The sequence below is a fragment of the Sphingomonas sp. AAP5 genome, assembly GCF_004354345.1.
GTDB lineage: Bacteria > Pseudomonadota > Alphaproteobacteria > Sphingomonadales > Sphingomonadaceae > Sphingomonas > Sphingomonas glacialis.
Genome location: NZ_CP037913.1, coordinates 3,234,202 through 3,289,070, shown reverse-complemented (window position 1 = coordinate 3,289,070; position 54,869 = coordinate 3,234,202). Strand labels below are relative to the sequence as shown.

The window sequence follows — 54,869 nt, the reverse complement described above, 5'->3', positions numbered from 1 at the left end:
GAGAGCCTGCTTACCGGATTTTAGCCGCGATTGCCGGTGTCTTCTTGGGTCCACAGCGCGTAGGCTTTGACTTATGTTGGCCGAGTTCCGCGTTACGTTCTCCTTTCGGTCCGCCATTCGGGCGGTGCTGATCGGCATGCTCGTTTTTGCGGCCTCCGCTGCGGCGATCCGCTTCACGCGCTTCGGCGGCGGACCCGCCTGCTTGTGGTTCGCCACCGCGATCCTGATCGTCGAACTGGTGGTGCGGTCGCCCCGCGCCTGGCTCTTGCCGGTGACGGCCGCGATGATCGGGGGCGTCGTTGCGACGGGGCAGTTCGGGATCGGCTATGGCTATGCGCCACTCGTCACCGCGTGCACGATCGGCGAAGCGATCCTCGCGGCATGGCTGTTGCGGCGCGGCCGCGGCAGCGGGGCCGATCTCGGATCGCTGCGCGGCGTCTTCCTGTTCATCGCGGTGGCGGGCGGGATCGCGCCCGCAGTCTCCGGGATCGGCGGCGCGGCGACGATCGCGCTGGCGACGCCGACGGGTTTCGCCACCAACTGGCTGAGCTGGTATCTCGGCCACGCGCTCGGCAATCTCACGCTCGCACCGGTCGTGCTGCTCGCGCTCAATGGCGAGATGTTCGCCGGGATCGCGCGTATGCGCTTGGCACGCAAGCTCGAGGGCGCGGGGCTGATCCTGGTGACGATCGTCGTGACGCGGCTCGTCTTCGGGCAGGAGACGTTTCCGCTGCTGTTCGTGCCGCTCCTCCCGCTGATGATCGCGGCGTTCCGCTTCGGCCGGATCGGCGGCGCGATCACGATCGTGATCCTCGCGACGATCGGCGCGACGTTCACGATCGGCGGGAGCGGCCCGATCCGCATGATCAGCGGCGGCACGTACGAACGCGTGCTGTTCCTGCAATTCTATCTGGCGACCGCGGTCGTCATGACCTTGCTGATCGCGGCCGAGCTCAACCAGCGCAGGCGACTGGTGGTCGCGCTGCGCGCGAGCGAAGCGCGCTATCGCCTGATCACCGACAAATCGACCGATATCATTCTGACGCAGACCGTCGCGGGCGTGATCGATTATGCCTCCGCCTCGATCCTCCCGCTGGCGGGCTATGAACCGGCCGACCTGATCGGCATCGCGGCCGGAACGCTCGTGCAGTCCGAGGATCTGCCGATCGTGACCAAGACCATCCGCGACGCGCTCGCGAACCCGGCGGCGACCTTCATCGTCGAATATCGCGGGCGCAAGGCTGACGGGACGATGCTGTGGTGCGAAAGCCATACGCGCGCGATCACCGACGAGGATGGCAAGGTCGTCGGCACGGTGAGCGCGATTCGCGACATTTCGCGGCACAAACAGCTGCAGGCTGCGCTCGCGCAGGCGGCGCAGACCGATCCGCTGACGGGGATCGTCAATCGCCGCGCGTTCGACGTGGCGCTCGATCAGCGCCTCGCCGATGTCGCGGCGGGACGCGGGATCGGCGTGTGCGCGGTGCTCGATCTCGACTTCTTCAAGCGCGTCAACGATCGCCACGGCCATGATGCGGGCGACCGCGTGCTGTGCACCTTCGTCGATGTCGCCCGGCGCTCGCTGCGTGCCGAGGACTTGATCGCGCGGCTCGGCGGCGAGGAGTTCGCGCTGATCATCTGGAACGCCGACTTGGCAGAGGCGCATGCGATCTGCGAGCGTTTGCGGCGTGAGGTCGCCGATCTGTCGGTCACGACCGGGTTCGGCGATGATATCCGCTTCACCTTCAGCGGCGGGCTGGCACCGCTCCGCGCGGGGCGTTCGCGCCAGCATATCCTGCGCCATGCCGACGAGGCCTTGTACCGCGCGAAGAACGCCGGGCGGAACCGGCTCGAACTGTCGAGCTAAGCGCACAAACGAAAGGGGCGGCGCGACCCGGTCGCACCGCCCCTTGCTACGTGAGGTCGCCCTCGCGCTTCGCTTCAGAGCTTCTCGGTCAGCTCCGGCACCAGCTTGAAGAGATCGCCGACCAGGCCGAAATCAGCGACCTGGAAGATCGGCGCGTCTTCGTCCTTGTTGATCGCAACGATCACCTTCGAGTCCTTCATGCCGGCAAGATGCTGGATCGCACCCGAAATGCCGACCGCGACATAGACTTCGGGGGCAACGATCTTGCCCGTCTGGCCGACTTGATAGTCGTTGGGTGCATAGCCCGCATCGACCGCAGCGCGCGAGGCGCCGACGCCCGCGCCGAGCTTATCGGCGAGCGGATCGATCAAGGTGTGGAACTGCTCGCTCGAGCCAAGCGCACGACCGCCCGAGACGATGATCTTGGCCGAGGTCAGCTCGGGCCGCTCAGACGCTGCGATTTCCGAGCCGACATACGTCGATACGCCGGCGTCACCGGTGGTGTCGACCGCTTCGATCGTGCCCGAACCGCCTTCGGTGGCGACCTTCTCGAACGCGGTGCCGCGAACCGAGATGACCTTCTTCGCGTCCTTGGTCTGGACCGTTGCGATCGCGTTGCCGGCGTAGATCGGACGCGTGAAGGTGTCCTCACTCTCGACCGACAGGATGTCCGAAATCTGCATCACGTCGAGCAGCGCTGCGACGCGCGGCGCGATGTTCTTGCCGTTGGTCGTCGCGGGCACGAGGAACGCGTCGTGCGATTCCATCAGCTTGGCGACTAGCGGCGCGACGTTCTCGGCGAGCGCATGCGCATAGGCCGCGTCGTCGGCGACATGGACCTTGCCGACGCCGGCGATCTTGGCGGCCGCCTCGGCGACTGCACCGACGCCGTGACCCGCGACAAGCAGATGGACTTCACCGAGCTTGGAGGCTGCGGTGACGGTGGAGAGGGTGGCGTCCTTTACGGACGTGCCATCATGTTCGACCCAGACGAGCGTCTTCACTTTGCGACTCCCATGGACTTGAGCTTGGCGACGAGTTCATCGACGTCGGCGACCTTGATGCCGGCCGAACGCTTGGCGGGCTCGACCACTTTCAGCGTGGTGAGGCGCGGCGACACGTCGACGCCGTAATCGGCGGCGGTCTTTTGTGCGAGCGGCTTCGACTTCGCCTTCATGATGTTGGGCAGCGAAGCGTAGCGCGGCTCGTTGAGGCGAAGGTCGACGGTGATGATCGCGGGGAGCTTCAGCGTCTCGGTCTCCGAGCCGCCATCGACTTCGCGCGTCACGGTGACGCTGTCGGCGCTGAGTTCGACCTTCGAGGCGAAGGTCGCCTGGCCGACGCCGAGCAGCCCTGCCAGCATCTGGCCGGTCTGGTTGTTGTCGTCGTCGATCGCCTGCTTGCCGAGGATGACCAGGTCGGGCTTTTCTTCCTCGACGATCTTGGCGAGGAGCTTGGCGACGCCGAGCGGCTCGACCTTGTCTTCGGTGACGATCAGGATCGCGCGGTCGGCGCCCATCGCGAGCGCGGTGCGCAGCGTTTCCTGCGCCTTCTGCTCGCCAATCGACACGACGACGATTTCCGTCACGCCCTTGTCCTTCAAGCGGATCGCTTCTTCGACCGCGATCTCGTCGAACGGGTTCATGCTCATCTTGACGTTGGCGAGGTCGACTCCGCTTCCATCCGCCTTCACGCGGGGCTTCACGTTGTAATCAAGCACGCGCTTGACCGGCACCAGCACTCTCATCGGGATTCCTTCCAGGACAGTTTCTTGCTCGGCAGCATCTGGTGGTCAAATGGCGGTTTTGCGCGGTTTTCGCAAGTCCGGTATGCCAGCCAAGCTTGCCGTAGCGGCATCTCGTCCGACTCGAACGCGCCCTCAACGCAAAAGGGCCCGGCGTTTCCGTCCGGGCCCTTCTTTAGCGCAAAGTGCGTTGGTCAGTCCACTCAAGCGGCGGCCTTGACCTCCGCGACGATCTTGCGGGCGGCATCGCCCAGATCGTTGGCCGGGACGATCGCGAGGCCCGAATTGGCGAGGATCGCCTTGCCGGCCTCGACATTGGTGCCCTCGAGGCGGACGACGAGCGGAACCGAAAGGTTCACTTCCTTCGCCGCGGCGACGATGCCCTCGGCGATGATGTCGCACTTCATGATGCCGCCGAAGATGTTGACCAGGATGCCCTTCACGTTCGGATCGGCGAGGATCAGCTTGAACGCGGCCGTCACCTTCTCCTTGTTGGCGCCGCCGCCGACGTCGAGGAAGTTGGCCGGGAACATGCCGTTGAGCTTGATGATGTCCATCGTCGCCATCGCGAGGCCGGCACCGTTGACCATGCAGCCGATGTCGCCGTCGAGCTTGATGTAAGCGAGGTCGTACTTCGACGCTTCGAGCTCGGAGGGATCTTCCTCGGTCTCGTCGCGCAGTTCCATCAGGTCCTTGTGGCGGAACAGCGCGTTGTTATCGAACCCGACCTTGGCGTCGAGCACCATCAGTTTGCCGTCGTCGGTGACGGCGAGCGGGTTGATCTCGATCTGCTCGGCATCGGTGCCCATGAAGGCATCGTACAGCTTCGATGCGACAAACGACGCCTGCTTGGCCAGATCGCCCTTGAGCTCGAGCGCGGCTGCGACGGCACGACCGTGGTGCGGCATGAAACCGGTTGCCTGGTCGATGTCGATCGCGTGAATCTTCTCGGGCGTGTCGTGCGCGACGGTTTCGATGTCCATCCCGCCCTCGGTCGAGGCGACCATCGACACGCGGCCGGTGGCGCGATTGACGAGGAGGGCGAGGTAGAATTCCTTGGCGATGTCGACGCCGTCGGTGACGTAGAGGCGGTTGACCTGCTTGCCAGCGTCGCCGGTCTGGATCGTCACCAGCGTGTTGCCGAGCATGTCGGTTGCCGCGGCACGGACTTCGTCAGCGGTCTTGGCGAGGCGGACACCGCCCTTGGCGTCGGGGCCGAGTTCCTTGAACTTGCCCTTGCCGCGGCCGCCAGCGTGGATCTGCGCCTTGACGACATAGAGCGGCCCGGGGAGCTTTTCCGATGCTGCAACTGCTTCCTCGACCGACATTGCCGAGAAGCCCGCGGGAACGGGCACGCCGAATTTCGCCAGGAGTTCCTTGGCCTGATATTCGTGGATGTTCATGAGCGCGTGCCTTTCCAAGGGTCGGGTTTGCGGGGGGCTTAAGCACACACGGGGGTACGAATCCACCCCTTCGCAGTTGCGAACACTCGCTATCGGGCGCGCGGCGCGCTATATCGCCTGCATGTCGCTGATCTCTGGTCTGTTGCTCTTTCTTGCCACCGTCGCCGGGATGGAGCTGTTCGCTTATGCTGCGCATCGCTGGGTGATGCACGGCTTCGGCTGGTTTCTCCACGAGAGCCATCACCGCCCGCGCACCGGCAATTGGGAGCTGAACGACTGGTACGCAGTGATCTTCGCATTGCCGTCGATCACGATGCTGGTGTTCGGCGTCCAGCTCGGCTGGTGGCAGGGCTTTACCTGGATCGGCGCGGGAATCGCGGCGTACGGCGCGATCTATTTCGGCTTTCACGACATCATCGTCCACCGCCGCATCCCGACGCGCTATCTGCCCAAGTCGGCGTACATGAAGCGGATCATCCAGGCGCATCGGCTGCACCATGTCGTCGAAACCAAGGATGGCTCGGTCAGCTTCGGGTTTCTCGTCGCCCCCAAGCCCGAGGATCTGAAGGCCGAACTCAAGCGCCGCAAGCGCGCCGGCGTGCGCGCGCCGGTCGGCCAGACGACGCTCATCCCGGATTGAGCGAACCGCTGCTTTTCTACGCGCTGGCGGTGCCGGCGGTGGTGCTGCTCGGCCTGTCGAAGGGCGGCTTCGCGGGTCTTGGCGCGCTTTCGCTACCGATGCTCGCACTCGCCATCTCGCCGGTGCGCGCGGCGGCGATCCTGCTGCCGATCCTGATCGTGCAGGATGTCGTCGGCGTCTGGGCATTCCGGCGCGATTGGGATGCGGCGATCCTCGCCTGGATGCTGCCCGGCGCGGGGATCGGGATTTTGCTCGGCTATTTGTTTGCCGCGCAGGTCTCGAGTGCGGCGGTGCTCGCCTTGGTCGGGACGATTTCGGTGCTGTTCGGGCTCTACCGATTGTGGAGCGAGCGCCGCGGTTCGGTTGCGGTCGCGGCGCAGGCGCCGGGTTGGGTCGGATCGCTGCTCGGCATCGCCTCGGGCTTTACCAGCCAGATCGCGCATGCCGGCCAGCCGCCGTTCCAGGTCTACGTCCTGCCGCGGCGGCTGCCGCGCGACGTGCTCGTCGGCACGACCGCGATCTTCTTCGCCGCGGTCAATTGGGCGAAGGTCCCGGCCTATTGGGCGCTCGGCCAGTTCGACCGCGACACGCTCGGTGTCGCAGCGCTGCTGCTGCCCGTGGCGATCGCGTCGACCTTTGCCGGCGTCTGGCTCGTGCGGCGCGTCTCGCCCGAGCGCTTCTACACCGCGATCTACGCGCTGATGGTGCTGGTCGGCGTCAAGCTGATCTGGGACGCGCTCGCCTGATTTAATCGAACAGCGACGACACCGACGATTCGTCGGCGATCCGGCGAATCGCCTCGGCGAGCAGCGGCGCGATCGTCAAATGGCGGATCTTCTTGGCCGAGGCGACGATGTCGTGGCTGCCGAGCGAATCGGTGATGACCAATTCCTCGAGCGCCGAGCTTTCGACTCGTGCGACCGCGCCGCCCGACAGCACGCCGTGCGTGATATATGCGGCGACGCCGGCTGCGCCCGCCTGCTTGAGTGCGGCGGCGGCGTTGCACAGCGTGCCGCCCGAATCGACGATGTCGTCGATCAGGATGCAGAAGCGCCCCTCGACCTCACCGATGATGTTCATCACTTCGGATTCGCCGGCGCGCTCGCGGCGCTTGTCGACGATCGCGAGCGGGGCGTTGTTGAGCCGCTTGGCGAGCGCACGCGCGCGCACCACGCCGCCGACGTCGGGCGACACGACCATCAAATTGCGATTGCCGTAGCGCGTCAGGATGTCGGCCGACATCACGGGTGCGGCGAACAGGTTGTCGGTCGGGATATCGAAAAAGCCCTGGATCTGCCCGGCATGCAGATCGACCGAAAGCACGCGATCGGCGCCCGCGACGGTGATCAGATTTGCGACGAGCTTGGCCGAGATAGGCGTGCGCGGCCCCGGTTTGCGGTCCTGCCGGGCATAGCCGAAATACGGGATAACCGCCGTGATTCGCTTGGCCGAGGCGCGTTTCAGCGCGTCGATGCAGATCAGCAGCTCCATCAGATTGTCGTTTGCCGGATAGCCGGTCGATTGCAGCACGAAGACGTCCTCGCCGCGGACATTCTCCTGGATCTCGACGAAAATTTCCTCGTCGGCGAAGCGGCGGACCTGCGCGTCGGTCAGCGGCAGCTGGAGATAGGCGGCGACATCGCGCGCGAGCGGCAGGTTCGAATTGCCGGTGAGAAGTTTCATATGGGCCGCCCCTTGCGCTTGCCGAGTTGCAGCCTCCTTAGGAGCGTCGTCGGCTCGGGGAAAGAGACCGCGTGCCCTGCGATGCCGCAACCAGTGCCGCAAAGCGCGTATGGATGCGCGGGCTTGTCGAGAGGGCGCCGCGTCCTCTACCGCTCGTGGCATGACGATCCGCACTCGCTTCGCCCCTTCGCCGACTGGCATGCTGCACGTCGGCAACATCCGCACCGCGCTCCACAATTGGCTGTGGGCGCAAGCGCAGGATGGCGAGTTCTGGCTGCGGATCGACGATACCGATGCCGAGCGCAGCGAAGCGCGCTTTGTCGATGCGATCCGCGCCGATCTCGCCTGGCTCGGGCTGGCGATTGCGGGCGAGGAGCGGCAGTCGGCGCGCTTTGCGCTCTATGAGGCGCGCTTTGCGGCGTTGCGCGACGCAGGGCGCGTCTACCCGGCGTACGAAACCGCGCAGGAGCTCGACCTCAAACGCAAAATCGCCGCCGGGCGCGGGCTGCCGCCGGTCTACGACCGCGCCGCGCTCGCGCTGAGCGACGCCGAGCGGGCGCGCTTCGAGGCTGATGGCGTCAAGCCGCACTGGCGCTTCAAGCTCGATCATGCCGCGCCGATCGTGTGGGACGATCTGATCCGTGGGCCCCAGAAATTCGATGCCGCGACGATGAGCGATCCTGTCATCCGCCGCGCCGACGGGTCGTGGCTCTATATGCTGCCCTCGGCGATCGACGATATGGAGATGGGCATCACGCACGTCGTGCGCGGCGAGGACCATGTCTCGAACACCGCGCTCCAGCTCCAGATGTTCGATGCGATGGGCGTTGCACCGCCAGCCTTCGCGCACGAGGCGCTGCTGGTCGGCTCGGAGGGTAAATTGTCGAAGCGGTTGGGCTCGCTCGGTGTCGCGCATTTCCGTGAGGTGGGGATCGAACCCGAGGCGGTGCGCGCGTTGCTCGCGCGGATCGGGACGAGCTTGCCGGTCGAACCGCTGGTCGAGACGGCGACGCTGGTCGAGAGCTTCGATTTCGCCAAGTTCGGCCGCGCGCCCGCGCGCTTCGACGAGGCGGAGCTTGCCGGGTTGAACGCCAAGATCGTCCACCAGCTCGCTTTCGCGCACGTCGCCGACCGGCTTCCCGCCGGGATGGGCGCGGCGGAGTGGGCGGCGGTGCGGCCCAATCTCCAGACGATCGCCGAGGCGGCCGACTGGTGGGGCGTAATCGAGGGTCCGATCGTCGCCGAGCGCGACTCCGCCGATGCCGACTTTCTCGCCGCCGCCGCGCGGGCCGCCGAGTCGCTCGATTGGGCGGGGGACCCGTGGCACGCGCTGACCGCCACGCTGAAGGCCGAGACCGGACGCAGCGGCAAGGCGCTGTTCCTGCCGTTGCGGCGTGCGCTGACCGGCCGCGAGCATGGTCCCGACATGAAGGCGCTCCTCCCGCTGATCGGCCGCGACCGCGCGATTGCGCGTCTGTCGCCCGAGTGAGGCGACAGGATATATTGTCTCTTGCAGGCAGAATGTTATGATGTAACATCCTCTCCATGTCCGGCGTAGAATCGGACGGCACAGATGGAGACGGGACGATGTACGCAGATCGTTATGCCAACCGCCATGGTCTCAACCCCGGCGGAGTCGCCTTCGCGCTCGGCGCCGGCGGCGTGTTGCTGTTCGGGCTTTCGCTGACCGCGCCGCATTTCGTGCGCGATATCGTCCCGACGATCACCGCGACCAACATCCCGCTCGATCCGCCACCCCCGCCCAAGCCCGAACCCAAACCGGTTTCGCAGATCCAGCATGTCGCGCAGCCACTCAAGCCGCCGCCCGAATCGATCGACCTGACCAAGCTGGTGACCCCGGGCGTCCCGAGCGGACAGATCGCCTTGCACATCGATCCGCCGCCGCTTCAGCCGTTTCCCGGCGGCACGGGTGATGTCGGCACGATCGTCAAACCGCCTGCGCCGGTCATTACCATCCCGAAACTCGACTCGCGCTATCTCGGCGCATTCCAGCCGACCTATCCGAGCGACGAGCGCCTTGCCGGGCACGAGGGGCGCGTCGTCGTGCGCGTGCTGATCGGTACCGACGGGCGCGTGAAGCAAGTCGAGCAAGTCAGCGCGGCGAGCCCCGCCTTCTTCGAGGCGACGCGCAAGCGCGCGCTCGAGAAATGGCGCTTCACCCCGGGCACGCGCGACGGCGTCGCGATCGAGGCGTGGCAGACGATGGCGGTCCGCTTCGTGCTCGACGAAGAATAGCCGGAGCGGGTGGGCGCGGCAGGGCTGGCATCGCTCCCCTGTCGCGCCTATCTCTTGGCGATGAATTTCCTGCGCTACATTTCCCCGCTGCGCGCCTGGCGCGATATGCGCACCTATATCGTGACGCGGCGGCCGCATCAGCTCGGCTTCATGGGGCTGGCGCTGGCGCTGACCTATGTGATGGTCGTCGGCGTCATCTACGAATCGAAGATTCCGCCCAAGCCGTATCACCGCGACATCATCTATGTGCAGCAATGGCGCGCCGACCGCACAGATGCCGAGATCATCGCGCAGCAGAAGATCGACGGCGTCGAACAGACGCGCCAGGCCAACGAACTCAAGCGGCTCGAGGCCGAGCGCCGCGCGCAGTTCAAGAAGGTCAATGACGGGCTCAAGGCCTACGGGATCTGAGCGTGGCCACGGCTTTCGACGACACGCGCTGGATGGGCGCAGCGCTCGCGCTCGGCGAGCGCGGACGCGGGCGGACCACGCCCAACCCCAATGTCGGCTGCGTTATCGTCGCCGATGGCATCGTCGTCGGGCGCGGCTGGACCCAGCCCGGCGGGCGCCCGCATGCCGAGGCGATGGCGTTGGCGCAAGCCGGCGAAAAGTCGCGCGGCGCAACCGTCTACACCACGCTCGAACCCTGCGCGCATGTCTCGACGCGTGGGCCAGCGTGCAGCGATCTCCTGCAACTCGCGGGCGTGGCGCGCGTCGTGGTCGCGCTCGGCGATCCCGATCCGCGCACCAATGGTGCGGGCGTGGCGCGGTTGCGCGATGCGGGGATCGCGGTCGATCTCGGTGCGCGCGCCGCCGCCGCGCGCTCGGCGATGGTCGGCTTCCTCATGCGACGCCAGCACGGCCGGCCCGCCGTGACGCTCAAGCTCGCGCTGTCGCTCGACGGCGCGACCGCGCTGGGATCGGGCGCGAGTCAGTGGATCACCGGGGCGCAGGCGCGCGCACACGCGCATCTCGAACGCACCCGCCACGACGCGATCCTGGTCGGACGCGCGACGATCGACGCCGACGATCCGACGCTCGACGTGCGCTTGCCCGGGCTCGAGGCCCGGTCGCCGCGCCGCTTCATCCTGTCGCGCACGTCCGACCTGCATCATCCCGCGCCCGACGGCGCGTTGCCATGGGAAAATCTCGCGGCTCCAGACGCGATCGGCACGCTCGAAGGAATCGACACCATGCTCGTCGAAGGCGGCCCGACCACCGCCGCCGCCTTCCTCGCCGCCGACCTCGTCGACCGCTTGCTGCTCTATCGCGCGCCGATCCTCGTTGGCGGCGGGCGGACCTTGCCCGACATCGGCCTCGCCGATCTTTCCGAGGCGCATGGCCGCTGGACGATGACCGACGCGCGCACCCTTGGCAGCGACCGGCTCGAGGTTTACGAGCGCGTCAGGGAGTAGGCCATGTTCACCGGGATCATTACCGACATCGGCACGATCGATCGGATCGAGGAGCGCGGTGATCTGCGCATTTTCGTCGCGACCGGCTATGATATGGGGGACGTCGATCTCGGCGCCTCGATCGCCTGTTCGGGCGTGTGCCTGACCGTCGTCGACAAGTCCGCGCCCGGAGCGTCGGGCTGGTTCGCCGCCGATGTTTCAGGGGAAACCGTGTCGCGCACCCCCGCCGCGCAATGGACCTCCGGTCGCCGGCTCAACCTCGAACGCGCGCTGAAGCTCGGCGAGGAACTGGGCGGGCATATCGTCACCGGCCATGTCGACGGCATCGCGTCGATCGTCGAGACGAGCAGCGACGGCGATTCGTGGAAGGTCGTCATCGCCGTCCCGGCCGCGCTTGCGCCGTTCGTCGCACCCAAGGGATCGATTACTGTCGACGGCGTCTCGCTGACCGTCAACAGCGTCGCCGACCAGGCCGACGGAACGACGCATTTCGCGATCAACATCATTCCCCACACCCAGGCGATGACCACGCTGGGCGATCTTCATTCCGGCGCACACGTCAATATCGAGATCGACGTCCTCGCCCGCTATCTGCAACGCATGGAGCATTATCGTGCAAAAGCCTGAAGTTGCGCGCCTGCGCCATGGGTTCCTGTCCTCGCCCGAGGAACTGATCGACGAGGCCAAGAACGGCCGGATGTTCATCCTGGTCGACGACGAGGACCGTGAGAACGAGGGCGATCTCGTCATCCCCGCACAGATGGCGACGCCAGAGAAGATCAACTTCATGGCGAAGCACGGTCGCGGGCTGATCTGCCTCGCGATGACCAAGAAGCGCGTCGACGAGCTCGGCCTCGGCTTGATGAGCCGCCACAACGGCACGCGGCATGAAACCGCCTTCACCACTTCGATCGAGGCGCGCGACGGCGTCACCACCGGCATTTCCGCCGCCGACCGCGCGCGCACCATCGCGGTCGCGATCGATTCGTCGAAGGGCAAGGAAGAGATCGTCACCCCGGGCCACGTCTTCCCGCTCGTCGCGCGCGACGGCGGCGTGCTCGTCCGCGCCGGGCATACCGAGGCCGCAGTCGACGTCTCGCGGCTTGCCGGGCTCAATCCGTCGGGCGTGATCTGCGAGATCATGAACGAGGACGGCACGATGAGCCGCCTCGACGATCTCGTCTCGTTCGCGCAGCTCCACAATCTCAAGATCGGCACGATCCGCGACTTGATCGCGTATCGCCGCCGCCACGACCATCTCGTCGAGAAGCGCGCCGAAATGCCGTTCGAGTCGAAATGGGGCGGGACGTGGAAGGCGATGACCTTCCACAACAAGGCGACCGGCGACGAGACGATCGCACTGGTCAAGGGCAAGATCGACCCGACCAAGCCGACGCTGGTGCGGATGCACACGCTGTCGACCTTCGTCGACGTGTTCGGCGAGGAAAATGAGCGTTCGGGCCTGCTCTCGGGGTCGATGCAGTTGATCGCCGAGGAAGGCACCGGTGTGATCGTCGTGATCAACCGCCAGATGGCCGATGGCATCACGCGCTTCATCAAGCTGCGCGGCGAGGGCAAGGGCGCGGGCGCGCCCGAGGTCGAGGAATTGCGCGACTACGGCGTCGGCGCACAGATCCTCGCCGAGCTTGGCGTCGAGGAAATGGTGCTGCTCACCAATACGCATCACGCGCTGGTCGGCCTCGAAGGCTATGGCCTGTCGATCGTCGCCGAGCGCGCCATTCCGGGTACTGGGGGCGAATAATGGCCAAATTGCTCATCGTCGAAGCGCGCTTCTACGACCATCTCAACGACCTGCTGCTCGAAGGCGCCCGCGCCGCGATCGAGGCGGCGGGGCACAAGCACGAGACGATCACCGTCCCCGGCGCACTCGAAATCCCCGGCGCGGTCGCGCTCGCGGCCGAAAGCGGGCTGTATGACGGCTTCGTAGCGCTGGGTGTCGTGATCCGTGGCGAGACGTATCATTTCGAGATCGTCGCGGGCGAGAGCGCCCGCGGGCTGATGGCGCTGTCGATGGACGGCCTCGCGATCGGCAACGGCATCCTCACCACCGAGGACGAAGCGCAGGCGCTCACGCGCGCGCGCAAGTCCGAGAAGGACAAGGGTGGCGAAGCGGCCAAGGCGGTGCTCGCTATGATGTCGCTGAAGGCGCGCTTCGGCTGACCCTGGTGGTGAGCGGGCCGATCCTGTTCACCGACCGGCTGATCCTGCGGCTCCCCGAGCCCGCGGATTTCGAGGCCTATGCCGCCTTCGCCGCCGATGGCGAGACGATGGCGCATCTCGGCGGCGCGATGCCACGCGCGGTCGCGTGGCGCGACTTTTCGGTGCGCGCCGGTGCGTGGATGACGCGCGGCTTCTCGATGTTCTCGGTGATCGAACGCGATTCGGGCGCCTGGGTCGGGCGGATCGGCCCGTGGCAGCCCGAGGGCTGGCCCGGCACCGAAGTCGGCTGGGGCGTCGCCAGCGGTTTTGCGGGCAAGGGCTATGCGCATGAAGCCGCGGTCGCTGCGATCGACTTTGCGTTCGACAGTCTTGGCTGGAGCGACGTGATCCACACGATCGCACCCGATAATATCCGCTCGATCCGGCTCGCCGAGCGGCTGGGCTCGGCCAACCGTGGGCCGACACGCTTGCCAGCACCGCTCGATGGCTACCGCGTCGACGCGTGGGGCCAGAGCGCGGCCGAGTGGCGCGCGCACCGCGGCAGATGAGCAAGCCGCCGCCCCCGCGCTACAAGATCGTCGAGCGCGACGGGCGGCTCCTCACGATCGACACTTGGGCCACGCAAGCGCCGGACGCGCCGCCGCAGCGTCGCGCGGACTTGATCGCGCCGGGTGACGCGCTCGGCGCGCCGCTCGTTGCCGCGCTGTTCCGGGTCCGCGATGCGCAGGGCCGACGGTTGCTGACAACCTCGCCGAATTGGGACCGCAAGGGGCCGCGCGTGATTGCGCTGTCGTCCACAGGCGAGCGCCGCATCGCCGCGCTGGGTCTGCTGAGCATCGGCGTGATGCTCGTCCTGCTGCTGGTGGCGCTGATCGATCTCGAATGGCTGCTGCCGATCATCGTGGTCGTGGTCGTGCCGGCGGGCGCGATCTCGAGCAGCCGCACCAGCCTGGTCACCCGCTGGCTCGACTCGCTCGGCGAGGAGCCGGCGCGCTAAGCTCTTCCCAGCGCTCGACTCCTTACTTATACCGATGTCAGTAAGCAGGAGCGCGACGATGCCCTACGCCCATACCTTCAAAGCCAATCCGCATTGGCTGCCGCGGCAGAAGAGCACCGCCATTCGCGACATTCCCGGCGAGGACGGGCTGCCCTTTGTCGGCAACACCTTCCGAATGCTCAAGGATCCGGTGCGCTTCGGGCGCCACATGATCGACAGTTATGGCCCGGTGTTCCGCAACAATGCGTTTGGCGGGCCGACCGTCAGCTTGATCGGTCCCGAGGCCAACGAACTCGTCCTGTTCGACCGCGACCGCGTCTTCTCGTCGGAGCAGGGCTGGGGGCCGTTGCTGAACCTGCTGTTCCCGCGCGGGTTGATGTTGATGGATTTCGACAAGCACCGCGCCGACCGCCGCGTGATGTCGGTCGCGTTCAAGCCCGAGCCGATGCGGCATTATGCCGAGACGCTCGACATCGGCATCGCGCGCACCGTGGCGGACTGGGGCAACCAGCCGATGCGCTTCTATGATGCGATCAAGGAGTTGACGCTCGATCTCGCCGCCGAGAGCTTTCTCGGCATGCCGCTCGGCCCCGAGGCGACGCGGATCAACCAGGCGTTCGTCGATGAGGTGCAGGCCTCGATCACCCCGATCCGCGTGCCGCTGCCGGGATCGCAGATGCGCAAGGGCGTGCGCGCGCGGGCCTATCTGATCGACCTGTTCGAACGCGAGATCCCGGCGCGGCGGGCAGGCGCGGGGCAGGACTTCTTCTCGCAATTCTGCCGCGCGACCGACGATGATGGCCAGCCGCTCGCCGCCGATGCGATCGCCGACCACATGAACTTCCTGATGATGGCGGCGCACGACACGATCACATCGTCGGCGACGAGCCTCGTCATGCTGCTCGGGCGGAACCCCGAATGGCAGGAGAAGCTGCGCGCCGAGATCGCCGAGCTCGGCCGCAACGATGCAGGCGGGCTGCCGTATGGCCAGCTCGATCGGCTGGTGCTGACCGACATGGCGTTCAAGGAATCGCTGCGGCTGATCCCGCCCGTCCCCTCCTTGCCGCGCCGCGCGGTGAAACCGTTCGATTTCGGCGGCTTTCATATCCCGGCGGGGACGACGGTGAGCGTGAGCGTCGCCTATACGCATACCATGCCCGACCTGTGGCCCGATCCGCTGCGCTTCGATCCGCTGCGCTTCACCCCCGATGCGGTGCGCGCACGGCACAAATATGCGTGGGTCCCGTTTGGCGGCGGCGCACATATGTGTCTGGGGCTGCATTTCGCGACGATGCAGATCCGCATCCTCATCGCGCATCTGCTTAGCCGCTATCGCATTGAGCTCGATGCCGGGGCGGGTGATGTGTGGCAGGCCTGGCCGATCCCGCGACCGAAGGATGGGTTGCCGTTGCGGTTTGTGCCGCTGGGGTAAGGTGGGGCGATTGAGCGCCCGCTAGTCCGTCGAGCCGGAGGGCGTTCGACCCCAATCGCGATCGGCTGCACGGGCGCGACGCGACAGTGTCCCGATCACCGTATCGTCGTGGTATGCCCGTGATTGGCCGGAACGGCACGACCAGGCGCGGCAGACCGCAATCTCCGACGATTGCCTCAGGACGAGGCGACGGCATCGCCTGGGGCCGGCACGGCGTGGTGGGAGGCCCATTTCGACTGCGCGTCTCGCACTAACTGCTGATTCGCCGCGACCAGCGCGCGCCCGGCCCTGTGTCGTCCCGCGTGACGCCAAACCGATGCCGGCCTAGCCGTAAGCGCATCAGAGAGCGACGCACATTGTCTACTGACGCGCCGGACGAAAACCTCCGGTTCATCTAAAATCTAGGCTGAAACGAAAACAGGCCCGAAGGCCTGTGATCATGTCTTCCCTAAAGGAAAACTGGAGCGGGCGAAGGGATTCGAACCCTCGACCCCAACCTTGGCAAGGTTGTGCTCTACCCCTGAGCTACGCCCGCTCTGGCGTTTACGGCCCAATCAGTCGTTGACTGGGCGGGTAAGGTGGCGGGCTCTAACAGCGACTTTCATACTCGGCAACCCCTTATCGCGATTGCGTGCAGATCGTTTGATAAAAGGGTTGGCTTCGTACGCTGAGCGCCCACATAAGGCGCACAGCACACAAGATTGGAGCGACACTTGGCCACCCTGGGAATGAGCGCTGCAGAACGCGACGCGGTGGAGAGCTTCCGCCGCGATGTCGTCGAGCCGTCGATGACCAAGCTCGTCGTGATCGATTTCTGGGCGGAGTGGTGCGGGCCTTGCAAGGCGCTGACGCCGCTGCTCGAGAAGGTCGCCGCGGCCTATGCCGACAAGGGTGTGCTGCTCGCCAAGATCGACACCGACAAGAATCAGTTCATCGCCGCGCAGTTCCAGATCAAGTCGATCCCGACGGTTTATGCGATGTTCCAGGGGCAGCTCGTCGCCGACCTGACGCCCGCGCGCACCGAGACGCAGCTGCGGACGATGCTCGACCAGCTGCTCAAGCAATTGCCGCTCGAAAGCGAGGCGGCGAGCCTCGAGGCCGAACTCGAGCCGCTGATCGCGATGGGCGAGCAAGTGCTCGTCGAAGGCGATGCCGCGCGCGCAGTGAGCGTGTTTGCGCAATTGAGCGAGATGGCGCCCGAGCATCCCGGGGTGCTGTCGGGCATGGTGCGCGCGCTGGTCGCCGCGGGGCAGACCGACGAGGCCGAGGCGGCGATCGCGGCGCTTCCCGAGGAGATCGCCAAGCTTCCCGAGATCGAGCGTGCGCGCACTGCGCTGGCGCTGGCGCGCGAAGTGCAGCCGGTCGATGATCTTGCCGCGCTCGCCGCCGAGGTTGCGGCCAACCCCGAGAATTTCGACAAGCGCTTCGAGCTCGCTGGCGGCCAGATGGCGGCGGGCGACCGCGATGCGGCGGCCGATACGCTGCTCGCGATGATCGCGGCGGACCGGACATGGAACGAGGGCGCCGCGCGGACGCAATTGCTCAAGATCTTCGAGGTCGTTGGGCTCGAGGATCCGTGGGTCTCGGCGCAGCGGCGCAAGCTCTCGGCGATCCTGTTCGGATGACGATCACGCGGCTCTCGATCTTCCCGCTGCCGGGCGCGTTGCTGTTTCCGGGCATGCATCTCCCGCTGCACATCTTCGAGCCGCGCTATCGCGCGATGATCTCGGACGCGATGGCACGTGACCGGCGGATCGGCATGGTCCAGCCGCGCCCCAACGTGCCGGCGCGGCCCGACAAGCCACCGCTGTTCGAGATCGGCTGCGTCGGCAAGATCGCCGAGTTCGAGGCGAGCGAGGACGGGCGCTACAATCTCATCCTCGAGGGGCTGTCGCTGTTCCGCATCGTGCGCGAACTCGACGTGACGACGGCGTTCCGCCAGGTCGAGGCCGAGCTGATCCCGGGTCCGAGCGAGCCCGAGATCCTCTCGCTCTCGCGCCGCTCGGCGCTCGAGAGCGAATCGCGCGCCTTTGCCGATGCGCAGGGCTATGCGGTCGATTGGGATGCGGTGACGCGGCTCGACGACGAGGCGCTGGTCAACGGCATCGCGCAGATCGCGCCGTTCGACGTGGCGGCGAAGCAAGCGCTGCTCGAGGCGGGGCGAATCGAGGATCGCGCCGAGCTAATCATCCAGCTGATGCAGTTTTTCGGTCGGCATGACGGCGAGGATTCGGTCACGCTGCAATGAAGGATGCCGCGAAGCGCAAGGGCCGCGCCGGTGGGGCTGCGATGATGCTGGGCATGTTTTTCGCGACGCTGTTCGACCCCAAGAAAGGCGCGGCGATCGTGCAGATTGATACGCAGCGGCGAATCGGTAGCGAGAGCGACCGGATCGCGGCGACGCCAAGCGCGCCTCCGACGAGTGTGCGGAGTGGGCGCGACTGATCTAGCGAGATCGTGTCGGCGTTGGTGGAATGGTTCGCGCAGAGGCGCGGAGGACGCAGAGATGATGCGCTTTGGGTTGTAGGGGCCACACCTTCCCCTAATTGCTTTCCCGCTTTTCCCCCAAACCGCTTCCCCGGCGAAGGCCGGGGGCCAGTCGGAAGGGCCTAACTGATCGAGCGCAGCGTGCGACCAAGAAGCGTGCGGCTCGGGCCCCGGCCTCCGCCGGGGAAGCGCACTCTAATAGAGCGCACCCTAGCAACGCGATCCTCCGCGTCTTCCGCGCCTCTGCGCGAACCCAATCGACGCTGCCGCGAGCGTTGCCGCAGAAGAGGCTAGACCGTAATCCCCTGCAGCAACTTCGGCACATCCCCGCTCTCGCCGCGCGCCTCGGCGATGAAGCGGCGCTTGAGCGGCGGTACGCGCTGCACCGCCGACAAACCCATCCGCCGCACCGCATTGGCGGTCTTTCCGGGAATGCCGAACAGCCGCGTCAGGCCATCGGTCGCGACCGACACCATCAAGGTATCGAGGCTGCGCCAGCGATCATAGCGCGCGAGCAATTGCGGATCGCCGAGATCGAGCCCCGAGCGCTTGCCCTCGACCAGCACCTCGACCAGCGTCGCCACGTCGCGGAAGCCGACATTGACGCCTTGGCCCGCGATCGGATGGATGCCGTGCGCAGCGTCTCCGACCAATGCGAGCCGGTCGGACACGATCTTCGCGGCATGATGGAATCCGAGCGGATAGCTCATCCGATGGCCAAGCGGCCCGAGCTTGCCGAGAAACCCGCCGATTCGCTTGTCGGCCTCGGCGAGCCAGCCGCGATCGGACAGCTTCATCATCCCCGGCGCCTGGTCATGCGTCACCGACCAGACGATGCACGACCGATGCCCGTGCTCGTCGTCGTTGAGCGGCAGGATCGCGAACGGGCCGTCGGGGTAGAAGATCTCGAACGCGATATTCTCGTGGCTGCGTTCGTGGTGCAGCGATGTGACGATCGCGGCATTGTCGTAGGTCCAGCGCGCGACGCGCAGGCCTGCGGCTTCACGCGTCGGCGAAGTGCGGCCCTCGGCGGCGATCAGCAGCGGGGCCTTGATGACGGCTCCCGAATCGAGCGTGATGGTGACGCCCGCCGCGCCGCGATCGATCGAGACCGCGCGCGTCTGCATCCGCACGTCGACATTCGCGGCAGATGACGCCGCTTCGAACAGCGCTGCACGCAGCTTGCGGTTCTCGACCATATGCCCGAGCGCGCCGTCGCCCGGCTCGGGCTCGAAATCAAGCGCGCCGGGTTCCAGCCCGTCGCTGACGCGAATCCCCTGGATCGGGCACGCGAAGGGCGCGAGCCGGTCGGCGACGCCGATCGCTTGCAGCATCCGCCACGGCGCACCGGCGATCGCCGAGGCGCGCCCGTCGAAACCGGCGGCGAGAATCACCGCGGGATCGGCAATGTCGATGACGATGGCGGTGAGTCCATGCGTGTCGAGCGCCACGGCGAGCGCGCTGCCGACGAGTCCGCCGCCGAGGATGATGACGTCTGCTGTATCCATACGCGCTGCTGTAGCGCCTCGGCCGGGCGCTCGCCAGCCCGCAAAGTCTTGACGGCGGAGCCGCCGCGCGCGATGAATCCGCAGCACAGACAGCGAACATCGGGACAAGAGATCATGGCGAGCCGCGCGCAGCCACCCTTATGGCGTGAGACCGTCAAGGCCGGCGCCGTGCGCAGCGGCGCATTGCTCGCCGCGATCACGCTCGTCGTGCTGGTCGTTTTGCTCGTCGTCGCAGTCGCGAGCTATCATGCGAGCGACCCGTCGCTCAACACCGCCTCGGGCGCCGCCGCGCGCAACTGGCTCGGCAAGCCGGGCGCGCTGGTCGCCGATGGCGCATTCTGGCTGCTGGGACCCGGCTTCCTGTTGGTGTTGCCGACGGCAGTGCTGGTCGCGCTGCGGCTGTGGCGCGGCGTTCCGGTCGGGCGTTGGCGGTTGATGTTTGGCGCATCGCTTGGCGGTGTCGCGTTGATCGGGACGGCGTTCGCGCTGATCTGGGCGGCGGCGGTGCAAGTGCTGCCGGCGGGTTATGGCGGCGCGGTCGGGCTCGGGCTGGCCGACGTGCTGCGCGCGTTGATTGGCCTGCTGCCCAATCCCAACGCGGTGTTGTGGACGACGCGCGGGATCGCGGTGGTGCTCGGGTTCGCCGGGCTCGCGCTCTGGGCGTACAGCTTCACGATCGACGTCAGCGAGCGTGCGCCGCGGATCGCGCGTGAACCCAAGCGGCTGACCGATCAGCGGCGCGACCGTGGCGAGGAGACGGACGACGAAGTCTTCGCGCCCGAGCCGACCCCGCGCAAGCTGTCGATGCCGCGTGCGCTTGCGAGCCCCGATGTCCGCCCCGGCCCGGTGATCGCCGACCGCGCGATGACGCCGGTGACGCTGGCCAAGCCACGCGCGAAGCAGACCTCGATGGATTTCGGCGACAAGTCGACCTTGCCCTCGCTCGACCTGCTCAACCCGTCGCCGCCGGCGATCGGCGGGCCGGTCGACAAGGTCGCGCTCGATCGCAATGCGCGGCTGCTCGAGACGGTGCTGAGCGACTTCCACGTCAAGGGATCGATCATCAACGTGCGGCCCGGCCCGGTCGTGACGATGTACGAGCTCGAACCCGCACCCGGCATCAAGGCGAGCCGCGTGATCCAGCTCGCCGACGATATCGCGCGCAACATGTCGGCGGTGTCGGCGCGAGTCGCGACGATCCCGGGGCGCACCGTGATCGGTATCGAGCTCCCGAACGCCAAGCGCGAGACGGTGGGCCTGCGCGAGCTGATCGATTCGCTCGACGACCAGCCGGGCTCGCTGTCGCTGGTGCTCGGCAAGAATATCGCGGGCGATCCCGTCATCGCCGATCTCGCGCCGATGCCGCATCTGCTCGTCGCGGGCACCACCGGCTCGGGCAAGTCGGTCGGGCTCAACTGCATGATTCTGTCGCTGCTCTATCGGCTCAAGCCCGAAGAGTGCCGGATGATCATGATCGATCCCAAGATGCTCGAATTGAGCATGTACGAGGACATCCCGCATCTCTACGCGCCGGTCGTGACCGATCCGTCGAAGGCGGTGCGCGCGCTGAAATGGACCGTCGAGCAGATGGAGGACCGCTATCGCCAGATGTCCTCGCTCGGCGTGCGGTCGCTGGCGAGCTTCAACGACAAGGTGCGCGCGGCCAAGGCCAAGGGCCAGCCGCTCGGGCGCAAGGTGCAGACTGGGTATGAGCCGGGCACCGGCGCGCCGATCTACGAGGAAGAGACGCTCGATTATCAGGTGCTGCCGCAGATCGTCGTGATCATCGACGAGCTCGCCGATCTGATGATGACCGCGGGCAAGGAAGTCGAATTCCTGATCCAGCGGCTCGCGCAGAAGGCGCGCGCGGCAGGCATCCATCTGATCATGGCGACGCAGCGTCCATCGGTCGACGTCATCACCGGCGTGATCAAGGCCAACCTGCCGACGCGAATCAGCTTCCATGTCACCTCGAAGATCGATTCGCGCACGATTCTGGGCGAACAGGGCGCCGAACAGCTGCTCGGCAAGGGCGACATGCTCTACATGCCCGGCGGCAAGGGCATCGTCCGCGTCCACGGCCCGTTCGTGTCGGACGACGAAGTGCGCGCCGTCACCGATCACTGGCGCGCGCAGGGGCAGCCCGATTACAACCAGGCGATCACCGAGGAGCCCGAGGACGGCTTCGCGATGGACGGCGCGCCGACCGGCGAGGATACCGCCGAGGACCAGCAATATCGCACCGCGATCCAGCTCGTCGTCGAAAGCCAGAAGGCCTCGACGTCTTGGCTGCAGCGCCAGTTGCGTGTCGGCTACAACAGCGCGGCGCGGCTGATCGAGCGGATGGAGAAGGACGGCATCGTCGGTCGCCCCGACCATGTCGGGCGCCGCGAAGTGCTGCGCGACCGCGACGGGAACCCGGTGTAAGGGAACCGGGCGTGCCGGCTTCGGTTCAGAGCGGGTTCAAGCCGCCTCGGGCTTAAGCGGCGGCGTCAGGAGAATATTCGTGTCCCTTCGTTACCCAACGCTTCTTGCCGCGCTCGCCGCGCCGGCGCTTGTCTCGGCCGCGCCCGTCGCCGACTTGTCGCTGGTGCAAAAGCATCTCCAGTCGGTCGAGAGCATGACTGCATCGTTCACGCAGACCGATCGCGGCGGCAAGGTGCTGACCGGCGTGTTGACGCTCAAGAAGCCCGGCAAGATCCGCTTCCAATATGAAAAGGGCGTGCCGATCCTCATCGTCGGCGACGGCAAGTCGCTCTGGTTTCTCGATTACTCGGTCGGCCAGAAGCAGCGCTGGCCGATCGGCGGGTCGCCGCTCGGCATCCTGCTCGATCCGTCGCGTGACATGCGCGGGATCGCGAGCGTGGTGCCGACCGGCAATCCCGAGACGGTCGCGGTCGATGCCGCCGACCCCAAGCATCCCGAATATGGCCGGATCAGCCTTGTGTTCGTGCGCAATGCGACCGCGCCGGGCGGGCTGATGCTGCAGGGCTGGGTCGCGCTCGATTCGCAGAACAACCGCACGACGATTCGGCTGTCGAACCAGCGTTTCAACGCGCCCGTCAGCAACTCGGCGTTCCAATGGCGCGATCCGACGCCAGCTTCGGGAAGAAAATAACCTGCGCTAGGATCGGTTCATATTGGCGACAGGTTTGCAGCGGTAATGCGGTCTTGCGGATGCGAGGTGCTACCGGGATTTTTCCCCCTGTTGCCCGGACCCTTGCTTCCCGCCTGCGTGACGAACGCTAGGTCGGCCCTCGCTCCATGCCCCCGGAGCGAGGGCCTTTCCATATCCGGTATTGGCGTCGGGTAGCGGCGGGTGGCGTGGGACGGTCACGATGGCTACAGCGCTCGCATGACGACACCGCTCAAGATCGTATCGTGGAACATCAATTCGGTCCGCTTCCGCCTCGACATCGTCGAACAATTCCTGCGCGAGATGGCCCCCGACATCCTGTGTCTGCAGGAAACCAAGGTGGTCGATCAGGATTTCCCGACCGACAGCTTCCGCGCGCTCGGCTACACCCACATCGTGCTCCACGGGCAGAAGATGCACCACGGCGTCGCGATCGTGTCGAAGGTCCCGCTGGTCGAGGATGACCGCTTCGACTGGCAAGCCAATCAGGAAGCACGCCATGTCGGCGTGCGGCTCGAATCGGGGCTGCGGATCGAGAATGTCTATGTGCCCGCCGGCGGCGACGTGCCCGATCGCGCGGTGAACCCCAAATTCGGCCAGAAGCTCGATTTTCTCGAGCGGATGACGCAGTGGTCGCAGGGGCTGACCGTGCCGACGGTGCTCGTCGGCGATCTCAACATCGCCCCGCTCGAATCGGACGTGTGGAGCCATAAGCAATTGCTCAAGACCGTCAGCCATACGCCGATCGAGGTCGCGGCGATCGACCGGCTCAAGGCGTCGAACAGCTGGGTCGATCTCGGGCGCCATTTCTTCCCGGCACCGGCGCGACTGCATACGTGGTGGAGCTACCGCTCGGCCGACTGGACGCTCAACGATCGCGGCCGGCGGCTCGACCATATGTGGGCGACCGCCGATGTTGCGGCCAAGGCGACGCGGCACCATGTCTATGAGGAATGCCGCAGTTGGCTCAAACCCTCCGACCATGTGCCGATCATGACCGAGTTCGCGATATGAGCGCTTCCATTCCTGGCGACGCGCACAAGACCGCGCTCGCAATCGATGCGTTGCGGCGCGGCTGGCCCGTCGCGATCGCGGGTGCCGATGGCACGCTTGCGCTGCTGCCGATCGAGACCGCCGATCCACCGCGGCTTGCCGCGTTCGATCCGGACGCAAGCGCGCCGCTCTTGCTCTCGGCGGGCCGCTCGGCGACGCTCAAGCTCGCCAACCAGCTCGAGGCGGCAGCACCCGATGCGCCGGTTCTGGTCGAGCGCGTGCCGTGGATCGACTTTGCGATGGCGACCGCGCTTGCCGACCCGCAATTCGATCTCGACACGCCGATGAAGGGACCGTTCCGCGCGATCCACCTCGCAGAGACCGAAGCAGGGGCCGCTGCGCTACGCCTCGCGCGGATTGGCGGCGTGCTGCCGGCGTTCTTTGCGCGCGCGGGCGAATCGGCCGCACTGGTGCTGACACCGGGCGATATCGACGCGCATGAGGACGCCGCGCGGCTCACCATCGCGACGCGCGCGCATCTCCCCGTCGTCGGCGCCGAAGATGCCGAGATCGTCGCGTTCCGGACGCCGGAAATGCCCGGCGAGCATATCGCGCTGCTGATCGGCAAGCCCGACGGCCGCCCGCCGCTCGTGCGGCTGCACAGCGAGTGTTTGACCGGCGACATGCTCGGCAGCCTCAAATGCGACTGCGGGCCACAACTCCACGCTGCGATCGACGCGATTGCCGTGAGCGGATGGGGGATCGTGCTCTACCTGCGCCAGGAAGGACGCGGGATCGGGCTGATCAACAAGCTCCGCGCCTATGCGCTGCAGGATCAGGGGTTCGACACGGTCGACGCCAATACGCGGCTCGGCTTTGCGGTCGATTCGCGCAACTTTGCCGTCGCGGCACGGATGCTCGCATTGCTCGGGCAGACCTCGGTACGGCTGCTGACCAACAATCCGCAGAAGGTCGCACAACTCGAGGGCGCAGGGATCCGCGTGGTCGAGCGCGTGCCGCATTTCCTCCCGGCCAACCCGCACAACGAGCGCTATCTCGCGACCAAGCGCGACCGGACGGGGCATCAGTTCTAGGCGATAAGGCGCCGGATCGTCGCGAAGTCGCCCGCCACGTCGTGCACCCCGATCGCGCGCAGCTTGTCGGCATGATCGGGGCCGCAATGCGTGCCGCCGACGAAGCCGATGACATGCGCCCCCGAGGCGACCGCGCCGGTCGCCCCGACGGGCGAATCCTCGACGATCACACAGCGCGCGATGTCGACGCCGAGTGCGGCGGCGGCATGGAGATAGATGTCGGGTGCGGGCTTGCCGTTGACGACATGTTCCTTGCCCGAGAACAAGCGGTCGCCGAATGCATCCCGCAGGCCGATATGCTCGAGATGCCGCGCGATCCATGCGGTCGAGCTCGACGAGGCAATCGCCTTGGGCTGCGTGGGCGGCAAGTCGAGAATGAACTGCACCGCCCCTTCGACCGCGTCGATCCCCTCGCGCATCACGCGATCGTCTTCGGCGCGGCGCGCGGTGTGGAAATCGTCGGGAAGCGTGCGCCCGATCCAGCGCTCGACCGCGCCGATGAACGACGCGCCCGACAGGCCCATGAAATTGGCGAACGAGTCGGCCGCCGTGGTGGGATGGCCGATGCTCGTCAGATAGTCGGCGATCTGGCGGTTGCCGACCGCTTCGCTTTCGATCAGCACGCCGTCGAAATCGAAGATGATCGCATCGAAGGTCATGCCCGGCTTCCAAACAGAGCGGTGCCGACGCGGACATGCGTCGCGCCAAGCATCACCGCGGTTTCGTAATCGCCCGACATGCCCATGCTGAGCGCATCGAGACCGTGGTCGCGCGCGATCTTGGCGAGTAGCGCGAAATAGGGGGCGGCCTCGGTTTCGAGCGGTGGGACCGCCATCAGCCCGAGGATCGGCAATGCCGCTGCGCGCGCTTCGGCGAGCAAGGCGGGGAGGCCCGCGATCGGACAGCCGCCCTTTTGCGGCTCGTCGCCGATGTCGACCTGAAGGAAGCAGTCGGGCCGGCGGTCGCGCTTGTCCATCGCGCGGCCAAGCGCGGTGACGAGCGAAGGGCGGTCGACCGAATGGATCACATCGAACAGGCCGACGGCGTCCTCCGCCTTGTTCGATTGCAGCTGCCCGACGAGATGGAGCGCGACACCCGGATAGGCATCACGCAGCGCGGGCCATTTGGCCTGCGCTTCCTGCACGCGATTCTCGCCGAACGCGCGCTGGCCGGCGATGAGCAAGGGCTCGATCGCTTCGGCGGGCTTGGTCTTTGAGACGGCGATCAGCGTGACCGACTCGGGTTTGCGGTCGGCAAGCGCGGCGGCATGGGCGATCACGGCCTGGACGGCGGCGAGCGCAGCGGCAGGGGCGGCGGTGGGGTCGTCGGTGGACATTGGCGGCGCTATAGGCGCGACTATGCCCCTGCGTCACCCCATATGCCGCAATCGTCCCACGCCGGCGCTGTGGCTGATGACCGACGAGCGGATGGGCGCGGCGCTATGGCCCGCGCTCGCCGCGCTTCCGAAGGGAAGCGGGGTGGTGTTCCGGCATTTCGCCACTGCGCCCGCCGAGCGCGCCGCGCTGTTCGCCCGCGTCGCGCAGATCGCACGGCAGCGGGCGCTCGTGCTGGTCGAGGGCGGCGGCGCCGCGCAACGCCGCGCGCTGCACCCGGCGCATTCGCTTCGCGAGGCGATCGCCGCACGCCGCGCCGGTGCCGCCGCGGTGCTGGTCTCGCCGGTCTATCCGACGCGAACGCATCCCGGCGCGCGCGCGCTTGGGCCGTTGCGCGCCGCGGCGATCGCGCGTGCAGCGGGATGTCCGGCAATCGCGCTGGGCGGCATGACGCGCGCGCGGTTCAAGCGGATAAAGGCGCTGGGCTTTGTCGGCTGGGCGGCGATCGACGGGCTGACGCCCTGAGTCGCGTCAGAAGCGGAACGCGGTCCCGACATAGACGGCCTGGCTGTCGCGACGAGTCGCATCGGCGGCAGGCTGTTCGATCAGACGATCCCGCTCGGCCTTGTAGCGGACGCCGGCAGTGACATCGATCCGCCGCGTCAGCGCATACGAACCGCCGACGTCGATCGAATAGGCCGGGGCGTCCTCGATCAACTTGGGCGCGCCGGCGAGCGGACGATCGGTCGCTGCCTTGACGCGGCCGGTGAAGCGGTTGCCGGTATAGCTCACGCCGAGATCGGCGGCCTCGCGACCACCGGGCAGACCGGCGAGGTCGACCTTCGAGACGTCGCCCGAGACGGCGAAGCGCTTCCAGCCGACGGCGACGCCGAGATTGTAGGCGATCGGCGTCAGGCTGGTGGTCGAGGCCGCAACCGGCGCAGTACGATCGACCACGGCGATGCCGCGCGCCGAGCGGGCGCGAATCGCAACCGTCACGGGACGGGCGCCTTCGCCGCGTGCATCGGACGGGGTGAAGCGGAAGCCGCTGGTATCGAGACCACCACGCGCGAAGATCGCAGCGAGCCGGGGGTCTGCAGATGCCGGGGTGAACGAACCGATGCCACGCACGAACACGGGCCGCTTGGCGGCAAAGCGTGCCGCTGGCGATTCGCTTGCGCCGAGTGCCGGAGCCACGGCACAGCCGAGGGCGACGAGCGACCCCACAGCAATCCCGGACAACCAACGAACAGACAACACGTGCGACCCCTTTGTGCGAGCCTCAATTCGGCATCGCTTATCTGACAACGCGCCTATCACGAATCAATTCCGTCGCACCACCGTAATGGCGCAATTTCCCTGAAGAGTGTCACGAAGGACACACATTGCGCGATGCCCCGCTCGACCTTGCCCGATCGTCGAAGGAGCCGCCGGAGGTGTTGCTTGCGGCGAACGCGCAACATTCTATAGATACCGCCACTCCCAAGTCTCCGTTTTGCTCAGGAACCGCCGATGATCCGCCGCTCAGGCACCGCGCCCCGCACCCTTTTCGTGGTTTCATGCGCGCTTGCCGCAACGCTGTCGCTCGGCGCGTGCGGCCAAAAGGGTGGCCGCCCGGTCAACGCCGATCTCGCCGCGTCGAAGGTGACGACGATCGGCGTCAATGCGTATCTCTGGCGCGCGAGCCTCGACACGCTGAGCTTCATGCCGCTGCTGCAGACCGATTCGAACGGCGGCGTGATCGTGACCGACTGGTACATCAACCCGGCGGCGCCTTCGGAGCGCGTCAAGGTGACGGTGACGATCCTCGACCAGGATCTGCGCGCCGACGGCCTGCGCGTTGCAGCGCTTCGCCAGGTCAACCAGGGCGGCCAGTGGGTTGCGGCCCCGGTCCAGGCGGCAACCGTCCAGAAGCTCGAAGACATCATCCTGACCAAGGCGCGTGACCTGCGTCGCGCCGCCGTCGCGGGCTGAGGCAGCACTCTTATGGCGTCACGCTTCAATGCGCTGAAGGCGGACGCGGCTTGGCAGAAGGTGTGGGACGACCGCGCCACCTTCGCCGCGGACGATAGCTCGACCAAGCCGCGCTCCTATGTGCTCGAGATGTTCCCCTATCCGTCGGGGAAGATCCACATGGGGCATGTCCGCAACTATACGATGGGCGATGTGCTCGCGCGCTATCGGCGGATGACCGGTATGGAAGTGCTCCACCCGATGGGGTGGGACGCGTTCGGCATGCCCGCCGAGAATGCCGCGATGGAGAAGGGCGTCCATCCCGGCGGCTGGACGCGCGACAATATCGCGACGATGAAGGCGCAGCTGAAGCGGCTGGGCTTCGCGCTCGATTGGAGCCGCGAGCTCGCGACCTGCGAGCCCGAGTATTACGGGCATGAGCAGGCGCTGTTCCTCGATCTGTTCGCGGCCGGGCTCGTCTATCGCAAGGAAAGCTCGGTCAATTGGGATCCGGTCGACATGACCGTGCTCGCCAACGAGCAGGTGATCGACGGGCGCGGCTGGCGCTCGGGCGCACTGGTCGAGCGGCGCAAGCTGTCGCAGTGGTTCCTCAAGATCACCGACTTTGCCGACGAACTGCTCGAAGGCCTCGACGGGCTCGAGCATTGGCCCGACAAGGTCAAATTGATGCAGGAGAACTGGATCGGGCGCAGCCAGGGGCTGCAGTTCCGCTTCAAGCTGTCCGACGGTGGCGCGGTCGAGGTGTTCACCACGCGCCCCGACACGATCTTCGGGTCGAGCTTCGTCGCCGTCGCTGCCGATCACCCGATCGCGCAGGCGCTGGCGGCCGAGAACCCCGCCGCCGCCGAGTTCATCGCTGTGTGCAAGCGCGGCGGCACCACCGCGGCCGAGCTCGACACGCAGGAGAAGCTCGGCTTCGACACCGGCCTCACCGCGGCGCATCCGTTCGACCCCGCGTGGCAGCTGCCGGTCTACATCGCGAACTTCGTGCTGATGGAATATGGCACCGGCGCGGTGTTCGGCGTCCCCGCGCACGACCAGCGCGATCTCGATTTCGCTCGGAAATACGAGCTTCCGGTCCGCCGCGTCGTCTCCGACGGCGACGTGACCGACCCGGCGTTCGAGGGCAACGAAGCCGCGACCGGCCCCGGCACGCTCGTCAACTCGCACTTCCTCGATGGCATGGACGTCGAGGATGCCAAGCGCGTGGTCATCCAGCGCGCCGAGGGCGAGGGCTGGGGCACCGGATCGACCGTGTTCCGCCTGCGCGACTGGGGCGTCAGCCGCCAGCGCTATTGGGGCACGCCGATCCCGATCATTCACTGCGACGCGTGCGGCGCGGTGGCGGTGCCCAAGGACCAGCTCCCCGTCGTGCTGCCCGAGGACGTGTCGTTCGACATCCCGGGCAACCCGCTCGATCGCCATCCGACGTGGAAGCATGTCGCGTGCCCGTCGTGCGGCGGGCAGGCGCGGCGCGAGACCGACACGCTCGACACCTTTGTCGATTCGTCGTGGTATTTCATCCGCTTCGCCAGCCAGCCCAAGGACAAGCCGTTCGACCGCGCCGTCGCGGAGAAGTGGCTGCCGGTCGCGCAATATATCGGCGGGGTCGAGCATGCGATCCTGCATCTGCTCTACGCGCGCTTCTGGACGCGCGCGCTGAAACATATCGGGCTGCTCGACGTCGCCGAGCCGTTCGCGGGGCTGTTCACGCAAGGCATGGTCACGCACGAGACGTATAGCCGGCAGATCACCGAGCTCGGCAGCGACGGCGTCGACAGCATCACCAAGCCGCTATGGCTGTCGCTCGACGATATCGTCCGCAACGGCGACGGCTGGACCGAGAAAGCGACCGGCGCGACGGTCACCGTCGGCCGCGTCGAGAAGATGTCGAAGTCGAAGAAGAACACCGTCGACCCGACCGGCATCGTCGATCAGTATGGTGCCGACGCGACGCGCTGGTTCATGCTCTCCGATTCACCCCCCGAGCGCGATCTGCCATGGAGCGAGAGCGGGATCGAAGGCTCGTGGCGCTTCATCCAGCGGCTGTGGCGGCTGTTCGACGGCGAGCGTGCCGGGGAGGGTGGTGCCAAAAGCGCCGCGCTCGACCGCAAGCTGCACCAGAGCATCGCCGGCATCGCGCTCGATATCGAGGCGCTGAGCTTCAACAAGGCGGTCGCCAAATTGTACGAGCTCACCGCCGCGATCGAACGCGCCGAGCCCTCTGCGTCGCGCGACACCGCGATCGCCACGCTGATGCGGCTCGTCGCGCCGATGGCGCCGCATCTCGCCGAAGAGGCGTGGGCCGCCGCCGGGAACGAAGGCCTGATCGCCGACGCGCCGTGGCCCGCGGTCGATGCGGCGCTGCTGGTCGAGGACGAAGTCACCATCGCGGTGCAGGTGAATGGCAAGCTGCGCGACACGCTGACGCTGCCCAAGGGCCATCCCAGCGATGCGGTCGAAGCCGCGGCGCTCGCGTCGGACAAGATCGTCCGCATCCTCGAAGGCAAAGCCCCTCGGAAGGTCATCGTCGTGCCCGATCGTCTCGTGAACATCGTCGCATGATGCGGCGGCTTGCCCTCCTCGTCCCGTTCGCCGCGCTCGCGCTGGCGGGCTGCGGGCTGCATCCGCTCTACTCGGGCGGCGGCTCTGGCGTGGTCGCGGGCGGGTTGACGCAGATCGAGGTCGGTCCGATCGAGGGCAAGTCGGGGTGGCTGATGACCAACGCGCTGCGCGACCGGCTCCACGCGCAGGCGACCCCGCGCTACCGGCTCGAGATCAAGCTCGACGATCAGATCACCGGGCTCGGCGTCAATCGCGACAACAGCATTTCGCGCGAGCGCCGGACGCTGCGCGCGCGCTATCAGCTGGTCGACCTGTCGAACGGGTCGGTGCTGCTCGACGCGACCGCCGGGTCGGACGCCGGCATCGACGCGGTCAATTCGGAATATGCGACGATCGCGGCCGAAGACACTGCGCTCGAACGGCTGTCGCAGATCGTCGCCGACCAGATCGTCGCGCGCGTCGCAACCTATGTGCAGCGTACCGCGCCCGAGCCGCGCTGACATGCCCCGCGGGCGGGCGTCGTGAAAGCCAATCTCAGCCAGCTGACGCGCGCGATCGACAGCGGCAACCCCGACATCCGGCTTTACGTGCTCTACGGCCCCGATGAAGCGGGCGCGCGCGACATAGCGGCGCGTGTCGCGCGCGCGCTCGGGCCCGATGCCGAGCGTGTCGATCTCGAGCCCGCTCTGCTCAAGGCCAATCCCGGGCGGCTCGCCGACGAAGCCGCGTCGATGTCGCTGTTCGGCACCGCCCGCCACATCCGCGTCGCGGGCGCGGGCGAGGAAAGCGTCGCGGCGGCGACCTTGCTGCTCTCGGCCGAGCGCGCGGGCAATCCCGTCGTCCTGCTCGCGCCCAGCGCCAAGGCGACATCAGCGCTGGTCAAGCTTGCGACGGGCGACCCGCGCGCAATGTCGTGCGTGTTCTACGTCCCCGAGGGCGGCGAGGCCGACAAGATCGCGACGAGCATCGCGCGCGAACAGGGCCTGCGCACGATGGGCGGGACGGCGGCGCGAATCGCGCTCGCCGCGGCGGGCGACCGCGCGGTAATGACGCGCGAGCTCGAGAAGATCGCGCTCTATCTCGACGCCGCGCCCGAGCGGCCGCGCGAGCTCGACGATGCCGCGCTCGATGCGATCGGCGCGGACTTGGGTGACTCGGAAATGTCGCGCGCGATCGATGCCGCGATCGGCGGCGGGCCCGACGTGCTCGGCGAGGAACTGGCGCGGCTCGCGGTCGCGGGCGTCTCGCCGATCCCGTTGCTCCGCCAGCTCGTGCGCCGCCTGATGAGTCTCGCCGAACTGCGCGCCGAGATCGACAATGGCGCGAACATCAACAGCGTGATCGAGCGCGTCTTCTTTCGCGAACGCGCGGCGACCGCGGCGGCGCTGCGGATCTGGTCGGCACCCAAGATCAGCGATGCGATCGACCGCGTCCGCCGCGCCGAACGCGCGACAATGGCGCCGTCCAACGCGGGAACCGTCCTGTCGGACGCAGCGATGCTCGGCGTTGCGCGGATGGCGGCGCGGCAGCGCGGTTAAGCGCCCGGCGGCAACGCCCAGTCGATCGTGCCGCGTCCGTGCGCGGTGAGAAACGCGTTGGCGGCGGAGAAAGGACGGCTGCCGAAAAAGCCGGTATAAGCCGACAAAGGCGAGGGATGCGCCGCCTTGAGCACGAGGTGCCGGCCACCCTGCGTCACGTCCTGAACGAACGCCGCCTTCTTCTGCGCGTGCGCGCCCCACAGCACGAACACGGTGGGATCGGGCGACGCCGCCACCACGCGGATCACTGCGTCGGTAAACCGCTCCCAGCCGCGCTTCTGGTGCGAGGCAGCGGCGCCCATCCGCACCGTCAGCACCGCGTTGAGCAACAACACGCCCTGCGTCGCCCATGCGTCGAGCAGGCCGTGCGGGGCAGGTGCGATGCCGAGATCGGTTTCGAGCTCCTTGTAGATGTTGCGGAGACTCGGCGGGATTCGTAGGCCGTTCGGGACCGAGAAGCTCAATCCGTGTGCCTGGCCCGGCCCATGATACGGATCCTGCCCGAGGATCACGACGCGCACCGCTTCGGGCGGCGTCAGTTCGAGCGCGCGAAACCAATCGGCGCGGGCCGGGAAGATCTCGGTTCCCGCTGCCTGCTCGGCATCGAGGAACGCATCGAGCGCCTGCATGTACGGCTGCGCGACGTCGCTCGCCAACGCGTCGCGCCAGCGCGGAGGCAACGGCTGCATCGTCGTCCCGTCAGCGCTTGCGGACGAACTCGGCGCGCAGCACGAGGCCCTTGATACCCTCGTAACGACAATCGATTTCCTGCGCGTCTCCGGTCAGCCGGATCGCCTTGATCAGCGTGCCGCGCTTGAGCGTCTGCCCGGCGCCCTTGACGGTGAGATCTTTGATCAGCGTGACCTGATCGCCGTCCGCGAGCACGTTGCCGACCGAATCGCGGACGACGACGGTATCGTCTGCCGCGGCGGCTGGCGCGTCGGCCGCGGCGACCCATTCGCCGCTGGCTTCGTCATAGATATAGCTGTCGGTGTCGCTCATGTTCAGCTCTTGATCGTGACCATCGGGACAGGCTGGCCCTTGCTGGTCGGGTTCGAGGCATTGGCCTTGGGCGCTTTCTCGGCCTTGGGCTTGCGCACTTCCTTGTTCGATTTCTTCTGGCTCTTCGCCATGACGGTTCCTGACCGGGGCGAAAGGCCCCGCCCGACCCTAGCGCCAAAGCGCGGGGGGACCCGCATCAATTCGGACACGCGCGGGTCGATCGCGTGCGCCACGATCGAGGACGGATCGCGGTGCCCTGTGTGGCGGGCGCCCGTTACCCTGCGGCCGGACGCTGGTCGCCTTTGCGTCCGGCACTCCCCGACAATCGCTCAGTACGACCCCGGGACCTGGCGCTGCCCGGAGTCGGGATGGTCGGGCGTCATCAGTTCGAGCGCGGCGGTATCGGCGCGGAACGAGCGCGCCGCGACGCTGCTCGTCGCGGCAGCGGTGATCGGGGTGCAGCTGCGCCCGGCGAGATAATCGAGCGCGGCGCGCGTCGAGCTTTCGAGCGGGCTCCCCATTTGATGGGTGATGTCATCATTTGCCTGGCAGCTGGCCTCGACGATGCTGCGCACGCCATCATAATAGGCGCCCTGGCGGTTGGCATTTTGCAGTGCGAAGGCGATGACGCGGAGCCGATCGTCGCATTGCGGGCGGTCGAGCGCGATCTGCCCGACGGGCTTGCCATAAGTGTTGGTGCCGATCAGCCCGACATTGGCGCGCAGATACGGAATCTGCGCCGCGAGGACGAGCTCGCTCGCTGAGGCGGTGCCCGCGGTCCCGATAAACGCGATTTTGGTCGGCGTGATCGATTGCGGCTGCGGCGCGAAGAACGCGGTCGTGTTGTTCGCGGACTTCTCGGGCCGGAAGGTCATGTAGTCGATCACGTCCGACGTCGCGCGGTTCGCGCCGAGCAGATTGCTCATCAACTCGGCGATCGAGACCAGTCCGCCGCCATTGTAGCGCAGATCGATGATGACGTTGGTGATCCCGGCGGTTCGGAACGACGCGAAGGCCGCCCGCAGCGCGGGATCGGCGGTCGAGATGAAGGTCCGCAGGTTGATATAGCCGACCTGGCGGCCGCCATCGTTGATGATCTGCGCGCCGTAGCGGCTCGAGACCGGGGTGAGCGCGAAATCGGTCTTGCTGAGCGTCACAGTGCGCGTCCCGCCGGCGTCGTTGATCCGGAGCAGCCGCGTCGTTCCGGCGGTGTTGGGGCCGAGCGCATCGCTTACCCCCGCGCTCCCTTGCGCGGCGATGATCGAATCGACCGTGCGGAGATCCGCCGTTGTCGTACCGATCGCAAGGATCTCGGTTCCACGATCGATTCCGGCGGCGAGCGCGGGGGTGCCCTCGAAGGTTTCCGCGCTGAACGCGCGCCGCGCGGTCGAATCGATCGCCAGACGGAAGCCGAAGCCGGCGCTCGCGCCGCTGTCGTAAAACGCGGTCTCACTCGCGATCGAGGTGAGGTAGGTGAAATAGCGGTCCTTGCGCTGCGCCCGCGCCGTTGCCGTCAGCGCGTCGACATAGTCGCCGACCGTCGCATACGGCGTCGGGTCGAGCACGGCGGGCAGCGTATCGGGGAACAGATACCATTCGCGCAGCTGGGCTGCCGCCCAATCCTGGCGGTCGCGCAGCGAACAGCCTGCGACGGTGGTTGGCGTCGGGGTGGGTGTCGGCGCGGGAGTCGATGCGGTCGGGCTCGAGGTCGACCCGCCTCCGCCGCCTCCGCCACCACTGCAGGCCGAGAGCAAGGCGGCAAGCGCCAGACAATGGGTCACGCTGCGCCGCTTCGTCATCAACAACTCCCCCAAAGAAGAGCAGCTTAAGGGCCTGTATCGACCTTGTCAGTCCGAAAATGCGAGGGCGTCGAAAGACACGCGGTTGCCCGCTCCCGATCAGGCGATCGGGGCGAGCGACACGGCGGTCGAGGCCAGAAGGGCGGTGAGCATGAATGCGGCGACGAGCGAGACGGCGACGCGTTGGAGCGATTCGAAACGGTCGGTCATGATGGAGGTCCCTTTGTAATCTGGCGCTCCGGACCATCCGAAGCGTCGATGCCAAGACCTTTGCATGCGCCGTGCCAGATCAATAAAATCAGCGAAAACAATGTAATATCGTAGCGCTTCGCAATATTGTCGAAGGTCGCATCGGAAGTTACGCCAAATATAGGCGTAGCTTGCTAGGCTAGCCGGACTTGATTCCGGCCACCGTCCTTTGCTGCGTAGAGCAGCTTGTCGGCGCGCCCGAATACGGCGCCGAGCGGCTCTCCGACGTCGGCCGACGACAGCCCGGCGGAGAAGGTGACCGCGCCAAGTGGCGTGTCGGTCTCGCGCAATCGGTAGCGCTTGGCATCGACGGTGAGTCGCGCCGATTCGAGCGTCGTGTGGGCCGTTGCGAGATCGACGTTCGAGAACAGGATCACGAATTCCTCGCCGCCGTAGCGTGCGACGAAATGGCCGTCGCAGGCCGTGTTCAATGCCTCGGCGATCGCCTTGAGCACGCGGTCGCCGACCGAATGGCCGAATTGATCGTTGACGCGCTTGAAGCGATCGACGTCGCATACCGCGAGGCACAGCCGGGTGCCGCGCGCCATGTGCTCGGCAAACGCCTCTTCGAACGCGCGGCGGTTGGGAAGCCCGGTCAGCGGGTCGCGGCGGGCGTCGCCGCGCGCTTCCTCGAGCTTCTCGCGCAATTGGTCGGCCTCGGACGTCGCGGCCTGCAAGCGCGCTTCGGCCGAGCGCACGCGATCGAGCATCACCGCGGTCAGCCGAACCAAGTCGTCGCTGTTCGCGCCGCCCTGCATCGCCGTGGCGCTCGCGGCGAGATCGCGTCCGAAATCGGCGGTCTCGGCGCGCATCGAGCGGACCATGTCGGTGAAGCCCTCGACCTGCATCTGGGTCTGCGCGACGAGTCCGTCGGACGGAGCGGGATCGTTCGACGATTCGGCGTGGCCGCCGCCAAGCGTCTCGATGTCGCGCGTCGACAAGCGGATCCCACCCTCGGTCATCGTCCCGACCGACTGGGCCAGCACGCCGGTGGGATTGCACACCACCTCGTGTGCGAACGCGTAATGCGCCGGGTCGGCGCTCAGGCGGTGCAGCGTCAGGAACGCACGGACGCAATCGAAGACCTGCGCAGCACGATCTTCGGCTGCAACGAGCCGTGTGCTCCTCGCTAGACCCATCGCTGTCAAAGCCCCTCAGCATCATGTGCCACAAGCGGTGGCCAGTCCTGCCTGTCTACACGCCAACTGCTAAAATTGGGTGACTGGCCGTACGCACAGAAACGCGGGGCGTCAGCGACGTGATGACTGGCGAAACCCCGCCAGCCGCTTTAGGCAAATGCGGATGCGCGTCACCGACACCGATCTCGCCCTTGCTGCTGCCCTTGCCGATGCGGCGGGCGCGGCGATCCGTCCCTATTACCGTGCCGATCACGGGCTCGAGGCGAAGGACGATGCCTCGCCCGTGACGCTCGCCGACCGCGCCGCCGAGGCGGCGATGCGGGCGCTGATCGAGCGCGCCTTTCCCGCCGACGCGATCATCGGCGAGGAATATGGCACCAAGGAGGGCACGAGCGGGCGCGCCTGGGTGCTCGATCCGATCGACGGGACGCGCGCGTTCATTTCCGGGCGGCCGATCTTCGGGACGCTGATCGCGCTGGTGATCGAGGGCTGGCCGATGATGGGGGTGATCGACCAGCCGATCCTGCGCGAACGCTGGACCGGCGTGATGGGCAAGCCCACCCTGTTCAACGGCAAGCCGGCCGCGACGCGGCGGTGCGCCGATCTCGGCAAGGCGTTGCTCGCGACGACTTCGCCCGCCTTGTTCGACGATTCGCAGCTCCATGCGTTCGAGCATCTCGACGGCGCGGTGATGAGCACCGTGCTCGGCGGCGATTGCTACAATTATGGCTGCGTCGCGAGCGGCTGGCTCGACGTGGTGGTCGAGGCGCAGCTGAAGCTTCACGATTTCGCCGCCTTGGTGCCGGTGGTCGAGGGTGCGGGCGGGCGGATGTGCGACTGGCAGGGCGACCCGCTCACCGCCGATTCGGTCGGCGAGGTCGTCGCGGCGGGCGATCCGGCGCGGATCGAGGAGATTCTCGAGGCGCTTGCCTGTCGCGGGCATTGAGGTTGCGACGAACCGAGGGGTGGTTGACTCGATTGACCCCTGGGCGGAATTCGAACGGGGGGATCGTTTCGAATTTTGTGCTGATCTGTGAGGGGCGTGAGCGTCCGCATCGGGGCCGGGCGTGTCGCGCGCGGTGATCCGACTGGGTGATCCGACTTGGACGATGTCAAAGAGCCAGTCCCGCATAGCAGATTCGCGGCTTGTAGGACAGCGCGGGCGCATTGCCGCCTTGCGTTTTGCGCGACTCTCGCTTAAGCGCCGCCCCTCCTGCGAGTAAGAGGAACTGCCCGGCCGGTATGGGCTGCCGTGGCCGTTCATAGATCGTCGCATATTTGGAAAGGACGAAAATGCCCAAACTCAAGACGAAGAGCGGCGTCAAGAAGCGCTTCAAGCTCACCGCAACCGGCCTGCTGAAGCACGGCGTCGCCGGCAAGCGTCACCGACTGATGAGCCACAACAGCAAGTACATCCGTCAGAACCGCGGCACCAAGCTGCTGTCCAAGGCCGATACGGCAACCGTCAAGGCGTGGGCGCCTTACGGTCTCGGCTGAGCGGAAGGAATTAGAGAATGGCACGCGTAAAACGGGGTGTAACCACCCACGCAAAGCACAAGCGGATCCTCAATCTGGCGAAGGGCTATTATGGCCGTCGCAAGAACACGATCCGTATCGCCCGTCAGGCCGTCGAGAAGGCCGGCCAGTACGCTTATCGCGATCGCAAGGTTAAGAAGCGCAACTTCCGCGCACTCTGGATCCAGCGAATCAACGCGGCTGTCCGCGTCGAGGGCCTCACTTACGGCGTGTTCATGCACGGCCTGAAGCTCGCCGGCGTCGAACTCGACCGCAAGGTCCTCGCCGATCTGGCGATGCACGAGGGTGCCGCGTTTAGCGTCATCATCGCGCAGGCAAAGGCGGCTCTGCCCCAGGCCGCCTAAGGCGACCTGCTGCGAGACAAGATCGGGGCGTCGGTGGCAACACCGGCGCCCTTTCTTTTTGGCCTCCTTTAGCCGTCATCCCCGCGCAGGCGGGGATCCATAAGGTCGAGCGCCAGCGCAAACGTGCTATCGTTGGGGCATTGGGTTCCCGCCTTCGCGGGAATGACGGAAATGGGGGAGCGGGACGTGGAAAAGCAGCCGTGCGTCTACATCATGGCCAGCGGCCGGTGCGGCACGCTGTACATCGGCGTTACCTCCAACTTGATCGGCCGGCTGCAGCAACACCGCGCAGGGTTGATCAAGGGCTTCACCTCCCGCTACGGCGTCGTCCGGCTGGTCCATTTCGAGATGGCCGATACGATGGAAGCGGCGATCTCGCGCGAGAAGCAGCTCAAGAAGTGGAATCGGGACTGGAAGCTCAATCTAATCGAGCAGGACAATCCCGACTGGACGGACCTTGCGATCGGACTGGGCCTGCCGGCCACGGTCGCGCTAATGGATTCCCGCCTGCGCGGGAATGACGGAGAAACTCTTGGCTGACCTCGCCTCTATCGAAGCCTCGCTGCCGGCGATCGGCCACGCGAATGCGACCGAACTCGAAGCCTTGCGCGTCGGATTGCTCGGCAAGCAGGGCAGCGTCACTGCGCTCCTGAAAACGCTCGGCGGCATGTCGCCCGACGAACGGCAGGTGCAGGGGCCGCGTATCCAGGGGCTGCGCGAGGCGGTCACGACCGCGATCGCGACGCGCAAGGCTGCGCTCGACCGCGCCGAGCTCGACGCGCGGCTCGCCAGCGAAACACTCGACATGACGCTCCCCGCCGATGCCGCGCCGCATGGTTCGGTCCATCCGGTCAGCCAGGTGATGGACGAGCTCGCCGAGATCTTCGCCGATCTGGGCTTCGCCGTCGCGACCGGGCCTGAGATCGAGGATCAGTGGCATAATTTCACCGCGCTCAACATGCCCGAGAGCCATCCCGCGCGCGCGATGCACGACACTTTCTACCTGCAGGCGGGTGAGGGCGAAGAGGCGAAGGTGCTGCGCACGCATACCTCGCCGGTGCAGATCCGCACGATGATGTCGCAGGAACCGCCGATCCGGATCATCGCGCCGGGCCGCGTCTATCGCTCGGACTGGGACGCGACGCACACGCCGATGTTCCACCAGATCGAGGGGCTGGTGATCGACAAGGGCATCACGCTCGGCCATCTCAAATGGACGCTCGAGACGTTCCTCAAGGCGTTCTTCGAGCGTGACGACATCGTGCTCCGCCTGCGCCCGAGCTACTTCCCGTTCACCGAGCCGTCGGCCGAAGTCGATGTCGGGTACACCACCGTCAAGGGTCGCCGCACGCTCGGCGGGTCGGAGGGCTGGATGGAGCTGCTCGGCAGCGGGATGGTGCATCCCAAGGTGATCGAGGCGTGCGGGCTCGACCCCAAGGAGTGGCAGGGCTTCGCCTTCGGGGTCGGGGTCGATCGGCTGGCGATGCTCAAATACGGGATGGACGATCTGCGTCCCTTCTTCGAGGGCGATGCGCGCTGGTTGAAGCATTATGGTTTCTCGGCACTCGACGTGCCCACGCTGAGCCAGGGAGTCGGCGCATGAAGGTCACCCTCGACTGGCTCAAGCAGCATATCGACACCGACGCGTCGCTCGACACGATCGTCGAGACGCTGACGCGGATCGGCCTCGAGGTCGAAGGCGTCGAGAATCCGGGCGCCACGCTCGCCGCGTTCAGGGTGGCCAAGGTGCTGAGCGCCGCGCCACATCCGCAGGCGGACAAGTTGCAGGTGCTCTCGGTCGACGCCGGCGATGGCCCGCTCCAGGTCGTGTGCGGCGCGCCCAACGCGCGCGCGGGGCTCGTCGGCGTGTTCGGCGCGCCCGGTGCGACGGTGCCGTCGAACGGCATGGTGCTCAAGGTCGCGGCGATCCGCGGGGTCGAGTCGAACGGCATGATGTGCTCGACGCGCGAGCTCGAGCTGGGCGAGGACCATGACGGCATCATCGAGCTGCCCGCCGATGCGCCGATCGGGATGGCCTATCCCGATTATGCCGGGCTGAACGACCCGGTGATCGACATCAACGTGCTCCCCAACCGCCCCGATTGCATGAGCGTGCGCGGGATCGCGCTCGATCTGGTCGTCGCCGGGTTGGGGACGGCCAAGCCGTTGGCCTATGCCCCGGTCGAGGGCGTGGGCGAGGGCCCCGACGTGCGCACCGACGATGCTGACGGCTGCCCCGCCTTCTTCGCGCAGGGCGTCAGCGGCCTCACCAATGGCGAGGCGCCCGAGTGGATGCGCCGCCGCCTCACCGCGATCGGCCAGCGGCCGATCTCGACGCTGGTCGACATCACCAATTACGTGATGTTCGACCTCGGGCGGCCGCTCCACGTCTATGACCGCGCCAAGCTCTCGGGCGGGCTCGTCGCGCGCAAGGCGGCGGCGGGCGAGCAGGTCGTCGCACTCAACGGCAAGACCTACAGCCTTGCCGAGACGATGACGGTGATCGCCGACGCGGCGCATGTCCACGACATCGGCGGCATCATGGGCGGCGAGGATTCGGGCGTCTCGGCCGAGACCACCGACGTCATCATCGAATGCGCCTATTTCTACCCCGAGAGCATCGCGCGCACCGGCCAGGCGCTGATGCTGACCTCCGACGCGCGCTCGCGCTTCGAGCGCGGCGTCGATCCGGCATTCCTCGAAGAAGGCCTCGCGATCGCGACGCGGCTGGTGCTCGATCTGTGCGGCGGCAGCGCCAGCGCGCCGACCTATTCGGGTGCGCCGCCGCTCGAGCGCAAGCGGATCGCTTATGATCCGGCGTTGGCGGAAACGCTCGGTGGCCTCGCGGTTGCCGAGGATCGCCAGCGTGCGATCCTCACCGCGCTTGGCTTCACGGTCGAGGCTGACTGGACCGTGTTGCCGCCGCCAGCGCGGCGCGACGTCGATGGCCCCGCCGATCTGGTCGAGGAAATCATCCGCATCGAGGGGATCGACTCGGTCGCCCCCGTGCCGCTGCCGCGCGCGGCGGGCGTCGCCAAGCCGACCGCCACCCCCGAGCAGCGCCTCGAAAGTCGCGCGCGTCGCGCTGCCGCTGCCCGTGGGCTCAACGAGACGCTGACGTGGAGCTTCCTGTCGGACGCGCAGGCGACCGCGATCGGTGGCGGCGCCTGGACGCTCGCCAACCCGATCAGCGAGGAACTTAAGGTCATGCGCCCCTCGCTGCTGCCCGGCCTGTTCTCGGCGGCCGAGCGCAACATGAAGCGCGGTGCTGCGGGCGTGCGGCTGTTCGAGATCGGGCGGCGCTATTTGGCGGGTGGCGAGCATCCGACGCTCGGCGTCGTGCTTGCGGGCGAGAACCGCGCGCGCGGCTGGCAGGAGGGCAAGGCGAAGCCGTTCGACGCGTTCGACGCCAAGGCCGAGGCGCTCGCGCTGCTCGCCGCGATCGGCGCGCCGGTCGAGAATCTGCAGGTGATGGGGGATGCGGGCGCGGCGTGGCATCCGGGGCAGTCGGGCACGCTGCGGCTCGGGCCGAAGACGGTGCTTGCGGCGTTTGGCATGGTCCATCCGTTGACCTTGCGGGCGTTCGATCTCGACGTGCCGGTCGCGGCGGTCGAGCTGTATCTCGATGCGCTCCCGGCCAAGCGGTCGAGCGGCTTCGCGCGGGCGGCGTATGCGCCGCCGGCGTTGCAGGCGGTGCGGCGCGACTTCGCTTTCCTCGTCCCCGAGGCGCTTGCTGCCGATGCGCTGGTGCGTGCGGTCAAGGGTGCGGACAAGGCGAGCATCGTCGCGGCGCGGCTGTTCGACGTGTTCACCGGCGCGGGCGTCGAGCCGGGGCATAAGAGCCTCGGTGTCGAAGTGACGCTTCAACCGGGCGAGAAGAGCTTTGCCGAGGCCGATCTCAAGGCGATCGCCGACAAGGTGGTGGCTGCCGCGGCGAAGCTGGGGGCAAGTTTGCGCGGCTGATTCCGACTACCGACCGTCACCCCGGCCTTGTGCCGGGGTCCACCGTCGTCCGAGTGCTTCGGGCTGCTGCGTTCGCGGCACGGTAGACCCCGGGACGAGCCCGGGGTGACGGTCAGGGTTTATCTCCTGTCTCATCAAGGATGCTGTCGATGCCTGAAGCTGCCCTGATCGAAATCGGCTCGGCCGACCTCACCGCCGCGATCAACCCATACGGCGCCGAGCTCACGCATCTGCGCGACGCCGACGGCCGCGAGCTGATGACCGACGCCAACCCGGCGTTCTGGACCGGCCATGCGCCGATCCTGTTCCCGATCGTCGGCGCGCTCAACGGCGACACGCTGCGGCTCGATGGCGAGAGCTACACGCTCGGCAAGCACGGCTTCGCCCGCCGGAGCAGCTTCGCGGTGGTCGAGCACAGCGCGACTCGCGTGGTGTTCCTGCTCGAGGACAGCGCCGAGACGCTTGCGGTGTATCCGCGCAAGTTCGCGCTGCGGCTGACCTACGCGATCGAGGGCGCCACGCTCGCGATCACCGCCGAAATCGAGAATCGCGAGCGCGAGCGCACGCTGCCGGCAAGCTTCGGCTTCCACCCGGCGTTCGCGTGGCCGCTGCCGTACGGCGCCCCGCGCGCCGACCACCGCATCGTCTTCGCCGCCGATGAGCCCGAGGCGCTGCGTGCGCTCACCCCCGGCGGGCTGATCGTCGCGCAGGAGCGGCCCACGCCGCTCGAGGGGCGCACGCTCGCGCTGCGCGATGCCCTGTTCGAGCACGACGCGCTGATCTGGGACGCGGTGCGGTCGCAGAGCGTGCGCTATGGCGCCGAGACCGGCCCGCAGTTGCGCGTCGATTTCCCCGACACGCCGATGCTCGGCATCTGGACCAAGCCCGGCGCGGCGTACGTCTGCATCGAGCCGTGGCACGGCATTGCCGACCCCGCGGACTTCACCGGCGATTTCACCGCCAAGCCCGGCGTGTTTGCGCTCGCACCCGGCGAAACGAAGACCATCGCGATGCACGTGACGCTGGAGCCGTAAAGCGCTATCGCCGCGCAGATGAATCACACGTCCGACCGCCGCACCTTCGCGATCATCTCCCACCCCGACGCCGGCAAGACCACGCTGACCGAAAAGCTGCTGCTGTTCGGCGGCGCGATCCATCTCGCCGGCGAGGTCAAAGCGCGCGGCCAGAACCGCCGTGCGCGCTCGGACTGGATGAAGATCGAGCAGCAGCGCGGCATCTCGGTCACCTCGTCGGTGATGACCTTCGAGCGGAACGGCCTGACCTTCAACCTGCTCGATACGCCGGGTCACGAGGACTTTTCGGAGGACACCTACCGCACGCTGACCGCGGTCGATTCGGCGGTGATGGTGATCGACGCCGCGCGCGGCATCGAGGCGCAGACGCGCAAACTGTTCGAAGTGTGCCGGCTGCGCTCGGTGCCGATCATCACCTTCGTCAACAAGGTCGACCGCGAGGGTCGCCCGCCGTTCGACCTGCTCGACGAGATTGCCGAGATGCTCCAATTGGACGTCACGCCGATGAGCTGGCCGGTCGGGATGGGCAGCGATTTCGAGGGGGTGTACGATCTCCACGCCAACAGCCTCAGCCAGCCCGAGGGGCCGAGCCGTGAGTTCATGGGCAAGGCCTTGAGCTTCACCGGACTCGACGATCCGGCGCTCGCCAAGACGCTGAGCCCGGCGGGCCTCAAATTGCTCCAGGACGAATCCGAGCTCGCGCTTGGCGGCTATGGCGCGTTCGATGTCGAAGCGTATCGCGGCGGCGACCAGACGCCGGTCTATTTCGGATCGGCGCTCAAGGAATTCGGCGTTGCCGAGCTGATCGACGCGCTCGGCCGCCACGCGCCGGGGCCGCGCCCGCAGCCGGCCGAGCCCGCCGAGGTTTTGCCCGAACGCGCCGACGTCACTGGCTTCGTGTTCAAGGTCCAGGCCAATATGGACCCCAACCACCGCGATCGCATCGCGTTCATGCGGTTGTGCTCGGGCACCTTCAAGCGCGGCATGAAGCTGACGCCGACGGGGCATGGCAAGCCGATCGCGATCCACTCGCCGATCCTGTTCTTCGCGCGTGAACGCGAGCTCGCCGACGAGGCGTTTCCGGGCGACATCATCGGCATTCCCAACCACGGGACGCTGCGCGTGGGCGATACGCTGTCCGAGCGCGCCGACGTGCGCTTCACCGGGCTGCCCAATTTCGCACCCGAAATCCTGCGGCGCGTCGCGCTGAAGGATCCGACCAAGACCAAGCAGTTGCGCAAGGCGCTCGACGACATGGCCGAGGAAGGGGTGACGCAGGTCTTCTATCCCGAGATCGGGTCGAACTGGATCATCGGCGTGGTTGGGCAGCTCCAGCTCGAGGTGCTGCTCAGCCGGCTCGAGGCGGAATACAAGGTCGATGCGGGGCTCGAGATGGCGCCGTACGACACCGCGCGCTGGGTTTCGGCGGCGGATCCGGCCGACCTCAAGGCGTTCATGGACCTCAACCGTACGGCGATGGCGAAGGATCGCGACAACAATCCGGTCTATCTCGCGAAGACGGCGTGGGACGTCGGCTATGTCGCCGACCGCTACCCCAAGGTGAAATTCGCGGCGACGCGCGAGCGTTAAGCGCGCTCGTCGACCCAGTCGCGGCGCAGCGACGGGACCGCGAAGAGGACGATGGCAGCCGCCAGGACGTAGAAGCCGAGGCAGCCGACCGCGGCGTAGCGCAGCGATTCGACGCCGCTCGTGGCCTTGAGGTGATCCGACAGGCCGCCCATCAGGATCGGCCCGACGCCGAGCCCGATCAGATTGTTGATGAACAGGAAGCTGCCCGACGCGGTCGCGCGCATCGGTGGCGGCACGAGGTGCTGGACCGCCGTCGCAACGGGCCCGAGCCACAGGATGTTGAGCGCGTTGGGAATCAGCAGCAGCGGCCACGCCACCCACGGATTGGGCGCGAGCAGACCGAGCGCGTACATCGGCGCGGTGATCGCCCAGGCGATCGCGGGGAGCCTCGCATACCAGCCGCGGTCGCTCCGCCCGAGCCGGTCGGCGAGCCAGCCGCCCGCGAAGACGCCGCCGACACCGCCGATCAGCAGCAGCGATCCCATGAATTGCCCCGTCTCGATCAGGCTGAAATGGAAGCTGCGAATCAGCACCGAGGGCGCCCACAGCGCGAGGCCATAGCCGCACAGCGAGCTGAACGACGCCCCGAAGGCGAGCAGCCAGAAGGCGGGTTTGCGCGCGAGGACCCCGAACACCGCGCTGACCGGCACCGCATCCTGCGCGCTCACCACGGGCCGCGGCACGTCGCGCACCAGCCAGCGGAACAGCGGCGCGATCACGATCCCTGCCACGCCGACCGCGATGAACGCGGTCTGCCAATTGACCAGCGCGGCGATATAGCCGCCGAGCAGCACCCCGCCCGCAAGCCCGATCGGAATGCCGAGCGAATAGACCGCGAGCGCACGCGCGCGGCGTTCGGGCGGGAAATAATCGGAGATCAGCGCATAAGACGGCGCGACCCCGCCCGCCTCGCCGACCCCGACGCCGAGCCGGTAGAAGAACAGTTGCCAATAGCCGGTCGCCGTCCCGCACAAAGCGGTGAAGCCGCTCCACACGATCAGCGACCACATCACCACGCCGCTGCGGCTGGTACGGTCTGCAAGGAAGGCGAGGGGGACGCCGAGCACCGAATAGAGGATCGCGAAGGCGAGCCCGCCGACCGCGCCGAACTGCGCGTCGCTCAGATGCAGGTCGGCCTTGATCGGCGTCGCCAGGATGCTGAGGATCTGGCGGTCGAGGAAGTTGAACGTGTAGACCACGAGCAACATCGCGAGGACGAGGCGCGCCCGGGCAGGCGAGGCAGGGCCCGAGGAAGGGCCCGGGGAAGGGGGGGCGGGCGCGGCGGTCATGGTCATATCCCCGAATCATCGCACCGGCCGCGTGCGCAACGCAAGCGGCCGGTGCGGGATAGTCTGGCGGTCAGAAGCGCGCGGTGATCGTGCCGAACACTTGCCGCGGATTGCCGTAGAAGGCGGTGGCGATGCCTTCCTTGCCGAGCGTCGGCGTATAGCGCCCGGCAGCGTTGAGGGTCGGCACCCCGGCGAGCGTCGAGCTGATATATTGGTAGCCCGACGTCTTGTAATGCTTGTCGGTGATGTTCTTGGCGTGGACGCCGATCGAATAGCGCCCCTTGCCGAAGGTGTAGGTCAGGTTCGCGTCCCACAGCGCATAGCCCGGCTGGTCGAGGAACGGGCTCGCGGTCTCGAACTGGTGCGTCAGGCTGCGATACGACAGCGTGGTCGAGGCGTTGATGCGGCCCGGGCCGGTCGGGATGTTGGCCGACAGCGTACCCGACGCGGTCCAGTCGGGGGTGTTCTGGAAGACGCGGACATTGGCGACGTCGGTGCCGGTCGGCCCGATGAAACGATCGTATTTGGCGTCGATATACCCGAGCGTTCCGGCGAGCGAGACGTTCGATCCGGCGCCGGCGAAATCGCGCGCGAGCACGGCGTTCGATTCGAGCTCGACACCCTTGATCGTCGCCTTGGCGGCGTTGGTGGTGATGCCGCAGAACGACTGCACCCCGCCGATGATGCAGCCGACCGAGCCCGGCACCTGGACGTTGCTGTAGTTCGAATAGAAGCCGTCGAGCGCGAAGGTCAGGCGCTTGTCGAACACCGAGCCCTTCCAGCCGATCTCGTAGCTCTTCACCACCTCGGGCTTGAACAGCAGGTAGTTGTAGATTTCCTGGTAGCTGCGCACGCCGTCCTGGTTGACGTCGGGTGCCGAGGTGCCCGAGCCGCGCGGATCGAACCCGCCGCCCTTGAAGCCTTCCGAATAGGACGCATAGAGCAAGTGATCGGCGCTCGGCTTGAAGCTGAGCGAGGCGCGCGGGGTGAAGCGCTTGAACTTGGCGGTGCCGTTGAAATTGGTCGACGGCGCGCCGACGATCGTCGGATTGCCGCCGAATTCCGAGGTCAGGCCGAAATAGCTCGCCTTGAAGATGAACGACCGACGCTCGTCCCAGGTATAGCGCCCGCCGAGCGACAGGCTGAGCTTGGGCGTGAAATCATAAGTGAAGTCCCCGAAGATCGAGTGCGTCTCGGTCCGCACGTCGCCCGCGGTATAGGCGTCGAAATTGGCGAGCGTCGTCGAGAGCAGCACGTCGAACCCGGTCGAGGCCTTCGCGCCGAGATAGTAATAGCCGATCAGCCCGTTGAGCGTGTCGCTCTTGTAGGCCAGCTGGAATTCCTGGCTGGTCTGCTCGTTGCGATAGACCGCGGGCACGTCGACATCGACCGCGGGGAGCGCGTCGAAATCGATCGGGGTGAACGAACGATCCTTGCGGAACGCGCTGATGCTCTTGATCGTGAGATGATCGCTCAGTTCGCCGGTCGCGACCATCGACAGGCCGCCCGCCTGGATGTTCTGTTTTGGCGTGTTGAGCCCGGCGCGGGTGTCGAACGGGTTCGACTGGATGGGCGTGTTGGTCAGCAGGCTGGTGATGAGGCGCGAGCCGTTGCGCGCGTTCGACTTGTCCTCGGTATAGTCGCCGGTCAGGCGCAGGCTCATCCGGCTGTCGGGCGATTCGAATTCGATCGTGCCGCGGCCCGCCCAGAGGTTCTTGTTGTAATTGTCGATGCCGAGGTTGGTGTTGCGCCCGAACCCGTCGCGCGTCAGCCGCGCGCCGGCCACGCCGACCTTGAACAGCGAACCGATCGGGGTCGACAGGCTGACGATGCCGTCGGCCTGGTTGTACGAGCCGTAGCTCGCCTTGAGGCTCGCCTCGGGGCTGTCGGGCAAGCGCTTGGTGACGTATTTCACCGCGCCGCCGATCGTGTTGCGGCCGTAGAGTGTGCCCTGCGGGCCGCGCAGCACTTCGATCCGCTCGACGTCATAGATGTCGAGCACCGCCGCCTGCGGGCGGTTGAGATAGACGTCGTCGAGATAGATGCCGATGCCCGCCTCGAAGCCGGGGACGGGATCCTGCTGGCCGACGCCGCGGATGAAGGCGGCGAGCGTCGAGTTGGTGCCGCGCGCGTTTTTCAGCGTGGTATTGGGCGTGACGTTCTGGATGTCGGTGAGATCGACCGCGCCGGTCTTCTCGAGCCGGTCGGCGGAGAAAGCGGTGACTGCGATCGGCACGTTGAGCAGCGTCTCCTCGCGGCGGCGCGCGGTGACGACGATCTCGCCCGACGCGGTCTCGTCAGCCTGCGGCTCGGCGGCGGGGGCAGATGCAGGCGCGGTCTGGGCGGTGGCGGGGAGGGCGGTCGATCCCGCGAGAGCGGCGCCGGCAAAGAGCAAGGCGCGCACGGACTTCAGGCGTGTCATCAATCATCCCCTCCTGCGGCGCATCCAGATGGCCCGATATCGTCCGGGTTGTGCGCGCGTTGGGAAGGCTATACTGAAACCTGAACCGGGTTTCAACTTGAGAAATGACAGGCACCATGGCGGACGCACCCGTCGCTCCGGCGACCAGCCCATCAGCCGCAAGTGAAGGCAAGGCGCCGCGTACCGAACGCGGGCGCAAGACGCTGCGCGCGATCCTCGACGCGGCGGCGGTCGAATTCGGCGAGCGCGGGTTTCACGACGCATCGGTGAGCGGGATCACGCGCCGCGCGGGCGTCGCGCTCGGGAGTTTCTACACCTATTTCGATTCGAAGGACGCGGTGTTCCGTGCGCTGGTGCGCGACATGTCGGATCAAGTACGCGACCGAGTCGCGCCCGCGATTCGCGCCGCGCCCGACCAGATTGCGGCCGAGCGCGCTGGCTTACGCGAGTTCGTCGCGTTCGTGCGCGGGCACAAGGAGATCTACCGGATCATCGACGAGGCCGAGTTCGTCGATCCGGCGTCGTTCAAGCTGCATTATGCGACGACCGCCGAGCGGATCGCGGCACGGCTCAAGGCGGGCGCGGAGCGCGGCGAGATCCGTAGCGACGTGTCCGAGGTCCATGCCTGGGCGATCATGGGGATGAACGTGTTCCTCGGCCTGCGCTACGGCGTGTGGGAGGAGGATCTGACGCTCGACACGATCGCCGATACGGTTGCCGAGATGCTCGCGCGCGGGCTCGCGCCCTAGCGCGCGCTATCCGCGACGAGCGCTGCCGCAAGCGAATCGCGGACCGCGCGGACCGCATCGCCCGTTGCGCTCGCGGGGCTGTCGGGTACGGCTTCGGCGGTCTTGCGCCCACCTGCGAGCGCTTGTTGCACGCCGCGGATGGTGTAGCCGTCGCGGTTGAGCATCGTCGCGATCCGCTCGACGAGCGCGACATCCTCCGGGCGATAATAGCGGCGGTTGCCCGCGCGCTGGAGCGGGCGCAATTGCGGAAAGCGCGTTTCCCAATAGCGCAGGATATGCTGCGGCAGCCCGGTATCGCGCGCGAGCTCGCCGATCGTGCGATAGGCACCTGCGGCCTTGTCGCCGGACGCCTTTTCGCCCGACACCTTCTCTCCAGTCGCCTGTTTCCCGGCCCGCACGGGCGGCACCGTCATGCGATGGATCAGTCGGCTTCGACGATGCGGTCGCGCATCATCTGGCTGGCGCGGAAGGTCAGCACGCGGCGCGGCGCGATCGGCACTTCGATGCCCGTCTTGGGGTTGCGGCCGATGCGTTCACCCTTGTCGCGCAGCACGAAGGTGCCGAAGCCCGAAATCTTGACATTGTCGCCCTGGGCGAGCGCGCTGCACATGTGATGCAGGATCTGCTCGACCATTTTCGATGAATCGGTACGCGAGAGGCCGACATTGTGATGCAGTGCTTCGGCCAGATCGGCGCGCGTCAAGGTTCCCGCAGCTTCCATCGAAACGTTCCCACAAAAACACCAAGACCCTTACGCTATCATAACAAAGCAGGTGGGAAAAGGTCTTTGCCCCCGATGTTTAACAATTATCAGAACCGAACGACCGCTGCCCCCCAGGTAAAACCGCCGCCCATCGCCTCGAGGACGATCACGTCACCTTGCGCAATTCGTCCGTCCTTGACTGCGGTGTCGAGCGCGAGCGGTACGGACGCTGCCGAAGTGTTGGCATGCTGATCGACCGTCACGATGACCTTCTCCGGCGCGAGATGAAGCTTGCGTGCCGTAGCGTCGAGGATGCGCGCATTGGCCTGATGCGGCACGACCCAATCGACGTCGGCGGCGGTCAGCCCGGCGCGCTCGAGCGTCTCGGTCATGACCGAGGCGAGGTTGACGACGGCGTGGCGGAACACCTCGCGGCCCTTCATCCGGACCTTGCCGACCGTTCCCGTCGTGGAGGGACCGCCATCGACATAGAGCATCTCGTTGTGGCGGCCATCGGCGTGCAGCCGCATCGCGAGGATGCCGCGCCCTTCGTTCCCGGTGTCGCCATTTTCCTGCGCCTCGAGCACCACCGCGCCGGCGCCATCGCCGAACAGTACGCACGTCGCGCGGTCTTCCCAGTCGAGGATCCGGCTGAAGGTTTCCGCGCCGATCACCAGCGCGCGCTTGGCGGCGCCGCTGCGCAGCATGCTGTCGGCGACCTGGAGCGCGTAAAGGAAGCCCGAGCAGACCGCCGCCACGTCGAAGGCGACGCAATCGTCGATCCCGAGCATCGCCTGCACCTTGGTGGCGCTCGACGGGAAGGTCTGGTCGGGGGTCGCGGTCGCGAGCACGATCAGGTCGATCTCGTGTGCCGAAATCCCGGCCGCGCCGAGCGCCGCGCGGCACGCGTCGGCGGCGAGCGTTGCCGTCGTCTCGTCAGGTCCGGCGATGTGGCGGAAGCGGATGCCGGTGCGCTCGACGATCCATTCGTCCGAGGTATCGACGGTTTCGGCCAGTTCGGCATTGGAGACGCGGCGCGCTGGCAGCGCCGATCCGGTCCCGATGATGACGCTACGCACTGACATAGGGGGCATTACGCTGCCTTTTTCTCGAAATCGCCTAGATCCTCGGCGATGCGCCGGGTCAGATCGTCGCGTACCATCTTCGCGGCCGCCGCGATCGCGGTGCACACGCCGATCTCGTTGGCGCCGCCATGGCTCTTTACCACCAACCCATTGAGCCCGAGAAACACGGCACCATTATGGTTGTTCGGGTCGAGATGATGGCGCAGCAATTCGGTCGCCGGGCGCGAAATCAGGAAACCGATCTTCGAGCGTGTCGACGAACGGAACGCGCGCTTGAGCAGATCGGCGACGAAGCGCGCGGTCCCCTCGGCGGTCTTGAGTGCGATATTGCCCGAGAAACCGTCGCACACGATCACGTCGACATCACCGCGCGAGAGCTTGTCGCCCTCGATAAAGCCGGTGAAATCAAGCGGGAGGTGCGTCGCGGCGCGCAAGGCGGTCGCGGCGTCGCGAATCGTCTCTGTCCCCTTCTGGTCCTCGCTGCCGATGTTGAGCAGCGCGACGCGTGGGCGTGCGAGGTCGAGCGTGGTGCGGGCGTACGCCGCGCCCATCACCGCGAACTGGATGAGATTGCGCGAATCGCACTCGGTATTGGCGCCGAGATCGAGCACGACGGTGTCGTTGGCACCGAGCGAGGGCATCAGCCCGGCGAGCGCGGGGCGGTCGATCCCGGGGATCATCCGCAGCGACAGCTTCGACATCGCCATCAGCGCGCCGGTATTGCCACTCGACACGCACGCGGCGGCACGGCCCTGCTTGACCATGTCGATCGCGATTCCCATCGACGTGGTCTTGGCACGGCGCAGCGCCTGGCTCGGCTTCTCAGCCGAGCCGATCACGTCGGATGCATGGACGATCTCGGAATGCGCGCTGAGGTTGGGGTGATCCTTCAGCCCAGCCGCGATCGCGCTTTCGTCACCGACGAGAATGAAGCGCATGTCCTCGAACCGGCGGCGCGCACGCGCAACGCCGGCGAGCATCACCGCCAGGCCTTCATCGCCGCCCATCGCATCGATTGCGATCCGGGAGCTGTTCGTCACGCTGGTCGCTCCCTGTTCAACTAGACGGGCGATGCGTCGAATCAGCCTTCGACCGAGAGAATCTCGCGGCCGTTATAGTGTCCGCACGACGGGCACAGATTGTGCGGGCGCTTCAGTTCGCCGCAGTTCGGGCATTCCTGGAACGACGCAACCGTCAGCGAATCGTGGCTGCGACGCATGCCGCGCTTGGACGGCGTGGTTTTTCTTTTGGGGACGGCCATTTTGGCGAAACCTTATACGTGTCTGACAGGTGCGATACGCCCGGTCCGGGCTCTTACGCAACCAACGCCTGAGGCTGGCCGCGCGAGCGGCACCGATGCCAGACAGATCGCGAAGATCGCGGCCTATAGCGATTCCCCACGGCGTTGCAAGCTTGTGCATGGGGTGCCAGGGTCTACGCCGAGATGGTTTAGTGACTTTTGGGGGTATCGATGGGACCAATTCTTTTGCCGATCGCGCTGGTAAGCGCCGGCGCCGCGGCGATTCTCAACCTGTGGCTGGCGATGCGCACCGGGGCGATTCGCCGCCAGACCAAGGTCAGCATCGGCGATGGCGGAAACGAGGCGTTGATTCGGCGGATGCGCGCGCACGCCAATTTCATCGAATCGGCGCCGTTCATACTCATCCTGATCGCGCTGATCGAATTCACCAACGGCACGAGCCTGTGGCTGTGGGTGGCAAGCGTGCTGTTCGTGCTCGCCCGCGTGGCGCATGCGCTCGGTATGGATGGGATGCGGCTCGGGCGCGAGCTGGGCACGCTGGTGACCTTCGCCTTGCTGCTCGGGCTCGGCGGGTACGCCGTGACGCTGCCCTTCGTGGCGCCTGCGATGCACGGCGTGCCGGCGGTCAGCGCGGTGCCAGCGGGGTAAGCCGCGGCCTAGCGTCGCGGTACGGGATGTACGCAGCAGCATCCTCACCGGATGTTTACCGATGTTCGTGCATTGCGGTGCCCTCACCCGGGGGGATCCGACCACGATGACCGAAATGCCGAGCGCACATGCCTTCGCGCCCAACGCCGTAACCGCGACAGCGCCCTGTATCGGCATGGTGTTCGAAATCGCCGGGTCGAGCAGCCTGGTGATGCTCGATGCGCTGGCGCTCGACGCGACGGTGGGCAGTGCCGATCCGGTGATTGCCACCGCCGGGTCGGTCGGCAGCCAGATCAAGATGCGCGTCGGCGGGACGTGGCTGATCGCCAATATCCGCTCGCTCAAGCTGATCGACGGGCATGACGACCGGATCGCCGCGACGGTCGACTTCCTCGGCGAGGGCGACGAGGAGAAGCTCACCGGCAAGCTCTACAAGTTCCGCCGCGGCGTGACGCGCTATCCGACTCCGGGCTGCGCGGTATACCCGGTCTCGACCACCGACCTGCGACAGATCTATTCGGCCGACGACCGCGCGAATATCGAGATCGGCACGGTCTATCCGACCAAGGACATCCGCGCCGCGCTCTATGTCGATGCGATGCTCGGCAAGCATTTCGCGCTGCTCGGCAGCACCGGCACGGGCAAGTCGACCAGCGCCGCGCTGATCCTCCACCGCATCTGCGAGCTCAGCCCGCAGGGGCATATCGTGATGATCGATCCGCACGGCGAATATGCCGCGGCGTTCAAGGGCAATGGCGCGATCTACGACGTGTCGAATCTGCAAATGCCGTATTGGCTGATGAACTTCGAGGAACATTGCGAGGTGTTCGTCACCTCTTCGGGGTCGGAGAAGCAGATCGACGCCGACATCCTCGCCAAATGCCTGCTGATGGCGCGCGCCAAGGGGCGGCTGGGCCAGGAGATCGGCAAGCTGACGGTCGATGCCCCGGTGCCCTATCTGCTGAGCGACCTGACCAATCTGATCGGCCTTGAAATGGGCAAGATGGACCGCGCCGGTGACACCGCGCCGTATCTGCGGCTGCGCACCAAGATCGACGAGATCAAGGCCGATCCGCGCTACGGCTTCATGTTCTCCGGCATGCTCGTCGCCGATACGATGGCGGGATTCATCGAACGCGTGTTCCGCTTGCCGGGCGACGGCAAGCCGATTTCGATCATCGACGTGTCGGGCGTGCCGAGCGAGATCACCTCGGTGGTGGTCGCGGTGCTCAGCCGGATGGTGTTCGATTTCGCGATCTGGTCGCGCGGCGAGCCGCAGCGGCCGATCCTGCTCGTCTGCGAGGAAGCGCATCGCTACATCCCCGCGGGGAACGGCGATGGGTCGAGCGTCGGGCGGATCCTCTCGCGAATCGCCAAGGAGGGGCGCAAATACGGCGTCTCGCTCGGGCTGATCACGCAGCGGCCGTCGGATCTGGCCGAGGGTGTGCTCTCGCAATGCGGTACGATCATCGCGATGCGGCTCAACAACGATCGCGACCAGGCGTTCGTCCGCGCGGCGATGCCCGAGGGCGCGCGCGGCTTCCTCGATTCGATCCCGGCCTTGCGCAACCGCGAGTGCATCATCTGCGGCGAGGGCGTCGCGATCCCGATCCGCGTCTCGTTCGATTCGCTCGCCGACGACAAGCGGCCGGCGTCGGACGATCCGCTCTTCTCGCAATTGTGGCGCCAGACCGGCGGCGAAGGCGAGATCATCGCGCGGACCTTGAAGCGCTGGCGCGCGCAGGGGCGGTAAGCGGCTGCGTCATGCCGGGCGTGATCCGGCATCCAGGCGGGCGATCGGTGTTACAG

The 54,869-nt window shown here is 66.8% G+C and carries 57 protein-coding genes and 1 tRNA gene (1 of these 58 running past the window's edge); 37 read left to right on the top strand and 21 right to left on the bottom strand.

Translation table 11 applies throughout. The features are described 5' to 3' along the window. A protein-coding gene (locus E2E30_RS15170; protein WP_133191168.1) for a histone deacetylase family protein crosses the window boundary here: on the top strand, positions 1 to 24 show its 3' portion. Its footprint begins 981 nt before the window's first position; 24 of the gene's 1,005 nt are visible here — the last part of the coding sequence; its start codon lies off the left edge, out of view; its stop codon occupies positions 22 to 24. Positions 25 to 73: 49 nt separating this feature from the next. After that, entirely contained in the window at positions 74 to 1,867 is a 1,794-nt protein-coding gene (locus E2E30_RS15165) for a sensor domain-containing diguanylate cyclase (RefSeq protein WP_133191166.1), read from the top strand. A gap of 74 nt (positions 1,868 to 1,941) precedes the next feature. Here the strand turns inward: E2E30_RS15165 and E2E30_RS15160 are convergent, their stop codons facing one another. From E2E30_RS15160 to sucC, 3 genes are all read right to left on the bottom strand, one after another. Further along, on the bottom strand, positions 1,942 to 2,871 hold the full coding sequence (locus tag E2E30_RS15160; RefSeq protein ID WP_133191164.1) for an electron transfer flavoprotein subunit alpha/FixB family protein: 930 nt from the start codon (positions 2,869 to 2,871) through the stop codon (positions 1,942 to 1,944). After that, positions 2,868 to 3,614, bottom strand: a complete 747-nt coding sequence (locus tag E2E30_RS15155; protein WP_133191162.1) for an electron transfer flavoprotein subunit beta/FixA family protein — start codon at positions 3,612 to 3,614, stop codon at positions 2,868 to 2,870. Before E2E30_RS15155 ends, E2E30_RS15160 begins: the two co-directional genes overlap by 4 nt. A gap of 200 nt (positions 3,615 to 3,814) precedes the next feature. Next, entirely contained in the window at positions 3,815 to 5,014 is a 1,200-nt protein-coding gene (gene sucC / locus E2E30_RS15150; protein WP_133191160.1) for an ADP-forming succinate--CoA ligase subunit beta, read from the bottom strand. 121 nt (positions 5,015 to 5,135) lie between these two features. Here sucC and E2E30_RS15145 point away from each other — a divergent pair, with 121 nt between their 5' ends. Both E2E30_RS15145 and E2E30_RS15140 read left to right on the top strand, forming a co-directional pair. After that, a complete protein-coding gene (locus tag E2E30_RS15145) occupies positions 5,136 to 5,654 on the top strand; it encodes a sterol desaturase family protein (RefSeq protein WP_133191158.1) in 519 nt (172 codons plus the stop codon). Beyond that, positions 5,651 to 6,400: a sulfite exporter TauE/SafE family protein gene (locus E2E30_RS15140; RefSeq protein ID WP_133191156.1), complete on the top strand. Its 750-nt coding sequence runs from the start codon at positions 5,651 to 5,653 to the stop codon at positions 6,398 to 6,400. Before E2E30_RS15145 ends, E2E30_RS15140 begins: the two co-directional genes overlap by 4 nt. 1 nt (position 6,401) lies before the next feature. Here E2E30_RS15140 and E2E30_RS15135 read toward each other — a convergent pair whose 3' ends face one another. Then, entirely contained in the window at positions 6,402 to 7,337 is a 936-nt protein-coding gene (locus E2E30_RS15135) for a ribose-phosphate pyrophosphokinase (RefSeq protein ID WP_133191154.1), read from the bottom strand. A gap of 160 nt (positions 7,338 to 7,497) precedes the next feature. On the opposite strand from E2E30_RS15135, the gene E2E30_RS15130 reads away from it, so the two are divergent. The 10 genes from E2E30_RS15130 (at position 7,498) to E2E30_RS15085 (ending at position 15,618) form a co-directional block, all read left to right on the top strand. Beyond that, positions 7,498 to 8,826, top strand: coding sequence for a glutamate--tRNA ligase (locus E2E30_RS15130; RefSeq protein WP_133191152.1), 1,329 nt, complete (start codon positions 7,498 to 7,500; stop codon positions 8,824 to 8,826). Positions 8,827 to 8,924: 98 nt separating this feature from the next. Then, positions 8,925 to 9,593 (top strand): energy transducer TonB, encoded by a 669-nt coding sequence (locus E2E30_RS15125; protein WP_133191150.1) that lies wholly within the window; start codon positions 8,925 to 8,927, stop codon positions 9,591 to 9,593. Between the two features lie 60 nt (positions 9,594 to 9,653). Continuing rightward, entirely contained in the window at positions 9,654 to 10,004 is a 351-nt protein-coding gene (locus tag E2E30_RS15120) for a hypothetical protein (RefSeq protein ID WP_133191148.1), read from the top strand. A 32-nt stretch (positions 10,005 to 10,036) separates the two neighbouring features. Then, positions 10,037 to 11,008, top strand: a complete 972-nt coding sequence (gene ribD / locus E2E30_RS15115) for a bifunctional diaminohydroxyphosphoribosylaminopyrimidine deaminase/5-amino-6-(5-phosphoribosylamino)uracil reductase RibD (protein WP_133192133.1) — start codon at positions 10,037 to 10,039, stop codon at positions 11,006 to 11,008. 3 nt (positions 11,009 to 11,011) lie between these two features. Then, positions 11,012 to 11,635 (top strand): riboflavin synthase, encoded by a 624-nt coding sequence (locus E2E30_RS15110; RefSeq protein WP_133191146.1) that lies wholly within the window; start codon positions 11,012 to 11,014, stop codon positions 11,633 to 11,635. Continuing rightward, positions 11,622 to 12,770, top strand: coding sequence for a 3,4-dihydroxy-2-butanone-4-phosphate synthase (gene ribB, locus E2E30_RS15105; RefSeq protein ID WP_416194477.1), 1,149 nt, complete (start codon positions 11,622 to 11,624; stop codon positions 12,768 to 12,770). Before E2E30_RS15110 ends, ribB begins: the two co-directional genes overlap by 14 nt. Beyond that, a complete protein-coding gene (gene ribH, locus E2E30_RS15100) occupies positions 12,770 to 13,189 on the top strand; it encodes a 6,7-dimethyl-8-ribityllumazine synthase (RefSeq protein ID WP_133191142.1) in 420 nt (139 codons plus the stop codon). The genes ribB and ribH overlap by 1 nt, the downstream gene beginning before the upstream one ends. 8 nt (positions 13,190 to 13,197) lie before the next feature. Beyond that, positions 13,198 to 13,737 carry a GNAT family N-acetyltransferase gene (locus E2E30_RS15095; protein WP_240698956.1) on the top strand — a complete coding sequence of 180 codons (540 nt, stop codon included), beginning with the start codon at positions 13,198 to 13,200 and terminating at the stop codon, positions 13,735 to 13,737. Then, the gene (locus E2E30_RS15090) at positions 13,734 to 14,186 is read left to right on the top strand and encodes a hypothetical protein (protein ID WP_133191138.1); all 453 of its coding nucleotides are present in this window, start codon (positions 13,734 to 13,736) and stop codon (positions 14,184 to 14,186) included. Before E2E30_RS15095 ends, E2E30_RS15090 begins: the two co-directional genes overlap by 4 nt. A gap of 58 nt (positions 14,187 to 14,244) precedes the next feature. After that, the gene (locus tag E2E30_RS15085; protein ID WP_133191136.1) at positions 14,245 to 15,618 is read left to right on the top strand and encodes a cytochrome P450; all 1,374 of its coding nucleotides are present in this window, start codon (positions 14,245 to 14,247) and stop codon (positions 15,616 to 15,618) included. A 460-nt stretch (positions 15,619 to 16,078) separates the two neighbouring features. On the opposite strand, the gene E2E30_RS15080 is transcribed toward E2E30_RS15085, so the two are convergent. Next, positions 16,079 to 16,153, bottom strand: a tRNA-Gly gene (locus tag E2E30_RS15080). A gap of 193 nt (positions 16,154 to 16,346) precedes the next feature. Between E2E30_RS15080 and E2E30_RS15075 the strand changes: the two genes are divergently transcribed. The 3 genes from E2E30_RS15075 to E2E30_RS15065 are packed head-to-tail and all read left to right on the top strand — an operon-like array spanning position 16,347 to position 18,063. Further along, positions 16,347 to 17,243, top strand: coding sequence for a tetratricopeptide repeat protein (locus E2E30_RS15075; RefSeq protein WP_133191134.1), 897 nt, complete (start codon positions 16,347 to 16,349; stop codon positions 17,241 to 17,243). Continuing rightward, positions 17,240 to 17,866, top strand: a complete 627-nt coding sequence (locus E2E30_RS15070; RefSeq protein WP_133191132.1) for an LON peptidase substrate-binding domain-containing protein — start codon at positions 17,240 to 17,242, stop codon at positions 17,864 to 17,866. Before E2E30_RS15075 ends, E2E30_RS15070 begins: the two co-directional genes overlap by 4 nt. Next, the gene (locus E2E30_RS15065; protein WP_133191130.1) at positions 17,863 to 18,063 is read left to right on the top strand and encodes a hypothetical protein; all 201 of its coding nucleotides are present in this window, start codon (positions 17,863 to 17,865) and stop codon (positions 18,061 to 18,063) included. The genes E2E30_RS15070 and E2E30_RS15065 overlap by 4 nt, the downstream gene beginning before the upstream one ends. A 332-nt stretch (positions 18,064 to 18,395) precedes the next feature. On the opposite strand, the gene E2E30_RS15060 is transcribed toward E2E30_RS15065, so the two are convergent. Next, positions 18,396 to 19,613, bottom strand: a complete 1,218-nt coding sequence (locus E2E30_RS15060; protein ID WP_133191128.1) for a UbiH/UbiF/VisC/COQ6 family ubiquinone biosynthesis hydroxylase — start codon at positions 19,611 to 19,613, stop codon at positions 18,396 to 18,398. 114 nt (positions 19,614 to 19,727) lie between these two features. Here E2E30_RS15060 and E2E30_RS15055 point away from each other — a divergent pair, with 114 nt between their 5' ends. The 4 genes from E2E30_RS15055 (at position 19,728) to ribA (ending at position 24,836) form a co-directional block, all read left to right on the top strand. Then, positions 19,728 to 22,040: an FtsK/SpoIIIE family DNA translocase gene (locus tag E2E30_RS15055; protein ID WP_133191126.1), complete on the top strand. Its 2,313-nt coding sequence runs from the start codon at positions 19,728 to 19,730 to the stop codon at positions 22,038 to 22,040. 79 nt (positions 22,041 to 22,119) lie between these two features. After that, the gene (locus tag E2E30_RS15050; RefSeq protein ID WP_133191124.1) at positions 22,120 to 22,731 is read left to right on the top strand and encodes a LolA family protein; all 612 of its coding nucleotides are present in this window, start codon (positions 22,120 to 22,122) and stop codon (positions 22,729 to 22,731) included. 237 nt (positions 22,732 to 22,968) lie between these two features. Beyond that, the gene (locus tag E2E30_RS15045) at positions 22,969 to 23,763 is read left to right on the top strand and encodes an exodeoxyribonuclease III (RefSeq protein ID WP_133191122.1); all 795 of its coding nucleotides are present in this window, start codon (positions 22,969 to 22,971) and stop codon (positions 23,761 to 23,763) included. Further along, positions 23,760 to 24,836, top strand: a complete 1,077-nt coding sequence (ribA, locus tag E2E30_RS15040) for a GTP cyclohydrolase II (protein ID WP_133191120.1) — start codon at positions 23,760 to 23,762, stop codon at positions 24,834 to 24,836. Before E2E30_RS15045 ends, ribA begins: the two co-directional genes overlap by 4 nt. Here the strand turns inward: ribA and E2E30_RS15035 are convergent. Next, the gene (locus E2E30_RS15035) at positions 24,833 to 25,495 is read right to left on the bottom strand and encodes an HAD family hydrolase (RefSeq protein WP_133191118.1); all 663 of its coding nucleotides are present in this window, start codon (positions 25,493 to 25,495) and stop codon (positions 24,833 to 24,835) included. The two genes, ribA and E2E30_RS15035, sit on opposite strands and share 4 nt — an antisense overlap. Beyond that, complete coding sequence (locus tag E2E30_RS15030) at positions 25,492 to 26,172, bottom strand: YggS family pyridoxal phosphate-dependent enzyme (protein WP_133191116.1); 681 nt, start codon at positions 26,170 to 26,172, stop codon at positions 25,492 to 25,494. The genes E2E30_RS15035 and E2E30_RS15030 overlap by 4 nt, the downstream gene beginning before the upstream one ends. Before the next feature lie 76 nt (positions 26,173 to 26,248). On the opposite strand from E2E30_RS15030, the gene E2E30_RS15025 reads away from it, so the two are divergent. Continuing rightward, positions 26,249 to 26,695 (top strand): thiamine phosphate synthase, encoded by a 447-nt coding sequence (locus E2E30_RS15025; RefSeq protein WP_240698955.1) that lies wholly within the window; start codon positions 26,249 to 26,251, stop codon positions 26,693 to 26,695. A gap of 6 nt (positions 26,696 to 26,701) precedes the next feature. Here E2E30_RS15025 and E2E30_RS15020 read toward each other — a convergent pair whose 3' ends face one another. After that, positions 26,702 to 27,430 (bottom strand): hypothetical protein, encoded by a 729-nt coding sequence (locus E2E30_RS15020; protein ID WP_240698954.1) that lies wholly within the window; start codon positions 27,428 to 27,430, stop codon positions 26,702 to 26,704. 252 nt (positions 27,431 to 27,682) lie between these two features. On the opposite strand from E2E30_RS15020, the gene E2E30_RS15015 reads away from it, so the two are divergent. Genes E2E30_RS15015 through E2E30_RS15000 form a run of 4 tightly spaced genes read left to right on the top strand, consistent with a single transcriptional unit; the run spans position 27,683 to position 32,247 of the window. Then, entirely contained in the window at positions 27,683 to 28,144 is a 462-nt protein-coding gene (locus tag E2E30_RS15015) for a DUF3576 domain-containing protein (protein WP_133191112.1), read from the top strand. Positions 28,145 to 28,156: 12 nt separating this feature from the next. Then, a complete protein-coding gene (gene leuS, locus E2E30_RS15010; protein WP_133191110.1) occupies positions 28,157 to 30,709 on the top strand; it encodes a leucine--tRNA ligase in 2,553 nt (850 codons plus the stop codon). After that, on the top strand, positions 30,706 to 31,209 hold the full coding sequence (gene lptE, locus E2E30_RS15005; RefSeq protein ID WP_133191108.1) for an LPS assembly lipoprotein LptE: 504 nt from the start codon (positions 30,706 to 30,708) through the stop codon (positions 31,207 to 31,209). The genes leuS and lptE overlap by 4 nt, the downstream gene beginning before the upstream one ends. Before the next feature lie 21 nt (positions 31,210 to 31,230). After that, positions 31,231 to 32,247: a DNA polymerase III subunit delta gene (locus E2E30_RS15000; RefSeq protein ID WP_133191106.1), complete on the top strand. Its 1,017-nt coding sequence runs from the start codon at positions 31,231 to 31,233 to the stop codon at positions 32,245 to 32,247. On the opposite strand, the gene ung is transcribed toward E2E30_RS15000, so the two are convergent. The 5 genes from ung to E2E30_RS14980 form a co-directional block, all read right to left on the bottom strand. After that, entirely contained in the window at positions 32,244 to 32,936 is a 693-nt protein-coding gene (gene ung / locus E2E30_RS14995) for a uracil-DNA glycosylase (RefSeq protein ID WP_133191104.1), read from the bottom strand. The genes E2E30_RS15000 and ung overlap by 4 nt on opposite strands. Before the next feature lie 10 nt (positions 32,937 to 32,946). Then, on the bottom strand, positions 32,947 to 33,249 hold the full coding sequence (locus tag E2E30_RS14990; protein ID WP_229839393.1) for an alkylphosphonate utilization protein: 303 nt from the start codon (positions 33,247 to 33,249) through the stop codon (positions 32,947 to 32,949). A gap of 2 nt (positions 33,250 to 33,251) precedes the next feature. Further along, the gene (locus tag E2E30_RS21140) at positions 33,252 to 33,380 is read right to left on the bottom strand and encodes a hypothetical protein (RefSeq protein ID WP_268249508.1); all 129 of its coding nucleotides are present in this window, start codon (positions 33,378 to 33,380) and stop codon (positions 33,252 to 33,254) included. 198 nt (positions 33,381 to 33,578) lie between these two features. Further along, the gene (locus E2E30_RS14985; protein ID WP_133191100.1) at positions 33,579 to 35,048 is read right to left on the bottom strand and encodes a S41 family peptidase; all 1,470 of its coding nucleotides are present in this window, start codon (positions 35,046 to 35,048) and stop codon (positions 33,579 to 33,581) included. A gap of 383 nt (positions 35,049 to 35,431) precedes the next feature. Next, on the bottom strand, positions 35,432 to 36,436 hold the full coding sequence (locus tag E2E30_RS14980; protein WP_133191098.1) for a GGDEF domain-containing protein: 1,005 nt from the start codon (positions 36,434 to 36,436) through the stop codon (positions 35,432 to 35,434). Between the two features lie 163 nt (positions 36,437 to 36,599). Here E2E30_RS14980 and hisN point away from each other — a divergent pair, with 163 nt between their 5' ends. From hisN to E2E30_RS14940, 8 genes are all read left to right on the top strand, one after another. Next, complete coding sequence (gene hisN / locus E2E30_RS14975) at positions 36,600 to 37,382, top strand: histidinol-phosphatase (RefSeq protein ID WP_133191096.1); 783 nt, start codon at positions 36,600 to 36,602, stop codon at positions 37,380 to 37,382. Between the two features lie 347 nt (positions 37,383 to 37,729). After that, positions 37,730 to 37,933 (top strand): 50S ribosomal protein L35, encoded by a 204-nt coding sequence (gene rpmI, locus E2E30_RS14970; protein ID WP_010184218.1) that lies wholly within the window; start codon positions 37,730 to 37,732, stop codon positions 37,931 to 37,933. A 17-nt stretch (positions 37,934 to 37,950) separates the two neighbouring features. Further along, entirely contained in the window at positions 37,951 to 38,316 is a 366-nt protein-coding gene (gene rplT, locus E2E30_RS14965) for a 50S ribosomal protein L20 (protein WP_133191094.1), read from the top strand. A gap of 186 nt (positions 38,317 to 38,502) precedes the next feature. Next, positions 38,503 to 38,856, top strand: coding sequence for a GIY-YIG nuclease family protein (locus tag E2E30_RS14960; RefSeq protein WP_272482934.1), 354 nt, complete (start codon positions 38,503 to 38,505; stop codon positions 38,854 to 38,856). Further along, a complete protein-coding gene (pheS, locus tag E2E30_RS14955; protein ID WP_133191092.1) occupies positions 38,834 to 39,919 on the top strand; it encodes a phenylalanine--tRNA ligase subunit alpha in 1,086 nt (361 codons plus the stop codon). The genes E2E30_RS14960 and pheS overlap by 23 nt, the downstream gene beginning before the upstream one ends. Next, the gene (pheT, locus tag E2E30_RS14950) at positions 39,916 to 42,279 is read left to right on the top strand and encodes a phenylalanine--tRNA ligase subunit beta (RefSeq protein ID WP_133191090.1); all 2,364 of its coding nucleotides are present in this window, start codon (positions 39,916 to 39,918) and stop codon (positions 42,277 to 42,279) included. The genes pheS and pheT overlap by 4 nt, the downstream gene beginning before the upstream one ends. A gap of 149 nt (positions 42,280 to 42,428) precedes the next feature. Further along, on the top strand, positions 42,429 to 43,313 hold the full coding sequence (locus tag E2E30_RS14945; RefSeq protein WP_133191088.1) for an aldose 1-epimerase family protein: 885 nt from the start codon (positions 42,429 to 42,431) through the stop codon (positions 43,311 to 43,313). Between the two features lie 18 nt (positions 43,314 to 43,331). Continuing rightward, the gene (locus tag E2E30_RS14940; RefSeq protein WP_133191086.1) at positions 43,332 to 44,903 is read left to right on the top strand and encodes a peptide chain release factor 3; all 1,572 of its coding nucleotides are present in this window, start codon (positions 43,332 to 43,334) and stop codon (positions 44,901 to 44,903) included. Here E2E30_RS14940 and E2E30_RS14935 read toward each other — a convergent pair. Together E2E30_RS14935 and E2E30_RS14930 are read right to left on the bottom strand one after the other, a co-directional pair. Then, a complete protein-coding gene (locus E2E30_RS14935) occupies positions 44,900 to 46,192 on the bottom strand; it encodes a spinster family MFS transporter (protein ID WP_206365717.1) in 1,293 nt (430 codons plus the stop codon). The genes E2E30_RS14940 and E2E30_RS14935 overlap by 4 nt on opposite strands. A 70-nt stretch (positions 46,193 to 46,262) precedes the next feature. Next, complete coding sequence (locus E2E30_RS14930; protein WP_133191082.1) at positions 46,263 to 48,614, bottom strand: TonB-dependent receptor; 2,352 nt, start codon at positions 48,612 to 48,614, stop codon at positions 46,263 to 46,265. A gap of 116 nt (positions 48,615 to 48,730) precedes the next feature. On the opposite strand from E2E30_RS14930, the gene E2E30_RS14925 reads away from it, so the two are divergent. Next, positions 48,731 to 49,363: a TetR/AcrR family transcriptional regulator gene (locus tag E2E30_RS14925; protein ID WP_133191080.1), complete on the top strand. Its 633-nt coding sequence runs from the start codon at positions 48,731 to 48,733 to the stop codon at positions 49,361 to 49,363. On the opposite strand, the gene E2E30_RS14920 is transcribed toward E2E30_RS14925, so the two are convergent. From E2E30_RS14920 to rpmF, 5 genes are all read right to left on the bottom strand, one after another. Then, entirely contained in the window at positions 49,360 to 49,776 is a 417-nt protein-coding gene (locus E2E30_RS14920; protein WP_133191078.1) for a MerR family transcriptional regulator, read from the bottom strand. The genes E2E30_RS14925 and E2E30_RS14920 overlap by 4 nt on opposite strands. A gap of 8 nt (positions 49,777 to 49,784) precedes the next feature. Next, a complete protein-coding gene (locus tag E2E30_RS14915; RefSeq protein WP_133191076.1) occupies positions 49,785 to 50,084 on the bottom strand; it encodes an integration host factor subunit alpha in 300 nt (99 codons plus the stop codon). 89 nt (positions 50,085 to 50,173) lie between these two features. Further along, positions 50,174 to 51,151 carry a beta-ketoacyl-ACP synthase III gene (locus E2E30_RS14910; protein ID WP_133191074.1) on the bottom strand — a complete coding sequence of 326 codons (978 nt, stop codon included), beginning with the start codon at positions 51,149 to 51,151 and terminating at the stop codon, positions 50,174 to 50,176. A gap of 8 nt (positions 51,152 to 51,159) precedes the next feature. Next, positions 51,160 to 52,191, bottom strand: a complete 1,032-nt coding sequence (gene plsX, locus E2E30_RS14905) for a phosphate acyltransferase PlsX (protein WP_133191072.1) — start codon at positions 52,189 to 52,191, stop codon at positions 51,160 to 51,162. A gap of 41 nt (positions 52,192 to 52,232) precedes the next feature. Then, positions 52,233 to 52,412: a 50S ribosomal protein L32 gene (gene rpmF, locus E2E30_RS14900; protein WP_010184208.1), complete on the bottom strand. Its 180-nt coding sequence runs from the start codon at positions 52,410 to 52,412 to the stop codon at positions 52,233 to 52,235. Between the two features lie 210 nt (positions 52,413 to 52,622). On the opposite strand from rpmF, the gene E2E30_RS14895 reads away from it, so the two are divergent. Beyond that, positions 52,623 to 53,060 (top strand): MAPEG family protein, encoded by a 438-nt coding sequence (locus tag E2E30_RS14895; RefSeq protein ID WP_165954539.1) that lies wholly within the window; start codon positions 52,623 to 52,625, stop codon positions 53,058 to 53,060. Between the two features lie 106 nt (positions 53,061 to 53,166). After that, positions 53,167 to 54,813 (top strand): ATP-binding protein, encoded by a 1,647-nt coding sequence (locus tag E2E30_RS14890; RefSeq protein WP_133191070.1) that lies wholly within the window; start codon positions 53,167 to 53,169, stop codon positions 54,811 to 54,813. Positions 54,814 to 54,869 lie beyond the last annotated feature (56 nt).

What these genes read in the sequence shown, in the direction of transcription:
- E2E30_RS15165 (WP_133191166.1), top strand. Translation starts at nt 74, where the DNA reads ATGTTGGCCGAGTTCCGCGTTACGTTCTCCTTTCGGTCCGCCATTCGG.
- E2E30_RS15155 (WP_133191162.1), bottom strand. Translation starts at nt 3,614, where the DNA reads ATGAGAGTGCTGGTGCCGGTCAAGCGCGTGCTTGATTACAACGTGAAG.
- sucC (WP_133191160.1), bottom strand. Translation starts at nt 5,014, where the DNA reads ATGAACATCCACGAATATCAGGCCAAGGAACTCCTGGCGAAATTCGGC.
- E2E30_RS15145 (WP_133191158.1), top strand. Translation starts at nt 5,136, where the DNA reads ATGTCGCTGATCTCTGGTCTGTTGCTCTTTCTTGCCACCGTCGCCGGG.
- E2E30_RS15135 (WP_133191154.1), bottom strand. Translation starts at nt 7,337, where the DNA reads ATGAAACTTCTCACCGGCAATTCGAACCTGCCGCTCGCGCGCGATGTC.
- E2E30_RS15130 (WP_133191152.1), top strand. Translation starts at nt 7,498, where the DNA reads ATGACGATCCGCACTCGCTTCGCCCCTTCGCCGACTGGCATGCTGCAC.
- E2E30_RS15125 (WP_133191150.1), top strand. Translation starts at nt 8,925, where the DNA reads ATGTACGCAGATCGTTATGCCAACCGCCATGGTCTCAACCCCGGCGGA.
- E2E30_RS15120 (WP_133191148.1), top strand. Translation starts at nt 9,654, where the DNA reads ATGAATTTCCTGCGCTACATTTCCCCGCTGCGCGCCTGGCGCGATATG.
- ribD (WP_133192133.1), top strand. Translation starts at nt 10,037, where the DNA reads ATGGGCGCAGCGCTCGCGCTCGGCGAGCGCGGACGCGGGCGGACCACG.
- E2E30_RS15110 (WP_133191146.1), top strand. Translation starts at nt 11,012, where the DNA reads ATGTTCACCGGGATCATTACCGACATCGGCACGATCGATCGGATCGAG.
- ribH (WP_133191142.1), top strand. Translation starts at nt 12,770, where the DNA reads ATGGCCAAATTGCTCATCGTCGAAGCGCGCTTCTACGACCATCTCAAC.
- E2E30_RS15090 (WP_133191138.1), top strand. Translation starts at nt 13,734, where the DNA reads ATGAGCAAGCCGCCGCCCCCGCGCTACAAGATCGTCGAGCGCGACGGG.
- E2E30_RS15085 (WP_133191136.1), top strand. Translation starts at nt 14,245, where the DNA reads ATGCCCTACGCCCATACCTTCAAAGCCAATCCGCATTGGCTGCCGCGG.
- E2E30_RS15075 (WP_133191134.1), top strand. Translation starts at nt 16,347, where the DNA reads ATGAGCGCTGCAGAACGCGACGCGGTGGAGAGCTTCCGCCGCGATGTC.
- E2E30_RS15070 (WP_133191132.1), top strand. Translation starts at nt 17,240, where the DNA reads ATGACGATCACGCGGCTCTCGATCTTCCCGCTGCCGGGCGCGTTGCTG.
- E2E30_RS15065 (WP_133191130.1), top strand. Translation starts at nt 17,863, where the DNA reads ATGAAGGATGCCGCGAAGCGCAAGGGCCGCGCCGGTGGGGCTGCGATG.
- E2E30_RS15060 (WP_133191128.1), bottom strand. Translation starts at nt 19,613, where the DNA reads ATGGATACAGCAGACGTCATCATCCTCGGCGGCGGACTCGTCGGCAGC.
- E2E30_RS15055 (WP_133191126.1), top strand. Translation starts at nt 19,728, where the DNA reads ATGGCGAGCCGCGCGCAGCCACCCTTATGGCGTGAGACCGTCAAGGCC.
- E2E30_RS15045 (WP_133191122.1), top strand. Translation starts at nt 22,969, where the DNA reads ATGACGACACCGCTCAAGATCGTATCGTGGAACATCAATTCGGTCCGC.
- ribA (WP_133191120.1), top strand. Translation starts at nt 23,760, where the DNA reads ATGAGCGCTTCCATTCCTGGCGACGCGCACAAGACCGCGCTCGCAATC.
- E2E30_RS15035 (WP_133191118.1), bottom strand. Translation starts at nt 25,495, where the DNA reads ATGACCTTCGATGCGATCATCTTCGATTTCGACGGCGTGCTGATCGAA.
- E2E30_RS15030 (WP_133191116.1), bottom strand. Translation starts at nt 26,172, where the DNA reads ATGTCCACCGACGACCCCACCGCCGCCCCTGCCGCTGCGCTCGCCGCC.
- E2E30_RS15025 (WP_240698955.1), top strand. Translation starts at nt 26,249, where the DNA reads ATGACCGACGAGCGGATGGGCGCGGCGCTATGGCCCGCGCTCGCCGCG.
- E2E30_RS15015 (WP_133191112.1), top strand. Translation starts at nt 27,683, where the DNA reads ATGATCCGCCGCTCAGGCACCGCGCCCCGCACCCTTTTCGTGGTTTCA.
- leuS (WP_133191110.1), top strand. Translation starts at nt 28,157, where the DNA reads ATGGCGTCACGCTTCAATGCGCTGAAGGCGGACGCGGCTTGGCAGAAG.
- lptE (WP_133191108.1), top strand. Translation starts at nt 30,706, where the DNA reads ATGATGCGGCGGCTTGCCCTCCTCGTCCCGTTCGCCGCGCTCGCGCTG.
- ung (WP_133191104.1), bottom strand. Translation starts at nt 32,936, where the DNA reads ATGCAGCCGTTGCCTCCGCGCTGGCGCGACGCGTTGGCGAGCGACGTC.
- E2E30_RS14990 (WP_229839393.1), bottom strand. Translation starts at nt 33,249, where the DNA reads ATGAGCGACACCGACAGCTATATCTATGACGAAGCCAGCGGCGAATGG.
- E2E30_RS21140 (WP_268249508.1), bottom strand. Translation starts at nt 33,380, where the DNA reads ATGGCGAAGAGCCAGAAGAAATCGAACAAGGAAGTGCGCAAGCCCAAG.
- E2E30_RS14985 (WP_133191100.1), bottom strand. Translation starts at nt 35,048, where the DNA reads ATGACGAAGCGGCGCAGCGTGACCCATTGTCTGGCGCTTGCCGCCTTG.
- E2E30_RS14980 (WP_133191098.1), bottom strand. Translation starts at nt 36,436, where the DNA reads ATGGGTCTAGCGAGGAGCACACGGCTCGTTGCAGCCGAAGATCGTGCT.
- hisN (WP_133191096.1), top strand. Translation starts at nt 36,600, where the DNA reads ATGCGCGTCACCGACACCGATCTCGCCCTTGCTGCTGCCCTTGCCGAT.
- rpmI (WP_010184218.1), top strand. Translation starts at nt 37,730, where the DNA reads ATGCCCAAACTCAAGACGAAGAGCGGCGTCAAGAAGCGCTTCAAGCTC.
- rplT (WP_133191094.1), top strand. Translation starts at nt 37,951, where the DNA reads ATGGCACGCGTAAAACGGGGTGTAACCACCCACGCAAAGCACAAGCGG.
- pheS (WP_133191092.1), top strand. Translation starts at nt 38,834, where the DNA reads ATGACGGAGAAACTCTTGGCTGACCTCGCCTCTATCGAAGCCTCGCTG.
- pheT (WP_133191090.1), top strand. Translation starts at nt 39,916, where the DNA reads ATGAAGGTCACCCTCGACTGGCTCAAGCAGCATATCGACACCGACGCG.
- E2E30_RS14945 (WP_133191088.1), top strand. Translation starts at nt 42,429, where the DNA reads ATGCCTGAAGCTGCCCTGATCGAAATCGGCTCGGCCGACCTCACCGCC.
- E2E30_RS14940 (WP_133191086.1), top strand. Translation starts at nt 43,332, where the DNA reads ATGAATCACACGTCCGACCGCCGCACCTTCGCGATCATCTCCCACCCC.
- E2E30_RS14935 (WP_206365717.1), bottom strand. Translation starts at nt 46,192, where the DNA reads ATGACCGCCGCGCCCGCCCCCCCTTCCCCGGGCCCTTCCTCGGGCCCT.
- E2E30_RS14930 (WP_133191082.1), bottom strand. Translation starts at nt 48,614, where the DNA reads ATGACACGCCTGAAGTCCGTGCGCGCCTTGCTCTTTGCCGGCGCCGCT.
- E2E30_RS14925 (WP_133191080.1), top strand. Translation starts at nt 48,731, where the DNA reads ATGGCGGACGCACCCGTCGCTCCGGCGACCAGCCCATCAGCCGCAAGT.
- E2E30_RS14920 (WP_133191078.1), bottom strand. Translation starts at nt 49,776, where the DNA reads ATGACGGTGCCGCCCGTGCGGGCCGGGAAACAGGCGACTGGAGAGAAG.
- E2E30_RS14915 (WP_133191076.1), bottom strand. Translation starts at nt 50,084, where the DNA reads ATGGAAGCTGCGGGAACCTTGACGCGCGCCGATCTGGCCGAAGCACTG.
- E2E30_RS14910 (WP_133191074.1), bottom strand. Translation starts at nt 51,151, where the DNA reads ATGTCAGTGCGTAGCGTCATCATCGGGACCGGATCGGCGCTGCCAGCG.
- rpmF (WP_010184208.1), bottom strand. Translation starts at nt 52,412, where the DNA reads ATGGCCGTCCCCAAAAGAAAAACCACGCCGTCCAAGCGCGGCATGCGT.
- E2E30_RS14895 (WP_165954539.1), top strand. Translation starts at nt 52,623, where the DNA reads ATGGGACCAATTCTTTTGCCGATCGCGCTGGTAAGCGCCGGCGCCGCG.
- E2E30_RS14890 (WP_133191070.1), top strand. Translation starts at nt 53,167, where the DNA reads ATGACCGAAATGCCGAGCGCACATGCCTTCGCGCCCAACGCCGTAACC.